Annotated in this window: 51 protein-coding genes, 1 tRNA gene and 3 pseudogenes (1 of these 55 running past the window's edge); 24 read left to right on the top strand and 31 right to left on the bottom strand. The window is 52.5% G+C overall.

Annotated features, from left to right (window positions below):
• Nucleotides 1-325: 325 nt before the first annotated feature.
• From ACP59X_RS18265 to ACP59X_RS18250, 4 genes are all read right to left on the bottom strand, one after another.
• Nucleotides 326-715: a DUF6573 family protein gene (locus ACP59X_RS18265; protein WP_428561147.1), complete on the bottom strand. Its 390-nt coding sequence runs from the start codon at nt 713-715 to the stop codon at nt 326-328.
• Nucleotides 705-932 (bottom strand): hypothetical protein, encoded by a 228-nt coding sequence (locus tag ACP59X_RS18260; protein ID WP_428561145.1) that lies wholly within the window; start codon nt 930-932, stop codon nt 705-707. Before ACP59X_RS18260 ends, ACP59X_RS18265 begins: the two co-directional genes overlap by 11 nt.
• 106 nt (nt 933-1,038) lie before the next feature.
• On the bottom strand, nt 1,039-1,194 hold the full coding sequence (locus tag ACP59X_RS18255; RefSeq protein WP_428561143.1) for a hypothetical protein: 156 nt from the start codon (nt 1,192-1,194) through the stop codon (nt 1,039-1,041).
• A 475-nt stretch (nt 1,195-1,669) separates the two neighbouring features.
• Entirely contained in the window at nt 1,670-2,860 is a 1,191-nt protein-coding gene (locus ACP59X_RS18250) for a hypothetical protein (RefSeq protein ID WP_428561141.1), read from the bottom strand.
• Nucleotides 2,861-3,238: 378 nt separating this feature from the next.
• Between ACP59X_RS18250 and ACP59X_RS18245 the strand changes: the two genes are divergently transcribed.
• Nucleotides 3,239-3,469: a YcgL domain-containing protein gene (locus ACP59X_RS18245; protein ID WP_428561138.1), complete on the top strand. Its 231-nt coding sequence runs from the start codon at nt 3,239-3,241 to the stop codon at nt 3,467-3,469.
• A gap of 37 nt (nt 3,470-3,506) precedes the next feature.
• Here the strand turns inward: ACP59X_RS18245 and ACP59X_RS18240 are convergent, their stop codons facing one another.
• Both ACP59X_RS18240 and ACP59X_RS18235 read right to left on the bottom strand, forming a co-directional pair.
• On the bottom strand, nt 3,507-4,382 hold the full coding sequence (locus tag ACP59X_RS18240) for a LamG domain-containing protein (protein ID WP_428569960.1): 876 nt from the start codon (nt 4,380-4,382) through the stop codon (nt 3,507-3,509).
• 182 nt (nt 4,383-4,564) lie between these two features.
• Nucleotides 4,565-4,979 (bottom strand): annotated as a pseudogene (locus tag ACP59X_RS18235) (flagellin N-terminal helical domain-containing protein); the annotation flags it as partial.
• 214 nt (nt 4,980-5,193) lie between these two features.
• Between ACP59X_RS18235 and ACP59X_RS18230 the strand changes: the two are divergent.
• Complete coding sequence (locus ACP59X_RS18230) at nt 5,194-5,520, top strand: helix-turn-helix domain-containing protein (protein WP_428561135.1); 327 nt, start codon at nt 5,194-5,196, stop codon at nt 5,518-5,520.
• A 712-nt stretch (nt 5,521-6,232) separates the two neighbouring features.
• Nucleotides 6,233-6,550: an ArsR family transcriptional regulator gene (locus tag ACP59X_RS18225; protein WP_428561133.1), complete on the top strand. Its 318-nt coding sequence runs from the start codon at nt 6,233-6,235 to the stop codon at nt 6,548-6,550.
• 90 nt (nt 6,551-6,640) lie between these two features.
• Here the strand turns inward: ACP59X_RS18225 and ACP59X_RS18220 are convergent, their stop codons facing one another.
• The 7 genes from ACP59X_RS18220 to ACP59X_RS18190 form a co-directional block, all read right to left on the bottom strand.
• Nucleotides 6,641-7,330: a hypothetical protein gene (locus tag ACP59X_RS18220; protein ID WP_428561130.1), complete on the bottom strand. Its 690-nt coding sequence runs from the start codon at nt 7,328-7,330 to the stop codon at nt 6,641-6,643.
• A 36-nt stretch (nt 7,331-7,366) separates the two neighbouring features.
• Complete coding sequence (locus ACP59X_RS18215) at nt 7,367-7,723, bottom strand: hypothetical protein (RefSeq protein ID WP_428561128.1); 357 nt, start codon at nt 7,721-7,723, stop codon at nt 7,367-7,369.
• An 81-nt stretch (nt 7,724-7,804) separates the two neighbouring features.
• Nucleotides 7,805-8,278 carry a chemotaxis protein CheW gene (locus ACP59X_RS18210; RefSeq protein ID WP_428561126.1) on the bottom strand — a complete coding sequence of 158 codons (474 nt, stop codon included), beginning with the start codon at nt 8,276-8,278 and terminating at the stop codon, nt 7,805-7,807.
• Nucleotides 8,278-10,383, bottom strand: a complete 2,106-nt coding sequence (locus ACP59X_RS18205) for a methyl-accepting chemotaxis protein (protein ID WP_428561124.1) — start codon at nt 10,381-10,383, stop codon at nt 8,278-8,280. The genes ACP59X_RS18210 and ACP59X_RS18205 overlap by 1 nt, the downstream gene beginning before the upstream one ends.
• Nucleotides 10,384-10,612: 229 nt before the next feature.
• Entirely contained in the window at nt 10,613-11,593 is a 981-nt protein-coding gene (locus tag ACP59X_RS18200; protein ID WP_428561122.1) for a helix-turn-helix domain-containing protein, read from the bottom strand.
• Nucleotides 11,594-11,672: 79 nt separating this feature from the next.
• The gene (locus tag ACP59X_RS18195; protein ID WP_428561120.1) at nt 11,673-13,088 is read right to left on the bottom strand and encodes a GGDEF domain-containing protein; all 1,416 of its coding nucleotides are present in this window, start codon (nt 13,086-13,088) and stop codon (nt 11,673-11,675) included.
• A gap of 60 nt (nt 13,089-13,148) precedes the next feature.
• On the bottom strand, nt 13,149-14,399 hold the full coding sequence (locus tag ACP59X_RS18190; protein ID WP_428561117.1) for an HD-GYP domain-containing protein: 1,251 nt from the start codon (nt 14,397-14,399) through the stop codon (nt 13,149-13,151).
• Nucleotides 14,400-15,146: 747 nt separating this feature from the next.
• Between ACP59X_RS18190 and ACP59X_RS18185 the strand changes: the two genes are divergently transcribed.
• From ACP59X_RS18185 to ACP59X_RS18170, 4 genes are all read left to right on the top strand, one after another.
• Entirely contained in the window at nt 15,147-15,368 is a 222-nt protein-coding gene (locus ACP59X_RS18185; RefSeq protein WP_428561114.1) for an AbrB/MazE/SpoVT family DNA-binding domain-containing protein, read from the top strand.
• Nucleotides 15,368-15,772, top strand: coding sequence for a type II toxin-antitoxin system death-on-curing family toxin (locus tag ACP59X_RS18180; RefSeq protein WP_428561112.1), 405 nt, complete (start codon nt 15,368-15,370; stop codon nt 15,770-15,772). The genes ACP59X_RS18185 and ACP59X_RS18180 overlap by 1 nt, the downstream gene beginning before the upstream one ends.
• A gap of 208 nt (nt 15,773-15,980) precedes the next feature.
• On the top strand, nt 15,981-16,187 hold the full coding sequence (locus ACP59X_RS18175) for a hypothetical protein (protein ID WP_428561109.1): 207 nt from the start codon (nt 15,981-15,983) through the stop codon (nt 16,185-16,187).
• 6 nt (nt 16,188-16,193) lie between these two features.
• On the top strand, nt 16,194-16,370 hold the full coding sequence (locus ACP59X_RS18170; RefSeq protein ID WP_428561107.1) for a hypothetical protein: 177 nt from the start codon (nt 16,194-16,196) through the stop codon (nt 16,368-16,370).
• A 77-nt stretch (nt 16,371-16,447) separates the two neighbouring features.
• Here ACP59X_RS18170 and ACP59X_RS18165 read toward each other — a convergent pair whose 3' ends face one another.
• From ACP59X_RS18165 to ACP59X_RS18140, 6 genes are all read right to left on the bottom strand, one after another.
• Complete coding sequence (locus ACP59X_RS18165; RefSeq protein WP_428561104.1) at nt 16,448-16,792, bottom strand: type II toxin-antitoxin system HicB family antitoxin; 345 nt, start codon at nt 16,790-16,792, stop codon at nt 16,448-16,450.
• The gene (locus ACP59X_RS18160) at nt 16,789-17,046 is read right to left on the bottom strand and encodes a type II toxin-antitoxin system HicA family toxin (RefSeq protein ID WP_428561101.1); all 258 of its coding nucleotides are present in this window, start codon (nt 17,044-17,046) and stop codon (nt 16,789-16,791) included. The genes ACP59X_RS18165 and ACP59X_RS18160 overlap by 4 nt, the downstream gene beginning before the upstream one ends.
• Before the next feature lie 878 nt (nt 17,047-17,924).
• Nucleotides 17,925-18,395, bottom strand: coding sequence for a hypothetical protein (locus ACP59X_RS18155; RefSeq protein WP_428561099.1), 471 nt, complete (start codon nt 18,393-18,395; stop codon nt 17,925-17,927).
• A 78-nt stretch (nt 18,396-18,473) separates the two neighbouring features.
• On the bottom strand, nt 18,474-19,598 hold the full coding sequence (locus tag ACP59X_RS18150; protein WP_428561097.1) for a tyrosine-type recombinase/integrase: 1,125 nt from the start codon (nt 19,596-19,598) through the stop codon (nt 18,474-18,476).
• A gap of 106 nt (nt 19,599-19,704) precedes the next feature.
• The gene (locus ACP59X_RS18145; protein WP_428561095.1) at nt 19,705-20,262 is read right to left on the bottom strand and encodes a tyrosine-type recombinase/integrase; all 558 of its coding nucleotides are present in this window, start codon (nt 20,260-20,262) and stop codon (nt 19,705-19,707) included.
• Between the two features lie 390 nt (nt 20,263-20,652).
• Nucleotides 20,653-21,033 (bottom strand): hypothetical protein, encoded by a 381-nt coding sequence (locus ACP59X_RS18140; RefSeq protein ID WP_428561093.1) that lies wholly within the window; start codon nt 21,031-21,033, stop codon nt 20,653-20,655.
• A 1,285-nt stretch (nt 21,034-22,318) separates the two neighbouring features.
• On the opposite strand from ACP59X_RS18140, the gene ACP59X_RS18135 reads away from it, so the two are divergent.
• Together ACP59X_RS18135 and ACP59X_RS18130 are read left to right on the top strand one after the other, a co-directional pair.
• Nucleotides 22,319-24,319, top strand: coding sequence for an AAA family ATPase (locus ACP59X_RS18135; RefSeq protein WP_428561090.1), 2,001 nt, complete (start codon nt 22,319-22,321; stop codon nt 24,317-24,319).
• Nucleotides 24,320-25,531: 1,212 nt separating this feature from the next.
• On the top strand, nt 25,532-26,227 hold the full coding sequence (locus ACP59X_RS18130; RefSeq protein WP_428561088.1) for an NYN domain-containing protein: 696 nt from the start codon (nt 25,532-25,534) through the stop codon (nt 26,225-26,227).
• An 81-nt stretch (nt 26,228-26,308) separates the two neighbouring features.
• Here ACP59X_RS18130 and ACP59X_RS18125 read toward each other — a convergent pair whose 3' ends face one another.
• Together ACP59X_RS18125 and ACP59X_RS18120 are read right to left on the bottom strand one after the other, a co-directional pair.
• Complete coding sequence (locus ACP59X_RS18125; protein ID WP_428561086.1) at nt 26,309-27,199, bottom strand: hypothetical protein; 891 nt, start codon at nt 27,197-27,199, stop codon at nt 26,309-26,311.
• Nucleotides 27,200-27,257: 58 nt separating this feature from the next.
• Nucleotides 27,258-28,799 (bottom strand): hypothetical protein, encoded by a 1,542-nt coding sequence (locus ACP59X_RS18120; protein ID WP_428561084.1) that lies wholly within the window; start codon nt 28,797-28,799, stop codon nt 27,258-27,260.
• Between the two features lie 241 nt (nt 28,800-29,040).
• Here ACP59X_RS18120 and ACP59X_RS18115 point away from each other — a divergent pair, with 241 nt between their 5' ends.
• Nucleotides 29,041-30,057 (top strand): hypothetical protein, encoded by a 1,017-nt coding sequence (locus tag ACP59X_RS18115; RefSeq protein ID WP_428561082.1) that lies wholly within the window; start codon nt 29,041-29,043, stop codon nt 30,055-30,057.
• Nucleotides 30,058-30,310: 253 nt separating this feature from the next.
• Here ACP59X_RS18115 and ACP59X_RS18110 read toward each other — a convergent pair whose 3' ends face one another.
• Nucleotides 30,311-30,652 (bottom strand): helix-turn-helix domain-containing protein, encoded by a 342-nt coding sequence (locus ACP59X_RS18110; protein WP_428561079.1) that lies wholly within the window; start codon nt 30,650-30,652, stop codon nt 30,311-30,313.
• A 174-nt stretch (nt 30,653-30,826) separates the two neighbouring features.
• On the opposite strand from ACP59X_RS18110, the pseudogene ACP59X_RS18105 reads away from it, so the two are divergent.
• Nucleotides 30,827-31,420 (top strand): annotated as a pseudogene (locus ACP59X_RS18105) (flagellin N-terminal helical domain-containing protein); the annotation flags it as partial.
• A 1,158-nt stretch (nt 31,421-32,578) separates the two neighbouring features.
• Nucleotides 32,579-32,878: pseudogene (locus ACP59X_RS18100) on the top strand (flagellin); the annotation flags it as partial.
• Nucleotides 32,879-33,040: 162 nt separating this feature from the next.
• Here the strand turns inward: ACP59X_RS18100 and ACP59X_RS18095 are convergent.
• Both ACP59X_RS18095 and ACP59X_RS18090 read right to left on the bottom strand, forming a co-directional pair.
• A complete protein-coding gene (locus ACP59X_RS18095) occupies nt 33,041-33,550 on the bottom strand; it encodes a hypothetical protein (protein ID WP_428561077.1) in 510 nt (169 codons plus the stop codon).
• A gap of 1 nt (nt 33,551) precedes the next feature.
• Nucleotides 33,552-33,854, bottom strand: coding sequence for a hypothetical protein (locus ACP59X_RS18090; protein WP_428561075.1), 303 nt, complete (start codon nt 33,852-33,854; stop codon nt 33,552-33,554).
• Between the two features lie 147 nt (nt 33,855-34,001).
• Between ACP59X_RS18090 and ACP59X_RS18085 the strand changes: the two genes are divergently transcribed.
• Entirely contained in the window at nt 34,002-34,325 is a 324-nt protein-coding gene (locus tag ACP59X_RS18085) for a helix-turn-helix domain-containing protein (RefSeq protein WP_428561073.1), read from the top strand.
• Nucleotides 34,326-34,330: 5 nt separating this feature from the next.
• Here ACP59X_RS18085 and ACP59X_RS18080 read toward each other — a convergent pair whose 3' ends face one another.
• The 3 genes from ACP59X_RS18080 to ACP59X_RS18070 form a co-directional block, all read right to left on the bottom strand.
• Nucleotides 34,331-34,723 carry a DUF6573 family protein gene (locus ACP59X_RS18080; RefSeq protein ID WP_428561071.1) on the bottom strand — a complete coding sequence of 131 codons (393 nt, stop codon included), beginning with the start codon at nt 34,721-34,723 and terminating at the stop codon, nt 34,331-34,333.
• Entirely contained in the window at nt 34,716-34,937 is a 222-nt protein-coding gene (locus tag ACP59X_RS18075) for a hypothetical protein (RefSeq protein ID WP_428561068.1), read from the bottom strand. The genes ACP59X_RS18080 and ACP59X_RS18075 overlap by 8 nt, the downstream gene beginning before the upstream one ends.
• A 1,052-nt stretch (nt 34,938-35,989) precedes the next feature.
• The gene (locus ACP59X_RS18070) at nt 35,990-38,125 is read right to left on the bottom strand and encodes a methyl-accepting chemotaxis protein (RefSeq protein WP_428561066.1); all 2,136 of its coding nucleotides are present in this window, start codon (nt 38,123-38,125) and stop codon (nt 35,990-35,992) included.
• 348 nt (nt 38,126-38,473) lie between these two features.
• On the opposite strand from ACP59X_RS18070, the gene ACP59X_RS18065 reads away from it, so the two are divergent.
• The 7 genes from ACP59X_RS18065 to pheT all read left to right on the top strand — a co-directional run bounded on the left by ACP59X_RS18065 (nt 38,474) and on the right by pheT (nt 45,307).
• Nucleotides 38,474-38,548, top strand: a tRNA-Val gene (locus ACP59X_RS18065).
• Nucleotides 38,549-38,617: 69 nt separating this feature from the next.
• Entirely contained in the window at nt 38,618-40,561 is a 1,944-nt protein-coding gene (gene thrS / locus ACP59X_RS18060) for a threonine--tRNA ligase (protein WP_428561063.1), read from the top strand.
• Nucleotides 40,542-41,084: a translation initiation factor IF-3 gene (gene infC / locus ACP59X_RS18055; RefSeq protein ID WP_428569957.1), complete on the top strand. Its 543-nt coding sequence runs from the start codon at nt 40,542-40,544 to the stop codon at nt 41,082-41,084. Before thrS ends, infC begins: the two co-directional genes overlap by 20 nt.
• 25 nt (nt 41,085-41,109) lie before the next feature.
• Nucleotides 41,110-41,307: a 50S ribosomal protein L35 gene (gene rpmI, locus ACP59X_RS18050; RefSeq protein WP_428561060.1), complete on the top strand. Its 198-nt coding sequence runs from the start codon at nt 41,110-41,112 to the stop codon at nt 41,305-41,307.
• A gap of 41 nt (nt 41,308-41,348) precedes the next feature.
• A complete protein-coding gene (gene rplT / locus ACP59X_RS18045) occupies nt 41,349-41,702 on the top strand; it encodes a 50S ribosomal protein L20 (RefSeq protein WP_428561058.1) in 354 nt (117 codons plus the stop codon).
• Nucleotides 41,703-42,749, top strand: a complete 1,047-nt coding sequence (gene pheS, locus ACP59X_RS18040; protein ID WP_428561055.1) for a phenylalanine--tRNA ligase subunit alpha — start codon at nt 41,703-41,705, stop codon at nt 42,747-42,749.
• Between the two features lie 152 nt (nt 42,750-42,901).
• Nucleotides 42,902-45,307 (top strand): phenylalanine--tRNA ligase subunit beta, encoded by a 2,406-nt coding sequence (gene pheT / locus ACP59X_RS18035; protein WP_428561053.1) that lies wholly within the window; start codon nt 42,902-42,904, stop codon nt 45,305-45,307.
• A gap of 123 nt (nt 45,308-45,430) precedes the next feature.
• On the opposite strand, the gene ACP59X_RS18030 is transcribed toward pheT, so the two are convergent.
• The 4 genes from ACP59X_RS18030 to ACP59X_RS18015 form a co-directional block, all read right to left on the bottom strand.
• Complete coding sequence (locus ACP59X_RS18030) at nt 45,431-47,209, bottom strand: methyl-accepting chemotaxis protein (protein ID WP_428561050.1); 1,779 nt, start codon at nt 47,207-47,209, stop codon at nt 45,431-45,433.
• 66 nt (nt 47,210-47,275) lie between these two features.
• Nucleotides 47,276-47,734 carry a cache domain-containing protein gene (locus ACP59X_RS18025; RefSeq protein WP_428561048.1) on the bottom strand — a complete coding sequence of 153 codons (459 nt, stop codon included), beginning with the start codon at nt 47,732-47,734 and terminating at the stop codon, nt 47,276-47,278.
• A gap of 124 nt (nt 47,735-47,858) precedes the next feature.
• A complete protein-coding gene (locus tag ACP59X_RS18020; protein ID WP_428561046.1) occupies nt 47,859-49,937 on the bottom strand; it encodes a tetratricopeptide repeat protein in 2,079 nt (692 codons plus the stop codon).
• Between the two features lie 29 nt (nt 49,938-49,966).
• Nucleotides 49,967-50,467, bottom strand: coding sequence for an A24 family peptidase (locus ACP59X_RS18015; protein ID WP_428561043.1), 501 nt, complete (start codon nt 50,465-50,467; stop codon nt 49,967-49,969).
• A 153-nt stretch (nt 50,468-50,620) separates the two neighbouring features.
• Between ACP59X_RS18015 and ACP59X_RS18010 the strand changes: the two genes are divergently transcribed.
• From ACP59X_RS18010 to garR, 4 genes are all read left to right on the top strand, one after another.
• Nucleotides 50,621-53,041 (top strand): response regulator, encoded by a 2,421-nt coding sequence (locus ACP59X_RS18010; protein WP_428561041.1) that lies wholly within the window; start codon nt 50,621-50,623, stop codon nt 53,039-53,041.
• Between the two features lie 297 nt (nt 53,042-53,338).
• Nucleotides 53,339-55,936 carry a PEP/pyruvate-binding domain-containing protein gene (locus ACP59X_RS18005; RefSeq protein WP_428561038.1) on the top strand — a complete coding sequence of 866 codons (2,598 nt, stop codon included), beginning with the start codon at nt 53,339-53,341 and terminating at the stop codon, nt 55,934-55,936.
• 32 nt (nt 55,937-55,968) lie between these two features.
• Nucleotides 55,969-56,754 carry a hydroxypyruvate isomerase gene (hyi, locus tag ACP59X_RS18000; protein WP_428561036.1) on the top strand — a complete coding sequence of 262 codons (786 nt, stop codon included), beginning with the start codon at nt 55,969-55,971 and terminating at the stop codon, nt 56,752-56,754.
• 18 nt (nt 56,755-56,772) lie between these two features.
• Nucleotides 56,773-56,824: the 5' portion of a 2-hydroxy-3-oxopropionate reductase gene (gene garR / locus ACP59X_RS17995; RefSeq protein ID WP_428561034.1), read on the top strand. Its footprint extends 923 nt past the window's final position; the window shows 52 of its 975 coding nt (coding positions 1-52); the start codon lies at nt 56,773-56,775; the stop codon falls past the right edge of the window.

Raw genomic sequence — 56,824 nt, 5'->3', positions numbered from 1 at the left:
AGCGAAACGCACTTATTTCATCGTATTTTCGTATAGAATTGCTGCGTGTAGCTCCGAAACATGTGTTCGATAATTCATTGATATTACGTCATGTTTGGAAAATATTACGATAAAAATTTCAGAGAGGTAGTTATGGAATTAAGGGCGATTGCTATTGGCCTTTGTGTGGGCCTCGTATTTTATCTTAGCCTGACTCTGTATAGAGAGGCGGCGTATATGATTCCAACCATTGCAAAGAAATATAACTCAAGGAAACATTAGAATGGAAAGTTTTTCCAAAAATGGTCCAGTGATAAAGTGAAATGAGGAAGAAGTTTGCAAATCTTTAATCGTCTTCCGGCAGCATCAGCGTCAAAACTGGCTCCCCCTGATCACCAGGACCGATGTGGGCGATGACATCCACCGTCTCCGTCCGCCCTGGTTCCATGAGGAATGCGATCCTAACGGTGGCTCGATCCGCGCCGGCATGACTCTTCCTGGCGGAGCAGAGCACCAGGAACAGCAGATCGTGGAGGCGGCCAGTAGTACTTTGCCCTTCACCGGTAAGTCCATCCGGCGGTTCGACGTATCCGTGGTAGAGGTGCTCGGAGACGGCGGTATGGACCTTGAACCCGACAGTCCTGGCGGCGTCGGTGACGTCGATGAGCACGCCGTCAGCGATGGCCTGTGCTCGAGTGTAGCTGTAGATCAGATTCCAATCGTTATCAGCGGGCATCGTCAGACTCCTTTCCTTGCGTGGGTAAAATATGGTCCAGTTTCCTTCGGAAATTCTGACACAATTCGAGACCGACTTCAGCGTACGAACGTGCAATGTCCCCAGGCAACTCTGGCGAAGACGATTTATCCATGATCTTGAAAAGCTGTTCTATTGGTCGGAATGTATTGATAATCTCTGACTTCAACTCAAGCATATCAGGTTGATCGTGTTCCATGTGGACTCCAATCCTTAAGAACGTTGCATATTTATGGGATAAACACGCGACGTTGAAAAAAATCGCAGGACGCCACTGCTGACGCCCTGCGATCACGTTGAAGATATTAACCGTCGGCGTCGTCGTTCATCTCCTTCACGAAGTCCTCCTGCTCTGCGGGGGGCATCCGTTCGAAGGAATCGTACATCTCTTGCCGCTCAGGATCGGGGCCCAAGTCGGGAGCGCCAGGAATAACAACCGGACCAAAAGGATTCTCAACCATAATGCCGACCTCCGTAACTTTGTTCAGAATTACAATTGATTGTCGTGATATGCTGCCAAGGCAGCTACAGGGGAAAGGATACCCTCGGCGCTGGGGCCAGGTCACGGGGGAGGCGGAGAAATTGGACACGCCGGCACCGGAAACGGACGTTGGCCCGGAGCGGGGATTCCCTGAGTCTTGGGATCAAGGGGGAGCAATGGGGGAGGCCCAGGGGAAAGGTCCAGGAGAGGGCAGGAGGGAGCGAAATACAGGGGTGTCCAGGGCGGGAGCACAACCCTCAAATTCCCCCAAGGGGGGCTGGGACTACTTTCTCAGTGAAAGTAGCGTTATTTTAGCTGGTTCTAGTGTGTAAGTGCAGATCTTTCAAAATTGATTTTTTGGAAAAGTACATAGATGCTGTGGGATTTGTCAGTATAGTGTAAGTTTAAATTGATCTATAAAATGGCTCTAAATGTTGTAAAATTTTTAATAAAAATTATGGGATAGGCGTTTTATTTTCGTCAAAAAGTGAAATGTGGAGGTTGCTGTCAATCACGCTTGCAAATATTAGTTTAAACAATCTGTATATAACGAGTGGTGCTGCTATACTGAGTATAATTATTGAAACTAAAACAAACATTATGCCGTTCAATATGGTCATGAAGAACGACTTCAATTCTTTAACGTTTTCGTTTGCTTTTGTGTCAGAATTGCCTGAAATAAAATCTTGAATTTTATTGTATAAATAGCTGCTTATCCCTACTACGGCTTTTTTGGAGAGGCCTATAGCACCTCCCTGTTTGGTGTATTCGGCGTTTATGTTTTGTATTTGTTGCGTTGTGACTTGGTTGAAAATAAATGTTTCTGCGGCAACAAAGAATGGAAGACTAATATAGATAAAAATTGTGAAAAATACCAATTTTTCACCAAATTTTCTTGAAGTTTCGAATATTCCAAATCCGAACCCTAAAGTAAGTCCAGATTTTAGTAGAAAACCTTGCTGCATAATTTTAAGTAAAACAGTTTGGGCGGTAAGGGCGATTAAGCTATTTTCAAGAAATCCAGATATTCTGCTAATAAATTCACTTATGCCTGTTAGTGAGGCTACGCTGATGGATGTTATATTTTTTGCTATAGAGGAAATAATAAAAATAGTTTCAATAGAAATGAAGGAATCCATGCAGTAACTATAAGATAAATCGTAGAAAGGGTTCATTAACACATCGAGAATCGAATTATAAAGCCCAAGAACGGCAACTATCGTAAGCATTGTAAAAGCGGTCTTTGTTGAAACTTTTCTTTTACTAAGTTTATTAAATAGAGAGACTGGGAATATTAACGCAAGTCTGGTGTAGTAAAAAATTGCTTTTGCTACAGAATCTACTGTAAAATTAAATTTGATGGCAGGCTTTGAGATGGTGAGAGTGCCTGCTTCTCGACTTGTTGGTAATGATGGTGTTTCCTCTACAAAGACATCGATTCCAACGTTCGTAAGTAATGATTTTATTTTAGTAGCTCTGGATGCGTCCGCTCCTTTAAAAAGTACGCTGGTTTCTTTGTTTAAGACTTTTGTGTAAATGTTTTTGTCAAATTTCGATATTTTACTAATTAAGTTGTCGGCACCATCTTTGTTGTAGTTTCTCAGTCGCTTCCATTTCGTTGTCACAGTATACGTTATCTCGGGCATGGGACATCACCTTTGATAGAATATGAGAACTGTGGAATTATGTTGTGTAGGCCTGTTTTGTGGGCCAACACCTTCATGGCAGACTTTCCCATAGTTTCTTTTGAGTTTCAATAAAATTGTTACGGTTATTCGTAGTGTTGGGAAAAAGCTGGTGTCGGATGGCAGGATGCTGCCATATCGAGGTGCCTTTTTCTGCTGGAGTGACGGAATGAAGTAGAATAAGCCCTGAACCCGCTCCAGTGGTGGCGGAGGACAAAGGAATAACGTCTATCTGTATAATATGATTTAATTTTTTAAATACGTGGGAACCGCGTTTCGTGATTCGGAGAAATGACGAGCGCCCAGGAACGTAACTTTCGACAGGAAGGAAAAGAAATCATGCCGTTTGCAATCCATCAAAGCAAAACCAATCATAAAATGTATCTTTTTACGCGAAGGAAGAACGATCTATCGTGTGTCCCAGAAGGTGTGTTGGAAGAATTAGGGAAAATCAAGTTTTTAAGAAACTCTTTCCCTCAAGAGAAAGAAACGGAAAAAATTTCTCCCTACTATAAAGAGATTGAAAATTTTGTATCTGCAAAGGGCTATTTTGTCTTGAAACTTGAATGATAAAATGTAGCACCTCTAGGGTGCTGGCGATTCGTTATTATTTTCCTTCAATCAACTGTAGCGCCATCTTCGGGAGCGAATTTGCTTGAGAAAGCATTGCAACGGCAGATTGTGATAGTATTTGCTCTTTAACCAACGATGTCATCTCCTGAGCAACGTCGGTGTCAGAAATTTGCGATTCAGCTGCTTGAAGATTCTCGGCTTGTATTTGTAAATTCGAGACCGTATTCTCAAGACGGTTCTGAGTTGCTCCCAGGTTTGCCCTGATTTTATCTTTCTTAATGATCGCAGTGTCAAGTCCAGACAAAGCTGATTGAGCGTCAGACTGTGTTTTTACGTCGTAGTCACGAAGACCAAGTGTTGTTGGCAAGTTATATTGAGAGATGTAGTAATAATCTTCTGCTGAGCTATTCCCCGTTCCAAAGTGGATTTTTGTGTCTCCATTTGTAAAAGTATACCCATTGACCACACCGTTGTAATAAGATTTGACATCGTCTGACGAAAGGGCTCGGTTGTATATACGAAAATCTTGGGTTTGGCCTATGAATTTCTCGTAATCTGCAACACCCATCCAAGGATCGTGTGCGATATAAATTGGCGACGAAAAATCAACAGCTCCCGTTCCAGAGTTGTCTGAAAGAATGAGGTCTCCGTTAAGGTAAACCTTGTATTCTCCATTGTCGTAGGTGTTCGTCAATAGATACCATTGGTCTTCTTTGACAACGCCAGGGTCTGAATCCAGTTCAGTACGTACGGAATTTGTGTGATAAGTTTGCAATGTGCCATCGTCAAGGACTTGGATTTCGTATCTGTGATCGAGTGGGGATGCTGTTGATGTAAAGATTTGGGAAGCTCCAGCGTGAAGATCGCTCACTTTAAACCAAAGAGAATAGGTGAAGCTCGATGTATTCATGCTGAAGTTTGCACTTAGATCATTGTTTGTTCCGTCAAAAACGATTGACTGGCTTCCTCCTATCCCGTCTGTAAACTTTGCATTTGACGTTATTGCTGCTGATATGTTCCCAGATGAATCTTTCAGTGTGCCATTGAATGAGTAGTTGAGCAAAAGACCGCTATTTAGACCAGAGCTATCAGAAAGCAATTTGATACCATTGAAATCCGTAGCCTCAGCTATTCTATTAATCTCGCTGGCCATGGCTTGAAATTCAGAATCAATGATCATTCTTTGATCAGAAGTATATGTCCCTGTCGCAGCTTGTTCTGCCAGTTCCTTCATCCGAATCAATTTTTCATCGATGACCTGCAAGGCTCCGTCAGCAGTTTGAATCATCGAGATGGCATCGTTCGCGTTTCTGATCCCTTGGTTCATGGTGGCGATGTCGGAGCGCATCAACTCCCGGACAGCGAGGCCGGCAGCATCGTCGGCAGAGGAATTGATCCGCAGGCCCGACGATAACCGCTGGGTCGAAGTGCTCATCGCACCATAGTGGTTCGACAAGTTTCTGGCGGTGTTCAGCGCCATCAGGTTATGGTTGATGACCAATGCCATGGGCGGCATCTCCTTCCTTGTCTCGTGTCCGGTTTCCCGTGATTTCCCGGAATTCTTTGCCGGCAATCCGGCTCCTGATCCGCCAGAAACCCTGTCCTCATGGAACAATTTAGCAAAACATAAAGTTTACTTGTTAATATCTAGCAAATTGCATACCTAGTTTGCTTATAGAGGAAGTCCGCTTGCCCTAGACTGGCCGAAAAGGACGGTCATCATGGGCGAGATTCTTAAGATTTTTGGAAAACGTCTCCGGTCGCTACGCCGGGCTAAGGACATGACCCAGGAGCAGGTTGCTGAACGCGCAGGGCTGTCCCTCCAAAGCGTCGGCGAGATCGAGCGGGGCAGGGGGAATCCGACCTTGGTGAACGTCGAACGGTTATCCGAAGCACTCAGCGTCGAATTGACGGAGCTTTTCGACCTCGGTGACGTCAAAATGACGAGGGAACAGGCGGTACAAGAGATATTGGCCCGGCTGGAAGGCGCAACCGAAGAACAGGTCCGAGCACTTCTGACGATGGTCAGGGTTTTGATCCAGAAATGACGGAAACATGTCGCGACCAGTTTAAGCATGGGCAATTTACTCCTAACCCTCAGGGAACACAGAGTTAGAAGAAGGATACCCTCGGAGCTGGGGCCAGGTCACGGGGGAGGTGGAGAAATTGGACGCGCCGGCACCGGAAACGGACGTTGGCCCGGAGCGGGGATTCCCTGAGTCTTGGGATCAAGGGGGAGCCAATGGGGGAGGCCCAGGAGAAAGGTCCAGGAGAGGGCAGGAGGGCGCGAATCCAGGGGCTGACCGGGTGGGAGCACAACCCCCAATTTCCCCCAAGGGGGGCTGGGACTACTTTCTCAGTGAAAGTATCGATATTTTAGCTAGTTCTGGGATGCATGGCGCTGCTTATTTTGATTTTTAGCAAATTCGCACAAAAAGGTAGTGTCGGATGGCAGACTCCTGCCATTTCCCGGGTTGTGTTTGTGCTAAAACGACAGATTTTGCGTGATGAAGCCTTGAACCTGCTCCAGTGGTGGCGAACAGGGATATACGCTCTATTCGCCTAATATTACGAATCTTTTCAAATGTGCGGTTTCCCGCGTTTTTGACTAACCTATATTTACCTACTCGACGAAACTGCATCTTTTGCCGTTAAAAATGATTAATCAGCTTTCAAGCAACTTCTGTTGACATCCTTTGTTTTTGAGATAGGGTTTGTCTTGAACAAATCGATACCGAAAATGAAAGGAGATTTTTACCCATGCCTGTTGCATCGAAATTTGACGCGATGAAACTTCGCACCATGATCACCGAAGGAAAGACCGCTCAGCAAATTATGGATGCCTTCGATATTCCCAAAACCACCCTGAAAAACCATCTCACGAAGCTGATATCGCTGGATGAGAAGTTTTACAAGATCGAAGGGATGGATGCTCGCGTGGCATCTGGAAGCGTGAAGTTTTCGAAGAATGGTCTCCGCCTGTCCCCGACGCTCCTGGCCAACTACGGCTTCAGCCAGGGCGACGAGTTCAAGGTCTCCTGCTTGGAAGAGGGGAAAATCGTTCTGGAAAAAATCTAGCCAGCTGGATTGGTTGGGAATAGTTGCGCATTATGGCCCACGTCGTCCTGTAAAAAGGGGTGACGTGGGCAAATCAAGCCAATACTAATTTTAACTACTGAATATTTCGTCACAAAATGGTGTATCGCTAATATCATGAATCAACTCTTGATAAAACTCTTGCAAACTGTCCGATGACAGTGTGCATGCTGCAAATATAATATTTAAAGAATTTACTGCTGCATCTTTCTTAAAAAGAATCTTTGCATCGTTAAAAATAAAAAGCAATCTTTCCTTAACTTCTTTAGCAAAGTCTTTAACTTCTGTAAACAAATCGATCTGCTCGTGATTCTCTTTAAAATCAATTTGTCTCTTTATTAAAGCTGTTGACAAAATTAAATGCAAAAAAATTTTATGTGTGATATTTACTCGATACAATCTTAGGAATGGCTCAAATCGTGAGAAAAACTGACAATGCGAGTGAAACATAAGATAGAGAGAGAGGACAAAACCTGCTCTTTGGGCTGTCTCCGTAAATTTTACATAATAGTTATTTTCTTCATAGATTATAGTCACCTGTTCGTGTGAAACTAAGTTGGAAAAATATACGATAAATGGCAACAGGGCATTAAGTAGGTTGCAATTGTTCAAAAATTTTCCATCATAGCATCGACGACAAAGAGGCGGAGAGCTGGAAAGAATATTTTCTAATTTTACATTTGTTTTGATTTCACTGGAATGTAAATTTATAGCGCAATGAAATTCATCGCCACGCAATGGTATGATAGTTATTTTGAGCATATTGAAACCGGTGTTTTGTCTGTTTTGGCGATATTGTCAGTTTGGCAAGCCTTTGTTGTTGTGTGGCCACATTTTTTCAGATATGTGGAAAGTTTTTTGATGGCATTCTCTTTTGTAGATGTGAAAAAGATGAGTATAAATTTCTGGCATCAATTTTTCAATTTTTGAGCTGAGGAACAAACTGTAAATATAGTCAATGAATTCTGGATCAAAATAAAATATCCTTAAGATAGAGTCGCGCCCGACAGTGGTTATCAATGTATTTATTTCTTCAAGACAGAGCGCTTGTACTTCGGTTAGGTACATGACAAAAATAACTTTTCTAGAAAATTCAGGAGGTGTGGAATCTCCAAGAATGCTTCTAGAAATCCTGTGTACGTCTTCAAATGGCATATCGTAGGACCTCGCGAGGGTGGGCCATGAAACTTCGGCGTGAAGTTTTAACTACACGGACTCACCCTCTTTAGCTTTTAACTATTGATTCCTGGTCAATTCTTCGACAGGAATAAGCTTATCCAGGTCAAGTAGTATTAGCAATCTGTCGTCAAGTTTGCCTACACCTTTGATATATTCCGATTCAATCCCAGCAACAACAGGTGGTGGCGGTTCAACAGTATTGGATTGAATTCTAAGAACTTCCGATACACCATCGACGACAAAACCAATAATCATTCGATGAAGGTCGACAACGATGATGCGTGTTTGGTTGTCGTGTTGCTTGGATTCCAGTAAAAAACGACTTCGCAAATCGATGACCGGGATAACCTTGCCCCGAAGATTGATAACTCCTTCGACGTGTTGTGGTGAGTTCGGTACTTTCGTGATCGCCATGGTGCGGATGATCTCTTGCACTTTCAGGATGTCAATGCCGAACTCTTCCTCGCCGATGGCGAAGGTCACTAGCTGGAGAAGTTCATTCTCCTGCTTTGAGGTGGTGGGCTCGTCCATTACCCTCTCCCTAAAGCAAGCGCCTTTTTGCCCGTGGGGAGGGCATTTGAACTCGATCCACCTTCGGATTTCATTTCATCAATAAGTCTTTTTAGCACCTGAGCTTGATCCGCTAACTCGCTTACAGCCTGAGAGGATTGTCGCATAGAGTCAGCAGTTTCTGAAGAAATACGATTAACATCTTCGATGCTTCGGTTGATTTCCTCGCTGGCGGAGGATTGTTGTTCTGATGCCGTTGCGATGGAACGAACTTGGTCGGTCGTGACTTCGGCAAGTGAGACAATTTCTCGTAAGGATTCGCCAGAGTGATTCGCTAATCTAGTGACTTCCTCGATATTTTTTCCCGAGCGCTCGACGTTGTCGATATTTTTCTTGGTTCCGTCCTGGATGCCCCGGATCGCTGCGCCCACTTCTTTGGTGGCGGTCATGGTCTTCTCGGCCAGCTTGCGGACTTCGTCAGCGACGACAGCAAATCCGCGTCCAGCTTCACCGGCACGTGCCGCTTCAATGGCAGCATTCAGGGCCAAGAGGTTGGTCTGGTCCGCAATGTCGGAGATGACATTTAGAATTTGACCGATTCCTTCAGCTTGTTTACCCAAGTTACCCATGTCATTTTTCATCTCAAGAGATTGAGATTGAACGTGTTCAATTCCTTTAACAACTTGACTGACAACTTTTGAACCTTCTTCCGCCTTCACCTTTGCTTGGTCAGCAGTCGATGCCGCATTTGAAGCATTTTTTGCAACTTCCATTACGGTGGCATTCATCTCTTCCATCGATGTTGCTGTTTCCCCAATGCGATGCGCTTGTTCTTCTGATCCTCGTGTGGATTGCTCAATTTGGGCAGAAAGTTGTTCAGATGCTGAGGTGACAATTTCGATAACACCTTCGAGTTGTTGAGCAGCGTGGAGTATGCCCTGAGCGGTAGCTTCTTTTGCCAGGCGTTGCTGTTCAACTATTTCAGTCAGATCCGTTGCAATGGTCAGTGTAGCAATGAGTTTGCTATCAAAATCAAAGATTGGTGCGCAATCTATATTACATACTTTTGCTTCGCCAGATATGGATTTGTATTCGACGTTTTCTTTGCGAATGGGTCGCTTTTCTGCAAAAACTTGGCGTGTTATTGTTTGTCTCGATTCGTCATTGTAGAAAAACTTAGCGATGGAAGTACCGATGTAATCTTCTGGTTTTCCATCTCTCCCTGTAAATTCAATCAATTGACTGTTTACAAATAGCATCTTTTCATTTGGATCAGAAACCAAGAGAGGTGTGGTCATCCCTCTCATTAAACCTTCAGCGAACCCTAGCTTGTTTTTGAGAGTTTCCGTCATGTGTTTAATAGCGCCGAACACACCAATCTCTGGTCTTGTCGCATCGAATTTTGCGGATAAATCACCATCAGCAATGCGTTTAGCTATTGCAGCCAAAGCAGCTGGTTCATCGCCAAGTTGTTTCATCGTTGTCTTTGCGAGAAACAAACCTAATATGATGCCAACAACAACTCCAATAGATGTTAGTAAAATAGCAATAAAATTAAAATTTGAAGATGTTTTTTCAATTTGTTTTCTGGTTTGTTGTGCATGTTCAATTTTAAATAGACTATATTCTGTTATACATTTACTCACGCTTATGGTTTTAACCATGCCTTCGTGGATAGCAATATCAACTGCTTCGGCATTTGATTCAACAGTATTTGTCCAGGACAACTTGCTGATTTTCTCTTGCAGCGGCTTCCATTCGGCCAACTTTTGTTCAAGCTGAGTCATTAGCTGGCGGCCGTGCTCCGTAATGGCTGTTGCTTTGAGCTTGGTAAGTTCAGTATCTAGCTCATTATATAATACGTTTATTTTGTTTTGGTTAGAGACAAGATCATCGTGGTTAGATGATGCTGCAATAGCTAGGCCTAGAAAGGCGACTTTAAGAAAACTTGCCTCAACGTTACTGACGGTACTTACTCCTTTAAAATCCTTATCAAAAGCTTCAACAATTCCATTATTTATCTGGTCAAAACCGTGAACTCCATAAAAACCCACTATAGCTGTAAAGCACGAGAGAATTAGTGTGAAAATAATCAGCTTAACTTGCGTGGATATTCTTTCAAGCATGACATGGGCCTCCCTGTAAATAGTGAGAGCAGCCATAGCACCATCGATGAACGGTGCAGAGCCACGAACGTCTATACTAAAAATTGTTGTGAGAATTTTGAGCGAAAGCTCACGCCGAAAAGATGGAAGGGACTAAATTTCTAACTACAACGCAGAATAAATCCCGTCTTCCGGAAAAAAGAAAATTTTTCCGAAAAGACGCAAAAAAAAGGAAAGAGAAGATTTTTACTTAAGTTCTGACTTTTTTCAACGATTCAAGTGGGGTAATCCCAAAACGTTTCTTATAGCATTCACTGAAGTGGGCATGGGTAGTGAATCCACAGGACAATGCGATGGATAAAATCGATACATCAGGTGGACTTTGCTGAAGAATCTGATGCGCCGTGAGCAGGCGACGCTCTCTTAGGAAATGAGAGGGTGAATACCCACGGTATTTTTTGAATGCTTCCTGAATTGTACGTATACTTAGTCCGGTGAGAGAGACCAAATCCTCTAGACGTAGAGGGCGTTCAGCATTCGCTTCGATATATTCTTCTACAAGTTTTATAATTTTTTTTGAGCTATTTGACTTTTTAGTGAAAAAATATCTTAAAATATCAGGTTGTGAATAGAGGAATGACAAATAAAGTAACTGCTCATATTGTGTTGCAATTATTGGAATGCTTGCTAGATGGGGGAATAAATCTAGCGAATTTGCAATGTGTTGTATTGTATACCCGATGTATGTACAATTGTAATTAGCTTTATGTTCAATTAATGTTTTAGTTTTACTGTTTTCGTTCGCTGAATAAATGAGATTGTACAGAATTGAAACTGGGAATATTGCTTGTAAAGAAATGGGGCTGTCTAAATAAAGATCTTGGACATCGCCCTGTTTATAGGATACGGCCAAGTCGTTACGTTTGTAGCGTTCCTCGTTATTTTTATTTTTTGTCGTAAAATTGCCATGAATTAAAAGATTGCAAAAAATATCATCGCTTTCATGTATAAGGCGGTGCGTGTAAATAGAGTTGTTTCCTATATTGTTTATTCTAGCTTTTCCTAGTTTCGTCGTATTGAAAAATGCTGAAAATTTATTTAATGTTGCAAAAGAATAGTTTGTAAAAGAAGTTTTATTTAATATAAAAGCCTGCCATTCTTCTGGATTGTCTGTTTCAAAGCAGGTAAAAGCTGACAATTGTTTTTGAATATTGAGGAAGTCAGTATTCATAAATATCCCATGATCACCCGAGTAATTTTGATGATTGCAAATGAGTCGGCATAATTAATAAAAATTGTTAATAGTAGTTTTAGCTGGCTTCAAGATTATGATGCCAAGTAACGACTTTGTTCCTTCCAGAATTTTTTGCTATATATAAAGCTTTGTCAGCATAATACAATATATCGGAAAGATTTTGGCCCTCTTTTCGCTCAAATACTCCGATAGATACAGTGAATGAAATGCTGTCATGCAGCCCGTCAACTTTAATTTGAGCCAATGATTGTCTGAGCCTTTCAGCAATTTGTTCTGCTTCTTCTAAAGTGGTCTCCGGTAAAATCGCCGAGAATTCTTCTCCTCCAATCCTGCCAAATATATCTGTTTGGCGAAATAATTTTCGACACTCCGCGGACAGAGCCCTGAGAACATCATCGCCAATGGCGTGTCCAAAAGAATCATTAATTTTTTTAAAGTGATCGATGTCAAGCATAAAAAGAGATAAATGTCTGTTGTAGCGTTCTGAACGATAAACTTCGTCTTCTGCTCTTTCCAAGAAACGATGCCTGTTGTGTACGCCAGTCAGGGCATCAGTTGTAGCAAGATGGTTCAATTGTAATTCTAATTTTTTTCGTTCTGTAATCTCATCAAGAAGTATTAAAATTCCAGAAAATTTGTCTGAAACATCCAGCATGCGGGAAAAAAACACATCGAAATATTTATTTTCGCCAAAAAAGTTTGTTTTGATTTCTACTCTGTCGGAGAGAATGTCTCCTGTAAAAAATGCGTTCATTTCTTCGGTTAGCCAGGGCAAATAAGCGTCAAGGGGCTTGCGGTGTCCTTCAGTTTTTCTGCCTACCGTACTATGTCCACCGGAATAATAAATTTCCACAGTGTCACAAGTGAGACCTAGTAAATTAGCAGCTGAAATATTGATGCTGTCTATCAACATATCCTTGTCTAGAAGAAACGCAGGGCGAGGGATGCTTTCAAATATAGTAAGGTACTTGTTTTTTTCGTTGGCTAAATTTCTATTCGTCTTTTTAAGACTTGAAATTCGTTGGGAGTTATTTGTCGTAACCCATTCAGTACACAAAGCAATTTCAAAACGGTCGAAACTCCGCGATACAAAACGAGCCCAAATCTGTTTGAAATCTTCTGGGCCTTTTTCTTTGACTAACTCAACATAAGCATCGCGATAGTACTTAAGAAGTCCAAGGAACATACTCAAGGTGATGCCGCGCTCACGATGCCGCTGGGCTTCGAGCCTTCCAAATCTCGAAATGGGATCGGCAGCATAATCTTCATCGGGAGTAAACTGAGGTTCTTTCCCTGCATGGCTTTGAAAAGCCATGCACAGAGAATTTGTTAGGCCAGATATGGACATACGCCAAGCTACTAGTAATGTAGAAGTATATTTACTAAAATTATATAGTTTAGAATAAAAAAGAATGCGCTCCATGAGCCATGCTTCATTTTCTTGTAATAATTGTGATAGTTGCTGAGTCACATTTTCTCCAATCGAGTGAAGTGCCAAAACTATACAAAAGATGGCTGGTGTTTGCCTGTATCAATAAGTTGTGGATATTTTATATTGTTCGAGTGTATGGGCTTGGCATTTTATTATAAGTTCATTAATCTGGTCTCCGTGCCGTTCAATTGTTTGAAACATACCTGGAGAAATAAAAGATGCCATATTGTTTCTTATTATTTCGAATGCAGTATGGATAGATAATTTTTTGCGGTATGGACGGTCTTCCATCAGGGCAGAGATTATATCTGCAAAAGCTAATATTTTCGTGCCTACATCAAGTTTCGAATCGTCTAGCCCATATGGATAGCCAGACCCATCGCTCTTCTCGTGATGCCTTTCCGCCCAAGTTATTATTTCTAGAAACCATTCAGACGAATTTAGTTCATTAAGAATCTGGCCTGTATAATAAGCATGTTGCTTGACAATATTGAATTCTTGGTCAGAAAGAGGGCCAGGTTTGTCAAGCAAGCTTGGGTCAATGCCTATTTTCCCAAGGTCATGTAAATATCCAGCGATCAACAGTTTTGTGCATTTTTCACTTGAAAATCCAAAATATTCACCAAGTAAACCTGATAAGTGCGCAACAGTGTAAGAATGTGCGGCTGTAAAGTGGCATCTATAATCTATTATTCGTGACAAAATTAAGGAGAAATCCACGATATTGTCTAACGATAATTCAAAATTAATATCCGAGTCAATCCTAAGAAAAATTTGGCTAATGTCTAATGAGTTAATTTCTGTCCAAAATTGATCTGTGCCCGAGAGATCTTCAAATGCGTTAAAAACTTTTGGGTGATAAATAGTACCAACATTCGCTTTAATTTTATTCATCGTCTTTAGCTTCAAATTGGGATTATGACTGTCGTGACTTAAAAAGATATCAACTCTGTCGGCTAGATTAATTATATGGCTTTGGAAGGGAGCTTTCTTATTGGATATTTGCAAAGATTCATAGTATTTTATGTGGTGATTTCTAATGATTTGAGCTATGTTCTGAAATGCTGCAAAGGGTGCCAGCATGCAGCTTCCCATGATACAATGGGGCAATGGCGTTATCACATCCTCTTGTGTGAGCTGATCCCGATCGTGAATAGACAGTGCTCCTATATCGTGCAAACTAGCGGCAACAACAAGCTCAAACAACTCGTCATTATTCAGGCGGATTTGCTTGCCAAGTTGGTATGCAATTGCGGTTGTTCGTCTATGGTGGGATTTTAGCAAAAAATTAAAGCTGTCGATTGACTTAATAATCGGTCCGGCCAGATCTCTCAGGGTCAGTTTTTCCATAGGATGTATCCAATCTTTTGCAGACACATTCAGTTTCTGAAAAAGTATCAATGATAGTGGTCGTTATGCTGATGGTTATTATTGCAAAATCATTTTATACACCATACTGTGCTTAAGCGCTTTATCTTAGACTAATAAGACCTTTTTTATCTTATTACATAAAATTCGATTTTTGTCAAGTTTTATTTCAACAAGTCGTGAATAATTCCCATCCCCGTCAATCCCCGTTTCTCCTCCCTCCGTGAAAAAATCCCAACAAACCCCTTGACCTCCCCGTACCAAATCCGTACTTACCCCGAGCCAACGACGCGCCAACGAAGCCAACGGTTTTGGCCCCCAACTTTTTCTTGGGAACGAAAGATTTGGGGTTGACTTCGGGACGAGTTTGGGGCATTTAGCCTGTTCCCTGATTCTGTTTATAGGACCGTAGCTCAGGGGGAGAGCGCTTGCTTGACACGCGAGTTTCCCGCTTTAACCCCTTAAAATAATTCCAAAAGCCCCTGTGAAAAAGTGATCTCGTTGGCGAGTAGCCAACGGGATCTTCTTCTTTTTTTCGGCCAGAATATCGGACTTTGGTCAGTCGTTGGCGCGACTGTGGCGGGTGCTGCCAACTGAGAGAGCTATTTTCGGTTTCTCTGTTGATTCCATTGAAGTTTTTTAGATGCACTCTCATCTTTTCCCGGTGTTCACCCCTTGACCGATGGCAGATACTGTTATAATTTTTGTTCGTACATCAAAGGAGGAGATATGCGAGCAACCGTCACCCAAATTGGAAATTCCACGGGATTGATCCTTCCGAAAGAAGTTGCAGCGCGTCTCAAAGTTAAAAAAGGGGATAGCGTCTACCTCACCGAGACGCCGGAGGGATATTCCGTCACTCCCTATGATCCTGGATTTGAAGAGCAAATGGAATCTGCTCGCAAGGGGATGGCCCGGTATCGCAATGCATTGAAGGAACTGGCTAAGTGATGGACTGGCGGTGGCTGACCGAGAAGGTGATTGTTGCCATCCATGACGAACAAATCGCTGAACATGGTGGAGGAAGAGGCGTCAGGGATCATGGTCTTTTGTTGTCGGCACTTGCGCGACCTCAACACCTTTTGCAATATGCTGCTCCCGATGTCTTTGATTTGGCCGCAGCTTACGCCTTTGGTATCGTAAACAATCATCCCTTCATAGATGGGAATAAACGGACGGGTTTTCTCGCTGCTTATGTCTTCCTGGACATCAATGGTTGGGAGTTGACCGCGCCGGAGCCCGAAGTAGTTGCCGCAGTTCTTGCCCTAGCCAGTGGTGAAATTAACGAAAAAGGATTTTCGACTTGGCTTAAGGATCGATCATACAATAGGCAGAGCACGGACGATGAGGGGTAATCTTGTTTCGAATACGCGTTTCTCCGCGTATTTGGGTAACCTGCCGGTATTGTTCAAACCAGTAAAGATTTTTTGTCGAGACCTCTAAACCATCCGTCGTCGCTTCATCAAAGGATTGCGGAATTATAAGGAAACTTACTCCTCACTTGTGGACAGTTGGGCGATAATTCTGTGAATCCTCCGATAGTGATCACCACGGGAGGTCTCCATGTCTGATAAAGTCGCAACAATTGGCCTTGATACAAAAGGTATCGAAGCGGCTCTTGCTCGTGCTGTTCGACGAGCTGAAAAGATCGCTAGAGAGACAGGAACTCCTCTTATATTTTGGAAGGATGGGCATATTGTCGAGATATGTCCCGACCAGCTGTCGCATCAAGATTCGCAAACTGATGTTTTGCCTGGGATAGGTTCTTGAAACGATATGCTGCATCATGACGAACTCACTGAAAAAATGCTTGCGAATCCTGATGTCAAGGAAGCTTATGATGGCATGACTCCAGAGTTTGCTCTCTTGGATGAACTGTTACGTGCAAGAGATGCTGCTGTGAGTCAACCCGATCGTAGTCTTGATGGGAGCGAATGTCCCTTTCGTCGCTAAGCTTGAGCCAGCGTTATCCAGTGGTAATCGCTCTCCGTCTGTAATGACTTTGCTGTTAAGTCATAATTACTTTCTATTTAAGAATGAATAGTCTCTTTTGCTGCACGTTCTAGCGCTTCAGCTGCAAAGGTATTTAAGCTCTTTCCTGTTGCTTTGGCAGCTGCTTCGGACAACCGATGAATTTCTGGCGATACTCGGACCATAAAACGACCCGAGTAGGGTTTCTCAGGACTTTTACCAATCTCCGCGCAAGTGGACAAATAGTCCTCAACAGCTTCTTGGAATTCCTGACGCAACTCATCGACGGATCGACCTGTAAAGTGAATCACGTCGCGGATGCCAGCAATCTCCCCATGAAATGCATCATCGTCAGGCTCAAATTCGAACGTACCAACGTAGCCTTTGTATTGAAGAGCGTTCATTCTTCGATCTCCATTTGGTCGAGGAACCGGCGCACAGACTTGACAGCACCTTTGTCGAGAACTGGTCGTGGATGTGGCCGGTGAATTCGAAGGATTGCCCCATCTGCTGAGACAAATCGCACTCGTGATCCTTCACCTTCGAGTTTTCGACACCCGTTTGCCTGTAGCAATGCCTCGACAGCAGCCCAAGTGAGTTCTCCCCGTTCCGGCTTGGATCGGATCGCTTCCAGCGTCCTTCTGTGCTTGCTGTTCATTGAAGAAATGATACTACTTTTTGGTGCAAGGTCAAGGTCGTTGGATTTTAACAGAATGTCTCCTCGACCTGGGTCAAAAACGTGGGAAACCGCGTTTTGGTCCTTCCCTATGGTCAAAATCGCAGGACTCTGCCATCGGGACTGGTCAAATTGACTGGAAATCCGCTTTTCCCATGAAATCCTGGTGATTTTGCTCCTATATAGCTAGCATGGACGTGAAAAGTACAGGGTCCTGTGAGTTTTGACCTCCGAAAAACCATGTAAAAGGTACTTTTTCGGTTTTCGCAGCTTCCTGCATTTTTTTATCATACTGAATTTATGGGTATTCATCGATAACAGCAGTGCCACCGTTCTTCCAAATGTGCCCCCAAAGGGATAGCTTACGCCTCAACGGGCCAGCTGCGTCACTGGCTTCGGTCCCGGGCGCTGAGTCGAACACGTACACCTCTGTTAAAAAATGGTGGACCTCCGTGCCAGAGAAGTCCACCGTTGAATCAACATGTTAGCCCAAGATTTTACACGAGATTGTTATCAAATAAAGCAATCTTTACAAGCATATCCAACCCGAAGATATTGACAATCCTTGTTTCACCTACAGTCCAATCTCGTTCCATGGCGAGCTTTCTTTGCTTCTTGATCATGTCAATGTTTTCTTTGAACTGTTCGGGGCTGTATAAGACACGATAATGTTCATAGATTTTTTTGTTGCATTTTTCACATAAGAAGTTGCAATGGCATCTATAATTCGGATAAAACAAATGGGTTTCATCCCATAAGCATTTCTTCTGCATGGTACTATCCTTATTTTGTCTTTGGAAAATGAAAGACGAGGAATCTGTGCTAGAGCTCCCTCGTCTTTCCTTGTTACTTGTTTTTGCTTAGTTCTTTTCTTTTGCTTTTTGTATTGCTTTTTCTAAATCAGCGACCATGTCGCCTCCTTCTTTCTTTATATTGGTAAGGATTGATTCAATCTCTTTTACGCTATAATATTCTTTCAACGGCAAATAGAATTTCTTGTAGCAATCGCTGCAAAGATATCTAAAGTCTTCATCTTTCCCCGTGTGGAAAGTATCTTCGCACATGAGGCACATTTTCTCCACACCCTGAATCTGTTTGGATATTAAATCGTACTGGATTTTGAACTCAGAATTGTCGTCAATCATACCGTTCAGCTGGTGCAGTATTTTAAACAGCTTAATGTTCTTCACAAAGTCGTACCAGGAGTAGGTTTTGCTGTATGTCTTTGTAAAAATGTCGTGGTAGCATTTTGGACAAAGAACTTTATACTCTTCGTTTTCCTTCACTTCGTATGAGTGGGATTCATCCCACAAACATTTCTTAGTAAGCATTGAATACCTCTTTTTTTGTTTGGGTTAGACAAATAAGAAAGACGAGGAATCTCTGGTAAGGTTCCTCGTCCTTCACGCTCAAGCCACTTCCAATGCTGGTAACAGTTTGACTGCTCGTTCCTTTTCTCCCTCCATGTAGTGGTAATACGTGTCTGCCGTCATTTTGACTGTGGCGTGCCCCATCATTTTGGACACCGCAGCCAGGTCAGCACCTTTGCTGAGCAGGGTGGTCGCAAACAGGTGCCGAAGATCGTACATACGAGTAGGGTAGGTGATTCCGGCACGCTGACAGGCATGCTTGAACGCCTTTCGGATCGTCGTCAGCTTCCGTCCCATATACTCGATGACATACTCGGACTGGCTCGATGCCTTCTCCTCCTCCAGACGTTTCAGGAAGGAGGGATTGATCGGGACCGTCCGATAGGTCTTGGTTTTGGTAGCGTAGATACGCACGGTACCGGCGGTGAAATCGATGTTCTCCCATCGTAGCGACAGGAGCTCCGATTCCCCCGGTCGAGTGCCCAGGTTGAAGCACACCTCCATAGCCCATCTCAGGTGCGGTTCGGCACAGGCCATGATCTTCTTCGCGTCGTCCAGGGTCAGCTTCAAGTCCCAGGGCTGAACCTTGGGCTTTTTCCAGTTTTTCAGCGGGTTGACTTTGGTTAAGCCATTGTCGATGCCGAAGTTGAAGATGAAACTCAAATAATCACAGTATTTATTGACCGTGTACTGCGATCTGGTCTTCTTGGTGGTGCCGCTGACGCCTTTGAAGTGCAGGATGAACGGAACCATGTCGCCCTGGTAGGTCAGGGAGTCGACTGGCTTGTCACCAATGACGGGAACGAACTGGTTCTCCAGCAATCGTTCGATGTTGCGGATGTGCTTATCCGTCCGTCCCGACGCACGCATGTGATCCAGGTAACGGTGGCCAAGCTCGAGCAGGGTGATCCCGACAGGTTTCTGTCCGAGGACTTCTCCCGTGGGCGCATCCATCGTGCTGACGGTCTTGACCACCTGGACGGATGCCGTAGCTGTCGCAGGATCTGGAATCGGTAAACCATGTTCGATGGCATTCTGGACAGCTTTGTCGAAGACCTGTGCTTTGGCTTGAGCAAGATCACCACGACCAAAGGATTTGTCGTGTCTTTTGCCGTTGACATGCCAATAGACCATCCAACGGCTATCGCGTTGATAGACACTCATAAAAAACCTCTTCTGTTTCAGGTTGATGTTCGAATTAAATGCCTAAGAGGAATGCAGGAGAGAAAGGGATTCAAATAAAGGGGAGGTAAATCCCCTTGTTAAAAGTTTAGATCGATTTCATCAAAACTTCTTCGACTTCTTCCTCCTTCACGCCGATGTAACGACGTGTGACACTCGGGCTGCTATGGTTCAACCGTTTTGCAATGATCTCCCACGATGTCCCATAAGTTTTTCTTTGGTGGTAACACCAGGTCTTTCGAAGCGAATGCGCTCCATAATTCCCTGAAAGGTTGATCTCGTCGCACCATTGCTGCACATACATAGTCACCGCATATGTGGTCAAAGGACTGTTCTTGCCCTTTCGGCTCTTGAACAGAAAGTGCTCGTCCTTAGCCTCGATGGTCTTCAAATACTCGTCAAGCGCCTCCTTGATCTCCTTGTTGATCATGAAAACGTTTTCCTTGCCCGTCTTCTTCTCACGGATGACAATGCGATCACCAATATTGGCGTGTTTTACATCGCCAATTTTCAAAGCCAGAATATCTTGTACACGCAATCCTGAGTTGCACCCACAGATAAAGAGTAATCGGTCACGAGGACGATTACTCAAGAGCCTTTTGATGCTCTTGATATCTTTGGCGCTGACGATCGGTTCGACCTTCATAAAATCCTCCAATTGGGGTTTTCAATTTTAGGAGGCTGGAAAGAAACATTGAAAATTGCCTCCTTCACACTGGGCCTTGAAAAGTGCTCTGTAACCGCTTGTAGTCCTTGCAGTTCTTGATTTTACTTGGGCCAATGTACGTTATTTGGTAAAACCGTTCGTTCCTCTATTTCATTAAAACGTATTTCTGAATTATTATATCTGTAGTTTTGTGGCTAAAATCGCAAATAACATGCGAAGAATCATGCGTTGGCTATCTGACAGATTTTGTCTAAGATCACGTCAGCACAGGCGAAGTCTTTTCATTCCAAAATAAGTACAGTGCATATTTCACGCGTTAAAAAAAGAAATGCCACGCAGACGAATCCGCATGACATTTCGGTTGGAGTGTTATGGGAGAATCTTGGTCAAGATGATTTTCCCGTCGCTGACCTCGACCGAAAACTCGTCGTTTTCGTTGACTTCGAGATCACCGAGATCGTGGGCCTTGAGGTTGATCTTCAGGATGCCCTGTTGATTCACCTTCGGCCGCTTCGAGTCCTTCAGGTACAATCCCTTCACGTCGTAGAGCACGCGATCCGTGCTGATGAGTTTCAGAAGATATTGCTTGAGCGTCTGCTTATGCCTGATGTTCATGCGCTCCATTATCGCAGGAGCATCCAGACCTTCTTTGACAAGGCTACGAAGAGTTTTCGGATCGTACTTCGATTCGATCTTCTTCTTCGCCTTCCCGTCCGAAACGTCAGTTGAATTACCATTCTTGGCTCCCATAACGGCTCCTTTTGCATGGAAATGTTATTTTACAGTATATATCTCTACGAATTGCTGAAAAACGCGGGAAAACGCGCATTTTAGGGGTTAAAATGCATCAAATATCTCGTGTTTCTGGGATGGAATTCGTAAATTGGCAGGAGGGGGCTGTTCCTGGGGTTTTTGCCCTCAGGGGATACCAAACCATGGGTCGAGCCCCGAACGCGCAGGAGAAGGGATTTTACGGGGGGTGTCCCAGAACCGCTTCCGTGGCTGGAGCAGGGGACGATCAGATTGACGCTGGATTTTGCCGTTCGAACAAGAAAAAGGCCCTCACTGAGTGAAGGCCTGTATAAAGAACCTACTTTGCATTTTACAGAGTCACGATCCATCCGAATTGCTCCAGATGGACACATGGCTCTAAGAGTCGAAAGGAACCGTCACCGGCCCTAGCACTCTGTTGCAACCGTACGAGCGGTTTTTCCGCATACGGCTACGTCAATCGGTATTCGATGTATCGAGGTTGTCTAGAAAGTTTAAGCAGCTTTGAATAATGCTGTGCTGCTCTTAAACAGCGGGGTTGAGTTTTTATAGGTGGCAATATTTCTATAGATCATTTCAAATTTCAATTTACCTGATACATCGAATACCAATCGATAGTTTCTCACAAACTTCAGTCGCCCTTATGGAAATCAAGCTCTCCGTCTCCATAAGAATTTTTCCATAAGGGTTTCCTTTGGTCAATTCCAATCCGTTGAAGCCATCCCATGTCTAATCGCATCCATATTCCAAAGCATGATTTCACTTGATCTATCATGCTGTGCGAAGATCAATATCTTGATCAACGAACTTCGGTTTGCCATGAACCTCGTCCGGTAATATGGGCCACCACGACTTCTGCATCTTCGATACATACGGGCTAGCTTCCGTCGCAACCTCTCCCTTGTCTGGATTGCTCCATAACAAGTTGGTCGTTCTTGGGGAGATGTGATTCGAGGAGCATCGCTGCGATCAATCCCATGGTATCCCAAGAAACGTTTATTTTTTGACTTGATATCTCTTCAAGATAAGACATCTCCCAGCGAATTTGCTAGGACTGGATTTAAAATCTACAAAGCGCCCATGGCGTTGAGTAAATTGCAAAGTTACTTTTCTATAGTTAATTTGCCGGGTATTAATATCTCTACGAGTTGCAGCAATAGTGACTGAGTCGAAGAAGCGGATCGTTCTGCCTCCATGCCGGCAATCGAACCGGGGAGTGGTTGAGGGCGGAAATTCGCTGTGCTAAAAACCTGCTGGAATCACTATGGACTCCACCTGGAACGAAATTTACCGACTGGTCCAGCAGGCCGATCAGCTTGACGCTGGTGGGCGGCTCACGATTTTTGAATTTCTGGCACAGACGTTTTCCCTCATCCCCCTCCGTGACGGATTTCCGACCCCAGCAGAGATCGAGGAGCACGGTTCGCTGGCCAAAGCTGCTAAGAAGTACAAAGCTCCGACCGAAAAAGGTTGGAATCGGTGGTGTCGCGAGAAGCGCCCCTTTGACCGAACGAATTTCAGCACCGACCGCGCTGGTGTCGCCTGTGGCCCAGCCAGTGGTGTCCTGGTTCTCGATGTCGATAATCCGCGTCTCTTTGACGCATGGATGCAAGAGAATCATCCAGATGAGCCGCTGTCCGTGACCTTGAAAGTGAAAACTGGCGGCCACGGGGAACGATTCCATTACTATTTCCAGTATCCATCAGGGGATGAAGACTATTTTTGCCGTTCGGTAAAGGGCATATTCGACATACGCGGCATCGGTGGCCAAGTCCTCTGTCCCGGTTCGTTGCATCCAGAGACACGAAAGCCCTATGTCTTTGCTGAAATAGTACCGATTGCCCCTGCGCCGGTATGGCTCTTGGAAATGAGTAAAAAGTCCGATGGTGGCAAGAAAGATGACGACGAACAAAGTCCTCCCGACAGGATAAGCGAGAAACAGGTTCTGGAGATTGCTCCTCTAGACCATTTTTTGTCGAATTTGAATTTGTCAGATGATACGAAACAGAAAATCCTTACCACATTTCCTCAAGGGCAAAGGTCTGAACCATCCTGGTCCGTTCTTTTGGGATTGCTCAATGCCAATGTTGATGAATCGACAATAAGAGCTATTTATCAAAGCTATCCCATTGGAGAAAAGGCAAGAGAAAATCCTAAGTGGTTTGAGCGTGAAATTCAACGAGCGAAGCAAACTATTGCCCAAAATCCTATAGGGGTTGATATGCAACTCGGTTTTTCTTCTGGAGCGAATCCTTCTTCTTCTGATTCAGAGTATGGGATTGTCAATGCGTATGATGTGCTAACGGCGCAAACAAGCTTTGAGTTTCTTGTAGACAATTTTTGGCCAAAAGATGAACCATTACTGATCACTGGGTATGGTGGGGCTGGCAAGTCAGTCCTGACCTTACAAATAGCAATGGATCTGGTTTTCCCTCCAGCCAATGGGTTCTTGGACAAATTTAAAGTGCTTCATGGTGGACATCGTGTTCTTTTTGTTCAATCCGAAAATTCTTTGGTTGGGATAAGACGAAGGCTCGAACTTATACGCAGCGCTTACGCTATCCCAGATGATGTTATTAAACAGAAGCTTTTCTTTCTCGGTAGAAGAAATGACATTAGGGCTTCTGGTGATATCGATAGTAAACAATTTCAAGATGTAATCAAAAAACAGCATGGCGTGATAGGATTCGACATCCTCATCGTAGACCCGCTTATAAGTTTTCACAATAAGGATGAAAATTCAAATGACGAGATGCGTAGGCTTTTAGACAATTTTTCAGAATTCTGTGAAAGCATCAAGGTTTCGCCGTTAATTATACACCACCATGGGAAATTTAAGCAAGAACGAGGCGTTGGTGGTGGGCGAGGTGCAAGTGCAATCGGTGATTGGTCTCCTAACACCTGGGAACTCGAGTATAAAGAAAAAGACAAGAAATTCAAATTCATCCATAAAAAAGCTAGAAACTTTATGTTGAACGACGATCTTGTGCTGGAATTAAAAAGTTTGAGGTTTACGGCTAATCTCCAGCAATCTAGTGTAAAAAATGATACCACTTACTATGTCATAAAAGCTTTGCAAAATTTGAATGGAGTTGCTCAGACTCAAACGGTGCTGAAGAATGAAGTTGTTAATGTTTACAAGGCAGAAAATCCTGCTGGAAGTATTACTGCTGTGACGGCTGTAAAGTACATCGATAATGCCGTTAATAAAAACGCTATTAAGGCCATTCCTGGGGCAAGAGGATCGATATCCTATCAGTTTTGACCGATTATACTGACAATCCACCTGCAAGATTTGTTGGGTTGCAACGGTTGCAACTTTCGACAAAATTTCAACTTGCAGCAAAAAATCTAAAGATTTTAATTTGTTACTGCTGTTTCCCAGCTGCAACTGCAAGTTTGCGATTTGCAACTGTAACCCGTTAAAATCTTTCAGGTTCAACTGCAAAAATTTGGTTATATATTAGAGGGGGGTTGCTTACGCACCCCCTCCTGTCTCACAATAGTTTAGCAATGTTGAAGAAGCAGAAGCTTTCCCTGTTAAAGGAACGAAAGAAACTTTCAGCAACTTTTGAAACAAACTTTGCTAATCTTTCTCCAATTTGAAAAGAATATTCTTGAAGATCTTAAATTTGATTAGTCTATTGGGCTTGCAAAAAATCTGTGTAAAAATGCTTTCGTTTGCGAATGAGACAGAGCAGGCAATAGCCGTCAATCTCTGTGTAACTACTGAATCTATATCGGAACCATATAGCGTGCAGGAACTTGTTTTTAAAAACTTTTCAAGCTATGGAAATCACTTTTTAATTATACAATCTGTAACCGATCTATTTACTGTAGTTGGCGACGTCTCTTTATAGAGTTTTTTCTGTCGATGGAGATGTTATAGATATTATTTGCACACTCTTTTTTATATCAAATGCGAGGGAAGAGGGGTAGCCGAGCCTTTTCTGTTTATTCTCTTTTTCTCTGTCTCAGGTCATGACGTATGCTGACCGTGGAGGACCATGCCTGTCTCGTGGACAATCCAGAGGAAGCGCAGGAGTGGTCGCAGCTGGCCACGCGGGCAAGCGAGGATGACCAGGGCAGAGCAGAGGGAGCCCATGGTGATGACTGATGGTGACAAAGCCGCCGGGTAGAAAGTGAGGCGCTCCTGCCAATCTGCTTAAATCGCTCCGTTATCCTGAGTCAATTTCTCGATCTGGGTGTCAGTTGGCAAACCCCTATTGATGTGGATTTTCAGTCGATGGGCGCTCTTTGACATGCAGTGAGGTCGCATACGATTCCTTTGAAAAGGTCCTTGTAGACAACTATAGCACTTATTTAAAATTTTTATTTTTCCCAAAGCCTGTTTTTGTCATGGCATGATTTGTGCTTAACTATTTCTCGTTGTTTACCTGTCATCAGTCTGACGCTGATGTATTGCAAACTCATTTTTCCTTGTGGATTCCTAACCTAAATGTTGTTGGAGAGGTGTATGAAGATTGATTCAGGGAATCAGATTTTAAGGGTTGCGGTCTTTTATGATGGAACTTTTTTCTTGAAAGTTTCTGATTATTACCGATTTAAGCATGGTATCGCACGGTTTATTGATTTTCCTGGTCTTGAAAATTTTATTATTAATACTGTCGCGCGGCATGAGTCTATTCGGGACATCGGTTCATGCAAAATAATCGAATCTCATTTTTTTAGGGGTAGGATGACTGAGTTTCAACTGCGAGAAGTCAAAAAAGATCAAAATGACGCTTTTATGTTCATGAGAAAAGAGAGGCTTATTGATGAACTTTTGATGAGGAATAATACTGTTATCCACTCGTATGAACTTAGAAAAGATTTTTATACTGAAAAGTTCAAGGAAAAGGGGATTGATGTCTGGCTTGCTTTGGAGGCGTATGACTTGGCTGTTCATAAAAAATTTGATATCCTGGTTTTGTTTGCTGGGGATGAAGATTATGTTCCTCTTGTGCGAAAGGTTAATAGCTTGGCGACAAAAGTCGCAGTTATGGCCTTTGATATTGAATTTGAAGATGATTTAGGTAAGACAAGGAAAATTAAATCAAGCATGCGCTTGATCGATGAAGCTTCGTTTACAATCGACCTTGATGCAACCGTTGCCGCAGCAAAGACAACGGAAGAAAAGGCTGCACGTGATAAGATTTTTGCAATTGAGTAATTTTCTTTATAGTTTCATTGATTATTAAATGCAAAAGGGGTGGCCATTTCTGACCACCCCTTTGCGTACGGAGACTACCGTCTAGAGGAAGATCAGGTTCTTTCGACGGATTTCCGTTACCACGTCTTCCAAGGTGCGGTAGTAGATGATGCCCAGGAACTGGCGATAAATACCAGCGCGCAACCCAAGCATATCGTGCAGTGTCAAACCATAGTTGCCGAGGAAGCGCTTAAACTCGTCAATGTACTCGTACTGGGTGTAGACGTGCGTCCCCTGCTTCGTCTTTCCCTGTTTGTCCGGGAAGTAGAGAATATCGGTTTTGTTCTCTCCCGGTTTGGCCGGATTCCAGAACCGAACGACGCCGGTATTGGCATCGTCCAGCCAGGATTTTGAATCACACGATGCAGCCGGGCAGCTGACGATCAAATTGAAGTCCGTAATGCCGAAAAGGTGCGACAGCACCCCGTGGCTAAGCAGCTCGACCACGGCGGGAATAAGGACGTTAGGGTTAGTCTTGTTCTGCTGTCTACCGATGGCGACGTACTTGTAACCGGCCTGAATGAGCGTATCCACTTCATGGTTCTGCATGTTGTGGATGACCGGCACGACGGGCAAGCCCTCCTTCTCAAGTTCCAGCAGGTAGGCTTGGTTTTCTTCGAAGCTGTCTGGATCATGGTTCGGATCGTAGCTGAACAGCAGATCGAAGCGCTCCTTATTCGCCTTGGCAAATGCAATCAGGCGCATGAAGAGCTGCAAGGTTGTGATTCCAAGATTGGAGTTGTTGAGACTAAATGCGCCGCAATCGAGAGCCAGTTTACAGATGATCCCTTGGTAGCGGATCATAAGCGTCTCGAAGTTGGGCGGAATCTTGGCCATTGTCAGCAGGATGTTAAGTTTCATACCAGGACAGCGCTGGATAACTTCATCCAGGGCTGGGCCAAACGGTGAGGAAAGGTACAGATCGAAATCCATTTGTCCTCCGTGGTGGCCCCCCGGGTTGGTCCCCGGGGAGCCGCCGCTGATACAGGGTTCAGGACTGGTTGGTCGCGGCGTCGATCCGCTTCAGGACTTCCATCAAGTTGCGAACCGCAGTACGGTCCACATCCTTCTGCGGGAATTCCGGCAGACGAAGCGCCTGGGTGAGTGTTTCGGTCGTTTTGACCAGGGTGCTGTTGATTTCCGGGATGGCTCGCGGTACGTCCGGCGACGCGTCCATTTCTTCTTCCGTAGTGGGGGTACCGGTCAGAGCAAAAACGCGGGTTCCCGCACTTTCGATGACGGCCATAAGGAAGTCAGAAGGATCAGGGGCGTCTTCTCCACGCGCCAAGGCCTCTTCCTTCATCTGCTGCATCGCGAGCATTTCCTTGATGTCTTTGCTCCCGAGCGTGTATCCAGCCGCGATGAACTTCCGCAGCGTAGCCAGGTCGATCACCAACTGCGCCTTTTTCAACTTGAAGTCGGCGATGGCGATATCGGCCAGGGTTTCGTAGCTCTGATCCAGGAGCCCCGTGTCATTTTGGACCTTGTCCAAAATGGTCTGAATGGGGTCAGACAGCTTGCTGAGCTCGTTACTTTTGTTGATGATAGCAGCGAGCTTGAGGAGAAGCGTCGGTCCAAAGGCGCAATGTCGTTCAACGCCTTTGATCTTCGAAATGCTCATGTCCTCTTGGATTTTACGAACACGCTGCTGGGTGAATGTTTTTTTGAGGAAGGGAATGAACTCGCCGTGCGGGATACCCTTCTTCATCGCTTGACCCGCGTCACCGCGCATGATGCTAATGACGCTATTCAACGCTTTCGCCTTTTTCTCGATGGGCAACGTCATAGTGAGCATCTCATCGAGGTAGCATCTCTTCTCCGTGAGGGATTTTTTCCCCTCCACGGTGATTCTGATCGCCTGGCGAAAGACGTTGAAATTGGCCAGAGCTTTGTTTCTGCTTTCTTCAGAAGCATTTTCTTCAGTCATGCCGTCCAAGAAGGACGACACGACCTGAGAGACCATCTTGGCATTAGCCGGAGGTGACTTTTCCCAAGCGGGCTTGTGCTGACCAGCGCCAACCTCCTTCTCCTCCAACGAGGCCGGGGTGGTGTCGGTGGTGTTCTGAGTCGGTTTGTCTGCATCCAGCGCGGCAGCTGGCACAACCTCGCTCTCGGAGGTGGACTCCCCCGCCTCGCCGGCACCCGCATCATCAGTATTGGACGACGCGGTGGCGGGGGCTTCCTGGTCAGCATTCTGGGCTGCCGCCGCACCCGCTTGGGGTCCTTCTGGTTGGTCCTTCGGTTCGTGCTCGGTCAACGAAGCCGTATCCGTGGACACGGTGGCGTCATCCGCCGGCGCGGTGTTCAGGGTAGCCACCGGGGCCACAACCACTTCTTCAGCGATGCCGTTGGCGGGTTTGTTGGGGGCATTGTCCTTCTCCGACATTTCGACCCAATGGGGCGCATTGGGGTCGAAATGCGGACCGGGTTCCTCAACCGGCCAAACGGGAGTCATCTGGACCGCGCTGGGGCGGTGGATGATTCTCGCCTGGTTCTTTTGTCGGGGCTTATCCGACGCCGGGATGTCACTCATTTGGTGACCCTCCTTTTTCAATTTGAAAGTGGGCCTAGCACGGCCCGCGAAGCATGGGATTTGATGTGACCCTCGTCGGAAATGGGTCCGATGTGAGTCAGGAGAGGGGGGATACCGATGTGGGTAACAAAGGAGTCCCGAAAAAGTCGGGCGGGGTAGGTTGCGAAGTACGGTGGAGTTTAGTACGAAAAATCAGCCCATTGAGAGAGCGTCTGTTCCGGCTTGGCTGTGGGAGGATGTTATGGGAAAGAAAAAAGGTCTCAATGAAGAAATCTATAACTATTACAAAGATAGCTCGTTTTTTCTGCGGTCTTTGACAAGAAATGTTAACAAAGATAGCTTTTTCAAAAGGGAATGTTCTGAAATTGAAATGCTATGGAAGCTTATTGAATCTTATGAAACAGAATTGAAAAAACTACTTCGCTCTTCGCCGTTAAAAAATGTTGAATCAGTTTTGAAGAAGGCAAAGAAAAAGAGTGAGGGACGTAAAGCGCCGCGTTTGATCAAATCTGATCTTGTTTTTTGTTACCATGTCCCCGATGATCTTGGTGAGAGTAAATTAAATTGTTTTTCTGACGTTGGAGCTATAATTCAACAAATAAATTCGGATATGCACGCTTGTTGGGAGTTTGTTCGAGAAAATGAAGACGATGCAAAGATGGTTAAAGATAACTTCAATGATTTTGTTGTGGTTAAAGCAAGAGTTGGAATTATCGAAAGAGTAAAGACGTCTGAACATTGGGGAAACATCCAAGCTCTCCTTATGGCAATTTCGTCTTTGCTTCGGTTGGATTTTGTGAATATATACGCGTTTTGTGATTCGGATAAATATAAAGAATACATTGTAAAGCAATCTGGCAAAAGAAATGCTTCAAAATATCACGCCATAAGAAAGAGCGTATTGTATCTTGTCGGCCCAAAGGCTGATAAAGAATGGGAAGATGGCTCAACTCTTATGCACTACAAGATGATAGAAAAATTGATGCCAGAAATTAATGAAGAGCTCAGAAGGCGGTTGCTCAAAAGTCTTGAGGAAAGCTATTTGAATAAGAAAGGCGTGTATAAGAACAAGGAAGTTTACGAAAGAAGGAAATTGGCTATCAAGCGTGGGGACAGCGATTTTGAATATGATGAAATTTTGCCTGCGATTAAACGAGTAGCTAGGCAACGTGGTAGATACTTTGACCCCGCAGAAGATTCTCGAAAAAAGAGAAAGGAAAAAAAATTAGCGGCCAAGCATGATCTCAAGGACGATTAAGGTCAAAAACGCGGGAAACCGCGTAATTGGGGGAGGCGCTGATTGGCTAGGTTGAAGTGGTTTGGAAGCGATTTCCCACTTCAGCCCAGATTTTCGACAGCGGGTGCTCAAAAATCCGGGGTATGACTTTTCAATCTCCCACAATCTAGCGAGAAATAGCGATTCTCTGACAATTTTTCACCACTTGTCTCAAAGCGCATCGCAGCTAATTCATCTGAAAATCGTATAGAATTACCGCGTGCCGTTCACAACCTTATTTCATCCTTAATGACAAGCTTTTCGCAAGGTTGATCACACCCTGCAAGAGTTTGAGTTCCGCCGCCGGCATCTCCTTTACCGTTTCGCATATCTGGTCCCGGAGCAGCTCGGTTTCCTGGTCAGGGTCCTCCACGGCCAGCAACTGCGAAACCGTGATGCCAAATCCCTTGGAAAGTCTTTCCAGACTTTGAAGCGTCGGATTCCCGTCACCGCGTTCGATCTCGCCCACATGCTGGACGGAAACTTTGGCCTGCTCGGCCAAATTTTCCTGGGTCCAACCACGCAGCTTTCTTAAGGTCTTTATCCGATTCCCTAGCTGTTTTTCCAAACTTTCCATGGAGTTACCCCACCGTAGTTTCTTTACGGGGAGGCAGTCACCAGGAAAAGCAGTCAGGGTATAGTTTTTGAATATAAACTTTTACGATGGTAAAGATTTCCGTTTTGGCGCTTGGGCCAGTCGGGACCAGCTTCAGAAGAATCTCATTATGTTAGTCTGTTACGAGAATTTTCTATGAGCCTGGCTATCAATCACAACCTGATGGCGCTTAACGTCGCAAGGAACCTCGGGAATCACTACCAGGAACTCAGTGTTTCGACGCGGCGGTTGTCGTCTGGCCTGAGGATCGGTACCGCCGCCGATGACGCAGCAGGGCTTGCCGTTCGAGAACTTATGCGGTCGGATGTTGCCACCCTGAATCAGGGAATCAGGAATGCCAACGATGCGATTTCGATGATACAAACAGCAGATGGTGCTTTAGAAGTTGTTGATGAAAAACTGATTCGTATGAAGGAATTAGCAGAACAAGCAGCTACAGGAACATATACATCCGACCAAAGGATAATAATATCTTCAGAGTTTCAAGCGATGGCCAGTGAAATTCAAAGGATAGCCGTAGCTACAGATTTCAATGGCATAAAATTGCTTGATAATTCTTTGGCAAATGCTACCGGAGCATGGGGATGGTCAAATCCTTCCGTCTCAGCTGCTCATGATGGAACAAGTTTGGATTCTGCTGGACCTGCGAAGATTCACTTTGGAACAGGAAATTCATCGGCTGAAGATTATTACTATGTAAATATAAGCAATTGTCAGGTGGGCGCTATTCTTGAGCCGAATGGAGTTGATGAAAATGGGTCTGAATTTCAGGTGAATTCATATACAGCAAGTGTTCAGGCGAACCCATCTGTAACAGGGCTTGCAAATGGTGGTTACGTTGCAACTTGGCAATCAGTTGGTCAAGACGGAGACGATTTTGGTATATATGCTAAAATTTATGATAAAGATGGAAAGGTGTTAACTGGTGATATTCAAGTTAATAGCTACACTACTTGGATACAATCCTTACCCACGGCGACAAGTCTTGCGGATGGCGGCTTCTTAGTTTCTTGGAATTCAGACTCACAACCTCCTGATGCTAGTAGTTGGGGGGTGTTCGCTAGACGATATAACGCCGCAGGGCAACCGGAAGGGGATGAGTTTTTAGTTAATACTTCGACTTCGAATGCTCAGAATAATCCAAGTATAACAGGGCTACCCGATGGTGGTTATGTTGCCACTTGGATGTCTAACCATACTGGCGATGCGAATATATATAAGCAACAATATGACAAAACTGGCGCAGCTGTCGGTTCTGAAATGTTAGTGAGTTCAGTTCCTGGAACACAACATACCCCAAGTATCTCAGGTCTACAGAATGGAGGATATGCGATAACATGGCGGTCAGATCAGAATGGCACAAATGACGTTTACTTGCGAATATATGGTGCAGATGGAAATCCAGTAACGGCGGAAGCAATTGTGAATGATGTCCAGACAGGAAATCAGATTGATCCAAAGATTACAACGCTGGAAAATGGTAATTTTGTTGTAGCCTATTCTTCTGATCAATCAGGAACAAACGATATTTTCTACCAAATGTTTGATTCAACTGGGAATAGATTGGGTTCGAATAGGATGGCTAATTCTTATACAACTCTGAATCAACAAGAACCATCGGCCACTAGCCTAGCTGGTGGGGGATTTATGTTGTCCTGGGCGTCGCAGAACCAAGATGGTAGTGGTTATGGAATTTATGGACAACAGTTTGACAGTAACGGAAATGCGCTAGGAAAAGAAGTAAAAATTAGTACAGAATCGAATAATGACCAGGATCGACCCTCTATTGCTGGATTAACTGATGGAGGAGTCGTGGCAGTTTGGCACTCCATGGACCAAGATGGGAGTTCTTGGGGAGTTTTCGGGCAAAGATTTGCTCCTGTTTTCAGCATTGACTCTCAAGAAAAGGCGCAAGATTATCTGGATAAATTAACAAATGCCGGTACAAAAGTAAGTTTAACCAGGGCTAACCTTGGGGCTACGCAAAACAGGCTCGAAAATACTATCACAAATCTTCAGATTCAGGCGGAAAATCTTCAGCAATCAGAATCACAGATATCAGATGTCGATGTCGCTGAAGAAATGACAAGCTTCGTTCGAGAACAAATATTGACGCAAGCAGCGACAGCTATGTTGACACAGGCTAATTCTATTCCGAAGATGGCCATTCAAATCATAACTGGGTAGCGATTACTTAATTTATAGTTTTTTTGACTCGTTTCCCCAAAATGCAGGTTCCTTCATTTTTTTGAGAGGTCACTTCGTTTCAAGTCGCGTCGCAGCTATTTCATCTGAAAATAGTATAGAATTGCCGCGTGGCATGTCGAACCCAACTGACGCAACTTGCCGTTAAAACTGGTCCTTCTTCGCTCCAGCTTTCTCTTTCAAATACGTCACGTACTCTCTCTCCGTTATCTTATACGTATACGTAATCTCAGAAGCAGAAGACTCCACGTCAATAAAGAAAACCAATTTTACGCGTTTCCAATTCCAAGTCCCTATATATTGTTCCAAAGAATCTTCTACAGAACTACATTCTCCATACTTCTGCTTGAACATATCAAAAACTTGTCCAGGATTGCAGGAAGAAAAAGTCATGTTTACTTTATAAATCCTTCCGTTGAAGCCTTCGTAAGTCAAAGTGTCGAGTTTGCAGTCACCGATAGCCATCTCGTCACCGGATTTCTTAAAAACGTCGATTTTTTCATCCCTTGAATATTGCTTAGTCATTCCTGGGATCGCGGAGTAGTAGGTGTCCCATTCGATGCCACGAAAGTTCAGCGGTTCCGTACTTCTTTGAGCAAAGCAAGGTAACGGCACCACTAGTAGGATAAGCACGCAAACAACAACTCTGTTCATTTCAGTTCATCCTCCGAACAAGAATCTTCTTTCCGACACCGCTGACGAGTAAGTAGTAGTGGCGTCTGTCCTTGATGATCGTACACAGCGGGCTATTTAAATCCCTGTCGTAGCTGAAAGCGCTTCCTAAAGTTTCAAAGACTTCGCCAGTCGCCATTTTGACAATCGTTCCTGTCTGTATCCCATCCTTCTCCTTGAACGTATTCAGGCACTGGCTGTACTTGATGTTGTCGTCAGTCAGTCCCGGGGCAGGGGAGAGGAGGGCAAGCGCGACAACGACGGCACCGATCAACCTGGTTTTCATGGCAAACCTCGTGCTTTTCCTGGTTAAGGTTGTTTTCGGTTGGAGCAATTAATAACTTTAGTTGCTATAATTTGCAATTAAACCAGCCGATCATTTGTTATGTAGCCAGAATCATTGCCATATCCTCTACACTAGCGGAGGAATGGCATGGACAGCGTACAAGACCTTTTCGGGAAGAAAATCAAATCGATACGTCGCGCCAGAGACATCACCCAGGAAAAACTGGCGGACCTGTCCGGTCTATCCCTCCAGTACATTGGGGAGATCGAACGCGGACGGCGCAATCCATCCCTGACCAGCATCGAGCAGCTGTCCAAGGCGTTGGACATCCCCATGGCGGAACTGTTCAGTCTGGAGGAGTTTCGGTTGCCACCGGAGGAGCTCAAAGCGATCCTGATCCGGCAGATTGAGACAGCGGATGAAGATCGGTTGCGTACCTTTTTCAGCATGGCCCAGACTCTGTTCCGGTAGCGCGATCAGTCATCCTCGGGCAGCATGATCGTCAGGACTGGCTCAGCGGTGTCGCCGGGACCGATGTGGGCAATGACTTGGACGGTTTCTGTCCTGCCTGGTGCCATCAGAAACGCGACTTTGAAGTACGCTCGGTCGCTCCCCTTACTGGTCCGGGCAGCGATCATCGCCAGTGTCAGCAGATCATGGAGTCGGCCAGTCGCGCTTTGACCTTGAGATTTTAATTCTTCTGGAAAAAAAGCGACATAGCCGTGGAAGAGATGATCGGTAATGGCGACAGGGATTTTGAAACCGTGGGCTTTGGCCTCGTCAGTGACGTCGATGAGGACACCGTCAGCGATGGCCTGTGCCCTGGTGTAGCTGTAGATGAGGTTTCCAAAAGCTTTGCCGTTACTCATCTGAGCTACCTCCGTTTTGCATGTCAAAAATAGCATCGAGACGTTGACGGAAGTTTTTACACAGTGTTATGCCAACTTCCGAGTATGAGCGCGTTAGCTCCCCATAAAGCTCAATGGAAGTGGAATCCATAATCTGGAAGAGCTGCTCAATAGGACGGAAAGCGATAATTATCTTGTCCTTCAGCGTGAGTTTATCGGGCTGTTTCTGGTCCATGAGGTATCCTTTTGCTGTTTAGGACCAAGGGTACCCTGGAGCAGACGAGACGGTCACGGGGACTTGTGGGGTTTTGGAAACAGCCCTATGGAAAAAGGACGTTGGGCGGAGGCTGCGATTTCCTGGGGTTTTGGCCCAGGGGTATTACCAACTAAATGCCCAGCTGGAAAAGCTCCAGGAATGGGCCGGTAGAGAGCGGGGGAGGGGTGTCCGGGAAAAGACCAAGTCCAGATTCCCCCAAGAGAAGGGCTTCAGCTTATTGCTGAGAGAAAAACTGCGATATTGCTGGTAGTTGAAAAGTCCAGTTTACTGGAACTTTTGATTTTCAGCAGATGGGTAGAAAGTTCGGCTATTTGGGGCTGTATGACATTTTCGACCAGAAACGATGGTGTCGGATCGCAGGATCCTGTGAATTTTAAGACCCGTGATGGTGACAATGGCACGGGAACTGGCCTGTTTCCTGGTCCTTGAGCATTGGGTACGCTGAATCGTGGCGTTAACACCTAGTAATAGCTCAATTTCTTCAAATACGAAATTTCCTTCGTTTTTGACTGGACTGAAAAGCAATTATTGGAAGAGTCCAGAAGTTTTGCAAGATTTAAGCAGTTTTCTCTGGTGGAGTAGTTCTTGGATTCTTATGAGCCTATCAAAAATTTCAGGCATGATAGTGTCTATCCCTGAGTTTAGAAAAAGAGCGTAGATATGTTCGACAAAATTTGCATCTAAGTAGAATATGTTGAACAGGCGTTCCCTGCTATGTGTTTGGAATAAAGCATCTATCTCTTTGAAGTTGAGAGCTAATAGCTCGGAATAATACATGACGAGTAGAACTTTCTTTTCGAAAGTTGTTGAAGTCGATTCGCCAAGGATGCCGTTGGATATAATTCGAATATCTTTGTAGGGCATATTTTTTGTGATGGTTGTGGGGTGAGCTCAAATGTCTTCCAGATAATATGAACTCACCCCAGTTGATCTTGGCCAAAGCTTCTACTGACGATATGCACTAACGGATCAGACAGTAGGTTGATATGCTTAAATATTATTTTCCATCATTATTTCCCTAGTGCAAGTGACTTCTTGCCGGCAGGAAGAGCAGACGCACTAGAACCACCGTCCGACTTCATCTCATCAATGAGTCGCTTTAGGACCTGTGCCTGAGTGGCCAACTCACCGACTGCCTGTGCCGATTGTCTCATTCCATCGGAGGTTTCCATGGAAACCCTGTTGACGTCTTCAATGCTTCGGTTGATCTCTTCGCTAGTTGCGGATTGTTGTTCGGAAGCTGTTGCGATAGCCCGCACTTGATCCGTAGTTAAATCAACAAGCGTGACAATTTCATTGAGAGAATCACCTGCTTTTGTCGCTAGAATCGTAACCGAACTGATCCTTTTTACTGCTAAATCAACGTTTCCAATGTTTTTATTGGCTTCGTTCTGGATGCCCCTGATCGCATCGCCTACTTCCTTCGTCGCGGTCATGGTCTTCTCTGCCAATTTCCGGACTTCATCAGCTACTACGGCAAATCCTCGTCCTGCATCACCTGCCCGAGCAGCTTCAATCGCTGCATTGAGGGCAAGAAGGTTTGTCTGGTCAGCAATATCTGAAATAACATTGAGAACTTGCCCAATTTCTAGAGCTCGTTTTCCAAGTAAAGTCATATCGTTTTTCAATTCAAGAGCTGTAGATTCTACTTCAGCAATACCTGTGACAACTTCAGTCACCACAGTAGATCCATCTTGTGCTTGATGTTTAGCTTGGTCTGCGGTTTCTGCCGCCTGAGAAGCATTCTTCGCTACTTCCATAACCGTAGCGTTCATTTGTTCCATGGCAGTCGCAGTTTCTGCTACTCGTTGTGACTGAATTTCAGCCCCTTGAGTCGATTGTTCTATCTGTGCCGATAACTCTTCTGATGCAGAGCTAACAATTTCTACGACACTTTCTATAGAGTTAGCAGCTGCAGTCATGCCTTCAGCTTTTGCATGTTCAGCAAGTGCTTTTGCTTCTTCAGCTTCTTTCATAGCAACATTGGCGTGCTTGGACTCTTCTTCAGCTTTTTGGCTATTTGCTTCTGCTTCCGCAATTTTAGATTTTAAGTTTGAAATCATCACGTTTAAAGATGATTTTAAGCTCCCGAGTTCGTGTGAAAACTTTTCGTTAAGATTGGCGTCAAGGTTGCCGTCAGAGACTTCTTTTGCGTAAAAAATTAGATGGTTAATTGGGCGTGTTATCGAGCGTGCAAGTAAGTATGCGACTGATAATGACAAAATTAATGTAAAACCAACGCCACAGAAAACTCGTATTAAGGCAGAAGATATTTCATCCTGAATCTTTAGAAGATTTGCAGCAATGGAAGCCATTTCTTTCGTTCTTACAGCGTTTAACGAGTCGATAACTTGCGTTATTGTAGAAAAGAATTCTTTACCATTAATTCCAAAGTTCCCGTCGTTAGCTTTGGTTAAGACTGTGTTGAATGTTTTGTTTGTGTCAGTCCAGGCTTGTGACTTTTTGCTTTCGTCAAGCAGAGTGTTGGCCTGTGAACTCAAAACCATAGCCTTTGAATCAAGATTTGCATCAATGTTGGATTTAAACGTTATGAGGCGAGTAAACATTTCTTCGTTTATTGGTTTGTCTAAAGTGAGTATCCCAGAGAGAGTGGCTCTGAGTTTCCCAGCGTTTTCCTTGGCAGTTTCTAGTATAATAATTGTCGTTAATGCTTTTCCGAATCCTCGTGTAGTCTTTGAGTTTGCAATAGCAGTTTCTGTTCCCATTAGAGTTGCAATTATTTGTCCGTAAGCATCAACGATTTCTTTTGTCGGACCTTTTGAGTCAGCTCGGTTTCGAATTTTATCAATTTCTGATATTGCTTGAGATGTTAAGTTTTTTGTGCTTTCGCTGACCTTCGCGGTTTTTAATTCATTAATCACAGGTGAAACTTGGTTGGTTGAAGTTTTTCTCTGGGTGTTCATATCATCTAGAGAACCACCTGAGAGATATATCGACGTACGTCCTCGTTCTTTTTGTAATTCGTGCACTAAATCTGACACTGCAACAAATAACTTTGTATTTTTAGTCATTCCATCTACGATACGTGATTCGTCGATGCTTATTTTTATATAGACAATACTGATAGTTAGGAATGCAATTAACGGTATCGTTACAAGAACAATCAGCTTATTAGATATTTTCATAATACTAAATCTCCTTTAGAGGTCTATTGTGTTGACAGGGCCTTGGTGCCGCAGTTTGTAAAGACGTTACCACTTTTTCTAAACCAATGGCAAGTAATTTCACCAATTGAACCATTTGGGATTGTTAGTTAATTTTGACTTGTGTCAAATTTAACATATTCACTACCTGCACATTTCCCAAACTTTCCCCTTGACCTCCCAGCCCGTGGGAGTGTAGTCCCCTCCGACCAACGACGAGCCAACAAGCGCCAACGTCTTTGGTACCCGAAAATTTCTGGGGAACGAAAGATTTGGGGTTGACTTCGGGACGAGTTTGGGGCATTTAGCCTGTTCCCTGATTCTGTTTATAGGACCGTAGCTCAGGGGGAGAGCGCTTGCTTGACACGCAAGGGGTCGGGAGTTCAAATCTCCCCGGTCCTACCATGAAATGACAGGGAGGCTCCGGCCTCCCTTTCTTTATAGAATGGGGGCATCCCGTTCGGAGAAGGCGACGTGCATATCTCTGTCGATGATAAAATCCTTGAAGCGCAGGCCGGCGAACCGTGCGGGCAGGCGCTTTCGCGCGTTGTTTCCGGGAAGCGTCTCAAAAACGCCGTGGCCTGCCTTGTCGACGGGCAACCCCGTGACCTGGCTACGCCCCTGCAGGAAGGCACTCGCGAACTCGGACTCATCGCCGCCGACTCGCCCATGGGCCTTTCCGTCATCCGCCACTCCGCCGCCCATATCATGGCCGAAGCCGTCAAAAAGCTCTTTCCCGCCGTCCAGGTCACGATCGGGCCGGCTATCGAAAACGGCTTCTACTACGATTTCGCCTTCGAGCGCCCCTTCACTCCCGAAGACCTCGAAGCCATCGAGGCGGAGATGCACAAGAGCATCGCCGCTAATCAGCCGTTTTCCTGCACCTTCGTGCCCAAGGCCGACGCCAAGGCCTTGTTCGCCTCCCAGGGGGAGACGTACAAGCTCGAGATCATGGACGAAAATATCGAGGGCGACACCGTTTCCCTCTATCGCCACGGCACGTTCACCGATCTGTGCCGCGGCCCCCATGTGCCGGCTACGGGCATGGTCAAGGCGGTCAAGCTCCTCTCCGTGGCCGGCGCCTACTGGCGCGGCGACGAGAAGCGCCCCATGCTCCAGCGGATCTATGGCGCCGCCTTCGCTTCGGAGGCCGACCTCAAATCCTATTTGCATCATCTTGAAGAAGCCAAGAAGCGCGACCACCGCAAGCTCGGTACCCAGCTCGACCTGTTCAGCTTCTCCGAGGAAGTGGGCGCGGGCATGCCCATCTGGCACCCCAAGGGCGAGCTGGTGCGGACCATCCTGGAAGATTTCGAGCGGCGCGAGCACCTCAAGCGCGGCTACCAGCTGGTACGCGGCCCGCTGATCCTGCGCCGCGAACTCTGGGAGCGCTCGGGGCACTACGACAATTACCGCGAGAACATGTATTTCACCGAGATCGACGAGCAGGCCTACGGCATCAAGCCCATGAACTGCCTGTCGCACATGCTCATCTATAAATCGCGCATCCGCAGCTATCGCGACCTGCCCCAGCGCTACTTCGAGCTGGGCGTGGTGCACCGCCACGAGAAGTCCGGCGTGCTCCACGGCCTCATGCGCGTGCGCCAGTTCACCCAGGACGATGCCCATATCCTGTGCCGGCCCGACCAGCTCCTGGAGGAGATCGCCGGCGTGATCAAGTTCGTCCAGGACGTGGTGGGGCTTTTCGGCTTCGACTACGAGGTGGAACTGTCCACCCGGCCGGAAAAGTCCATCGGTTCGGACGAGGACTGGGAACGCGCCACCAAGGCCCTGGTCGATGCCATGGAGTCCCTGGGCCTGCCCTACGAAGTCAACGAGGGCGACGGCGCCTTTTACGGCCCCAAGATCGACATCAAGCTCACGGATGCCTTGGACCGCCGCTGGCAGTGCGCCACGGTGCAGTGCGACTTTACCTTGCCGGACCGCTTCGATCTCGTCTATACCGACACGGATGGGGAGCGGAAACGGCCCGTGATGCTGCACCGGGTGATTCTCGGCGCGGTGGAACGGTTTTTGGGCGTGCTCATCGAGCATACCGCCGGCGCGCTGCCCACGTGGCTTGCCCCGGTGCAGGCCCGTATCCTCAACGTTACCGACGCCCAGAAGGAGTTCGCCGAACAGGCTCGCGACCACTTGGCCGCTGCCGGCATTCGGGTCGAACTCGACGACCGCAACGAGAAACTGGGTTTCAAGGTGCGTGAGGCACAGATGGAAAAGATCCCCTACATGCTCGTGGTGGGGGATAAGGAAAAGGAACTCGGCGGCCTGAACGTCCGGCTACGCTCCGGGGAGAACCTTGGTGTCAAGTCCCTGGACGAGGTGGCTCTCATGATCACGGCCGATTGCCAGGAACCGTTCAAGCGTGGAGGGATGCGCTATAACTTCCGCTCCCAGTAGTGACCCCCGGTGCAACCACCGGATTCGGGCCCGCGAAGTGCGGGTGATCGCCGACGACGGCGCCCAGGTGGGCATCATCCCCACCAGCGAGGCGTTGCGCATGGCGCAGGAGAAGGGGCTCGACCTCGTCGAGGTGGCCCCCAACGCCGAGCCGCCCGTGTGCAGGATCATGGACTTCGGCCGCTTCAAGTATCAGCAGCAAAAAAAGCTGCAGGAAGCGCGTAAGAAGGCGACCACGGTCCAGCTCAAGGAGATCAAGGTTCGCCCGAAGACCGACGAGCACGATTACCAGACCAAGCTCAAGCACATTCGCCGCTTCCTGGAAGAGGGCGATCGCTGCAAGGTCACGGTGTTTTTCCGCGGCCGCGAAATCGTGCACAAGGACCGGGGCCAGGTCATTTTGGCTCGGGTGGTGACCGATCTGGGGGAACTGGCCAAGGTGGAGCAGGAGCCGCGCACCGAAGGCCGCATGATGACCATGCTGCTCGCCCCGCAAGTCAAGAAAACCCCGGCGCCCGCCTGATCGCGCGCGCTTTAAGGAGTCCGACATGCCCAAGATGAAGACCAACCGCAGCGCCGCCAAGCGCTTCGGCAAGACCGGTTCCGGCAAGTTCACCCGGCGTCGCCAGAACCTGCGTCATATCCTGACCAAGAAAAGCGCCAAGCGCACCCGCCGACTGGGCCAGGGCGCCCTGGTCGATTCGGCCAACGAAAAGGCCGTGCGCCGCCTGCTGCCCTACGCCTAGGCGTTGGGCCTCGTCCAAAAAACGCCAAAGGAGCCGAAAGCATGCGCGTCAAACGCGGACAAGCCGCCCATAAACGGCACAAGAAATATTTGGCCATGGCCAAGGGCTATGTCGGAGCCCGCAGCAAGCTGTACGAAACCGCCCGCGAGGTCGCCGAACGCTCCCTGGTCTACGCGTATCGCGACCGCAAGCAGCGCAAGCGCCAGATGCGCAAGCTCTGGATTCTGCGCATCAACGCCGCCGCCCGCGAGAACGGCCTGTCCTACAGCGTGTTCATGCGCGGACTGACGCTCGCCGGCGTGGAACTCGACCGCAAGGTCCTGGCCGATATGGCCGTCAAGGAAAAGGACAGCTTCCAGAAGCTGGCGGAGCTGGCCAAAGCCAAGGTGATGTAAGTGGGAAACGAACCCACGCTCGTAACCGAGCTTGAGGGCCTGGTCGGGGAGTGCGCCGCGCGCCTCGACCAGGCCTCGACGCTTGAGGACCTCGAGGCCATCCGGGTCGCCTACCTCGGCCGCAAGGGGCGCCTGGCCGGGCTTATGGCCCAACTGCCGCACCTCGACGCCGACGGCCGTCGCGACGCCGGCCGGGCCGCCAACACGGTCAAGCAGTCCCTGACCGGGCTGTACGACGCCCGCCTGGCCAGCTTGGCCAGTGCCGCCCAGGCCGCCGCCCTGGCCGATTTCGACCCCACCACCCCGGGCCTGGCCCCCTTTGGCGGCAGCCTGCACCCCGTGACCCTGGTCACGGCCGAGATCTGCAAGGCCCTGGGCGAACTGGGTTTCTCCATCGTCACCGGCCCCGAGATCGAGACCGACTACTACAATTTCGAGGCGCTCAACATGCCGCCCGAGCACCCCGCCCGCGACATGCAGGATACCCTGTACATCACGGACAGCGTGGTGCTGCGCACCCATACCTCGCCCCTGCAGATCCGCACCATGCTGGCGCAACAGCCCCCTGTTGCGGTCATCGCTCCGGGCAAGGTCTACCGCCGCGACTCGGACCTCACCCACACGCCCATGTTCCACCAGATCGAGGGGCTCCTCGTCGACGAGGGCGTGTCCATGGCCGACCTGCGCGGCACGCTGACGGCCTTTGTCCGGCGCATCTTCGGGCCGGCCACCAACGTGCGCTTTCGGCCGAGCTTTTTCCCCTTCACCGAACCCAGCGCCGAGGTGGACATCTCCTGCGTGCTGTGCGGCGGCAAGGGCGCGACCGCAGCCGGCACCTGCCGGGTGTGCAAGGGCACGGGCTTCGTCGAGATCCTCGGCTGCGGCATGGTCGACCCCAACGTCTTCGACGCCGTGGGTTACGACACCGAGCGCTACACCGGCTTTGCCTTCGGCATGGGCGTCGAGCGCGTGACCATGCTCAAGTACGGCATCGGCGACCTGCGCATGTTTTTCGAAAACGACGTTCGGTTCTTAAGCCAGTTTTAATCCAGGGGGTTCTTTCCCCGGATCAGCCCCGACGTGGTCGGGCATTCCTTCCGTGAGCGTTCCTTTGGAGTGCTCCGGGAGGGTGGGGTCCGGGGAGGGAACCCCTTTTTGCAAAAAGGGGTTCCCTCCCCGGCCGCCGGAGGCACACGAACATGCTGCTCAGCTTAGCCTGGCTTCGCGAATTCACCCCCTATGACGGCACGCCCCAGGAACTGGCCGCGCGCCTGACCATGCTCGGCCTCGAAATCGAGGAAATCAAAAACCCCTTCGAGGCCATCATGGCCGTGGTGGTCGGCCGGGTGCTCACCCGGCAGGCCCATCCGGATTCGGACCATCTGTCCTGCTGCACCGTCGATGTCGGCGGCCCGGCGCCGCTGCCTATCGTGTGCGGCGCGCCCAACGTCGCCGCCGGCCAGCTCGTGCCTGTGGCTACGGTTGGCGTGACGCTCCCCGGGGGGCTGACCATCAAGAAAAGCAAGATCCGCGGCCAGGCCTCCGAGGGCATGATCTGCTCGGAGTCCGAGCTGGGGCTGGCCGAGGGCAAAAGCGCCGGCATCATGGTCCTGCCCGAGACCTGCGCCGTGGGCCAGGCCCTGCCCGAAGCGCTTGGCCTGGACACCTGCGTCCTGGACGTGTCGATTACGCCCAACCGGGCCGACTGCCTGAGCGTGCTCGGCATTGCCCGGGAAACGGCCATGGCCTTCGACCTGCCCCTGTCGCTGCCCGACGTCGCCTACGCCGAGTCCGGCCCCTACGCCGCCTCCCAGGTGGCCATCGCCATCGAGGACCCGGACCAGTGCCCGGTCTACCGGGCCAAGCTCATAAGCGGCGTCACGGTCGGCCCCTCGCCGGACCGCATCCGCTGGCGCCTGTTGGCCATCGGCCAGCGGCCCATTTCCAACATCGTCGACGCCACCAACTACGTGCTCTTCGAGCTCGGCCAGCCCCTGCACGCCTTCGACCGGGCCAAGCTGGCCGGCAACCTGATCCAGGTGCGAAACGCCAGCGAGGGCGAGAAGATCACCACCCTCGACGGCCAGGAGCGCTCCCTCACCGCCCGCGACCTGCTCATCTGCGACGCCGCAAAGCCCGTGGCCCTGGCCGGCGTCATGGGCGGGGCCAACAGCGAGATGGAGGCCGGCAGCACCGACGTGCTCCTCGAATGCGCCATCTTCCGCCCCGGGGCCATCCGCAAGACCGCCCGCCGCCTGTCGCTGCCCAGCGAAGCCTCCTACCGCTTCGAGCGCGGCGTGGACCAGGTCGGTTCGGTCTACGCCATGCACCGGGCCGTCTCGATCATGCTCGAAACGGCCGGCGGCACGGCGGCGCCCGGCGAAGCCAGCGCCGAGCCCAAGCCCTTCGTCGCCCGGGCCATCGCCTTCCGCCCGGCCCGGGCCAGCCTGCTGCTGGGTGTCGCGATGCCCGAGGCCTTTTGCCGCAAGACGCTTGCGGCCCTGGGCTGCGCCGTCACCGACACCGACCCCTCGGGAGTGGCGGCCGTGACCCCGCCGCCGTACCGGCTGGACCTCGAGCGCGAGGCCGACCTCATCGAGGAAGTGGGGCGGGTGTACGGCCTGGACCGCATCGCCCCGAAACTGCCGCGCGTGGCCAAGTCCCTGGACGATGCCGCGCCCGAGACGGAATTCGCCTTCTGGGCCCGACTCCGGGCCTACTGCGTGGGGGTTGGGCTGCGCGAGGCCGTCAACTACAGCTTCGTCGGCCACGGCGACCTCGACCTGCTGTGCCTGGATGCGGCCTGCCGCGTGCCCGTGGCCAATCCGCTCTCCGAAGACCAGAATGTCATGCGGCCCATGCTGGCCCCGGGGCTTTTGGGCGCCGTGCGCCACAACATCGCCCAGGGCAACGCCAACCTGCGCCTGTTCGAGGTGGCCCGCATCTTCACCGCCGACCCCGAAGCTCCGTCCACGGCCCGGGAGGCCGGCCGCCTGGGCATCGCCCTGCACGGCGCCCGCCATCCCGAAGGCTGGCCCTGGCCCAAGGACGAGACGGCCGGGTACGCCGACATCAAGGGCCTGGTCGAAGGGCTCGCGCGCCATTTTCACCTGCCCGAGGCGGCCTATGGCCAGGGCGCCGGCCTGCCGTGGCTGGCCCCCCATGTCACGGTGACCCTGGGCGACACCTTCCTCGGCTGCATCGGCCAGGTGGCGCCCGAAACCGCCGACGCTTTTCACGCCAGAAGCCCGCTGTGGATCGCCGAACTCGACATCGACGCCCTGCGCCGGCTGGTGGACGCCCGCAAGCCCGGTTTCACGCCGCTGCCGGGCTTTCCGCCGGTGCGCCGCGACATCACCCTGGCCGTGCCGGCCGGCGTGACCGTGGGCGCCATCCTCGGGGCCGTCCGCGAGGCCCGCTCGCCGATCCTCGAGGATGTGCTGCTCATCGACGCCTACACCCCCGAGGAGGGCGGCGATCGCCGGCTGACCTTCCGCCTCACCTATCGCCATCCCGAAAAGACCCTCAAGGACAAGGACGTGGACAAGGCCCACGAGGCCCTGGCCCAGGCCGTGCTGGCCAAGCTGCCGGTGACGCGGCCCTAGGGGGGAGTCGTTTCGCGACCGCGAGCAAGGCCGTTCCGTTCGGGGCGGCCTTTTTTCATGGCTGTGGGCGGGACTGGCCGGGAAAGGGCCGCCGGGCAAGGGATATGCCCGATTCTTGCGGGCCTAGGCCTGGCGCTGCATGTCCAGGATGAGCTGTTGCAGGACATGGGCCTGGCGGGCCAGGTCGGTCACGGCCTGGGTGGCCTGGCCCATGGCCTGGGCCGTGTCGGCGGCGATGGCGGTCACGTCCTGGATGGAGCGGTCGATTTCCCGGCCCTCGTCGGCTTCGCGCTTGGAGGCCGTGGCGATGGAGGCGACCTGGGCCGAAGTCCGCTCGATGAGGCCCACGATGGCGGTCAGGGCCGCGCGGGAGGAGTTGGCCAGGTCGGTGGAGGTGGCGATGGCGGCCACGGCCCCCTCCACGCCCTCGATGGCCACCCGCGCCCCGTGCTGGATGTCGCCGATGGCCACGTGGACCTCCCCGGTGGCGGCCATGGTTTTTTCGGCCAGCTTGCGGACCTCGTCGGCCACCACGGCGAAGCCCCGCCCGGACTCGCCGGCCCGGGCCGCCTCGATGGCGGCGTTGAGCGCCAGGAGGTTGGTCTGGTCGGCGATCTCGCTGATCACGCCGATGACCCGGCCGATGCCTTCGGCCTGCCCGCCGAGGGTGGCCATGTCCTTTTTGAGCCCGAGCGCCATCTCCTGGGCCTGGCCGATGCCGGTCACCACCGTGGCGACCACGGCCTGGCCCTCCTGGGCCTTGGCCCGGGCGTCCTCGGCCGTGCGGGCGGCCTCGTCGGCGCTTGCGGCCACGCCGGCGATGGTGCGTGTCATGTCGTCCATGGCCGTGGCCGTGCCGCCCAGTTGCCGGGACTGCTGGTCCATGCCGCGGCTGGTCAGCTCGATCTGGGTGGAGAGCTCCTCCGAGGCCGACGTCAGGATATGGGCCACCTGCTCGATTTCCGAGGCCGCCTGGGCGATGCCTTGGCGCGTGGCCTCGGCCGCGTCTTCCCGGGCTTTCTCGGCGGCGGTGGTGGCCTCCCGGGCTTTTTGGGCCTCGCGGGCGGCTTCCTCGCCCTTGTCCCGGGCCTCGGCCAAAAGGCGCTTGAGTTCCGCCACCATGCGCGTCAGAGCCCCGGACAGTTGGCACAGCTCGCCCACGCAGCGCACCTCGAGGGGCGCGTCGAGCCGCCCCCGGCTGACCGCGTCGGCATAGGCGACCACTGCGGCCAGGGGGCGGGTGATGATGCGCGTCAGCCCCAGGCCGAAGGCCAGGGAGAGCAGGGCGCCCAGGGCCATGCCCAGGACGATGTTGCGGGTATCGGCCCGGGCGGTTTCCTCGGCCGCCCGGGAGACCTCGGCCGAAGCCGTGACCGTGGCCTCGATGGCCGCGTCCAGGGCGGACAGGCTTTGCTTGTGCATGGCCCGCATGTCCGAGGTGGTGGCCAGCACGTCCATGGTGGCCAGGATGTCGGCCTTGTCTTTTTCCCATTCGTGGATCTTGGCGAACAGGGCGTCATTGGCCTGGCGGGCCTTGTGGAGGGTGGCCACCAGGGCGTCGACGCGGGCTTTCTCCTCGGGCGTCTTGGGCGAGGCCGCGACCTCCTCCATGGCCTGGCGGATGGTTTCCCGGGCGTTTTGGACGGTGGCCGTCTGCTCGGCGGCAAACGCGCCGTCGATGCCGGGGATGAGCAGCGTGCGCTGGGCCACGATGATCTCGCGCATGGCCGTGCCGATGCGCAGCAGCGCCGGAATGACCGGCAGGCGGTTTCGGACGATGTCCTCCATGGAGGAGGAGGTTTGGCGCAGTCCCATGTAGCCGACGGCGCCCACGGTCAGGGCAATGACCGAAACCACCAGGAACGCGCCGATGATGCGCGTTCCCATGCGCAGACCAGGCATGGCAGCCTCCCGGGCAGGTTGGTGTGACGGGTACGCGGCGGCTCCTTGTGGGCCCCGCGGCCGTTGCTACTTGTACGCCCCGCAGCCGACAAGCAGGCCGTCCACCTTTTCCATGTACATGGATTTGGGCTCGATGAGCTTGTTGGCGGGATTGAGGAACTTGTAGTCCTGCCAGAAGCTGTCCTTGGTCTTGGCCAGTTCCACGCGCTCCTTGACGAAGTACTTGCCGTCCGGGTCGCGCAGTTCGAGGAGGTCCTTGCCGATCTGCTTGGCGTTGGCCCCGTGGGCCAGGCATTTGCCGTTGACGTCGTACACGACGACGTAGAGGTCGCCCTTTCGGAAGGGGCCGTTGGGGTCGCTTATGGCGGCAAAGGTTTTTTCCGTTCCGTCGGCCTTGATGGCGGCCACGGCTTTTTGGACCATGGCCACGGCCTCTTCCTTGGTCCCGCGTTCCTGGGCCGGGGCGTTGGCGGCGAAACAGAGCAGGCCGAACAGACACAGCCAGACGACGGACAGGCGTTGCATGGGGACCTCCTTGCGGCGGGCGCGCGTGTTTCGGGAAAGGGAAAGCTTTTCCGATACTAGAAGGGGAGGGCCGGTTTTGCAAGGGGGGCGCCGCAAAAACAGGGCTCGTCCACTCTGCCCGCCGTCAGAACAGGGCCTTGGGGTCGGCCTCGGACGCCGGCGGCGGGGCCACGGCCTGGGCCTGGGGGCCGGCGGGCGAGGAAAAACCGGGGCCTCGCGCGCTTGGCGGCAGGAACTTGATGGCGGCCAGGATCGCATCCTCGGCCTCGGGGTCGAAGGGAGCGGGCTTGTAGGCGGCCAGGCGTTCGCGCACGCGGTCGATCTGTTCGGGCACGAGCTTTTTTTCCAGCACGGCCTTGGCCTTGGCCGCCCGTTGCAGCAGGGGGTCGCTGCCCGGGGCGGCACTGGCCAGGGTCAGCCAGAAAAGGGCCGATTCGAAATCGCGCGGCACCACCCGGCCTTCGTAGAAAAAACCCGCCAGCATGGCCTGGGCCTGGGGAAAGCCCTGGCCGGCGGCCAGGCAGTACCAGCGGAAGGCTTCCTTGGGGTCCACGGCCGTGCCCCGGCCGGTCAGGGTCATGGTGGCCACGTTGGTGCGGGCGTGGGCGTCGCCGCGCTTGGCCGCCTCGCGCATGAGGGTCAGGGCCTTGGCCTCGTCCACCGGGCCGCCCTTGCCGGTCAGGTACATGAGCCCCAGGTTGAACTGGGCCCTGGGGTCGCCGGCGGCGGCGGCCTTTTCGTACCAGATGCGGGCCTCGGTGAAATCCGGCGGCCCGGCCAGGCCCTTGGACAGCAGCGAGCCCAGGGCGAACCCGGCCTCCACGTCGCCGGCCTCGGCGGCCTCGCGGTAGAAATCCATGGCCTTGGCCAGGTTGGCGGCGCTGGGGAATTCCTCCTCGGACAGGGCGGCCAGCAGCCCCTTGGCCTCGGGCAGCCCGGCCTTGGCGGCCAGCCGGCACCAGCGGAAGGCCTCGGCCGGGTTGCCGGCCACGCCCATGCCGGCCAGGTGCAGCAGGGCCATGGCGTACATGGCCTGGGGATCGCCGGCCCAGGCCGCCCTGGACAGATAGCCCGTGCCCGTGGCCACGTCCCCCGGCAACCGGCCGCGCACCATGCCGAAGCCCAGCAGGGCGGCCGAGGCCGCGTCGCCGGCGTCGGCGGCCTTGGTGCAAAAACGCACGGCCCGGGCGGCGTCGCGGCGGTCCTCGGGACCGGCGGCGAACAGCCGGCACAGGTCGGCGGCGGCGGTGTCGCTGGCCGCGCCGGCGGCATCGTAGAGGGCCATGGCCCGGCCGGGGTCGCGGAATACGCCCAGTCCCGCGTAATACATATCCGCCAGTTTGAGCATGGCCGCCACATGGCCGGCCTCGGCGGCCCGCTCGAACAGGCGCGCCGCTTCCAGGGGATAGGCCGTCACGCCCTGGCCGGAGAGGTAGTCGAGGCCCAGGGCGTAGGCGGCCGGGGCGTAGCCGGCCTCGGCCGCCCGGCGGCGCAGGGCGGCGGCCTTGGCCGGGTCGGCGGCCACGCCCCGGCCCGTGGCGTAGAGGTCGGCCAGGCGGTTTTGGGCTTCGGGATCGCCGGCAGCGGCCGCTGCCGCCAAAAGGGTGGCCGCGTCGGCCGGGTCGCCGCCGCGCGGGTCGCCCGCGGCTCCCAGGGCCAGCAGGGCCTGGCCCAGGGCCGTGGCCGCCTGGGCGTCTCCGGCCGTGGCCGCGCGGCGCAGCAGCGACAAGGCGGCGTCGGGATCGGCCGCCACCCCCGCGCCGGTCAGCAGCATGAGGCCCAGCCGGCCCATGGCCACGGTATCGCCCCGGTCGGCGGCCTTGCGGTACAGGCGCGCGGCCGCGGCGTCGTCGCCGGCCACGCTGCGCGAGAGCTCCCCGGCCCGCAACAGGCTCGGGACATGGTTGTGGCGCGCCCCGGCCGTGAACAGCGCCAGCGCCCGGCGCAGGTCCGGCGGGCCGGCAAGCCCTTTTTCCATAAGCAGGCCCAGCCGGTAGGAAGACGGCACCGAGCCCCGGTCGGCCGCCGCCGCCAAAAGCGGCCCGGCTTCCTCAAAATGGCCGGCGTCGTAAAGCCGCGCCCCGCGTTGCGGTGTGGCGCAACAGGCGGCGATGACCCAGAAGGCGGCCAGCAGCAGCCCGCCGTAGCCCACGGCGGCCAGGATTTGGCGGCGCACGGCGGTATGAGCGACGGGGGAGGGCATGGTGCGGTGGTCCTTGGCCTTCCCGGGCCTCACAGCCAGGGCAGGCGCAGCGTGATGTAAGGTTGCCCGGCCAGGCGCAGGGCCATGGCGGCCAGCGCGCCGACGGCGATGGCCGGCCCGTAGCACGGCCGAAAGCCCGGCCGCCGGCCCGTCCGGCCGGCCAGGTGCAGCCAGGCCAGCCATGAAAGCAGCAGCAGGCCGCCGGCCACGCTCGTGAAAAGCACCGCCGTGACCACGGCCCCGGCCCCCAGCCCCGCCCCGACCACGGCCATGAGTTTGACGTCGCCGGCACCGAGCACCTTGAAGATGTGGGGAATGAGGAAAATGACGAAGCCCCCGGCCAGCCCCAGGGCGCTGTCGGCCAGGCCCGGCAGCCCCGAGAAGGCGCCGTGCACGGCCAAAAGCACGGCCATGGCCGGAAAGGTGATCCGGTTGGGAATGCGCTGGGTGCGCAAGTCGGCCACCGCCGCCGCCAGACAGGCCAGGGCGGTCAGGGCGAAGGACAGGATGGTTTCCGCATCCGCTGCCATGGCATCTCCCGCATCTGGCCGTGTTCTTATCGGCTCGCAGGCGCCTTGTCCAACGGCCGCCTTGACGGCCGCCCGGAAAATCGTCCATTTTCAATCAGAGCGGCTCAATGCGCGCGGGCCTTTCGGCCCAGGGCCGGACTCATCGGAGCCTTCATGGAAAAAGACCGCGCCGACGCCCTGGGCCAACCGGCCGCACCGGCCCGGGATGTCGGCCTGCGCCAGGCGCTTGCCGCCGCGCGGGAAACCATCGAGCGGCTGCGGGGCGAGGCGGACGCCGCCAAACAGGTCAAGGCCGACTTCATGGCCCGCATGACCCACGAGATGCGCACGCCGCTTTCCGCCATCATCGGCCTGGCCAACCTGGCCCTGCCCCTGGCCGGCGATCCCAAGCTCATCGATTACCTCGACAAGATATTGGCCAGCGCCCGGGGCCTGCTCGGCGTTGTGGACGACATCACGGATTTTTCGCGCCTGGAAAAGGGGCTGGTGGACCTGGCCCCGGCGCCCTTCGACCTGGAAGAGGCCGTGACCCGGGTGACGCAGCGGTTCGCCCAGGCCGCCCGGGCCAAGGGCCTGGTGCTCGCGTCGCGCCTGGCGCCGGGATTGGTTCTGCGCCTGGTGGGCGACCAGGCCCGGCTCGAAGGCGTGCTGTCCCATCTGGTCGGCAACGCGGTCAAATTCACGGAAAGCGGCCGGGTGGACCTGATCGTGACGCCCTGCTGGCGGCGCGGCGGCGCGGTGCGCCTGCGTTTTGCCGTGCGCGACACGGGCATCGGCATGGACCGGGCCACCATCCCCGACATGCTCGAATCCTTCACCCAGGCCGACGGCTCCCTGTCGCGGCCCTATGGCGGCACGGGGTTGGGCCTGGCCCTGGTCCGACGCGGCGCGGTACTGCTTGGCGGCGCGCTGGAAGTGCAAAGCGAACCCGGCCACGGCACCATCTTCTCCTTCGAAGCGACGTTCGACGAGGACGCCGACGGGGCGCAAGCCCCGCTTCCGGGACCAGCCGAGGAGACGCCGGCCGACGTCATGGCCGGGGCGATGCAACACCCGCCCCTGTCCGGGGTGTTGCTGCTGCTGGTCGAGGACAACGCCATCAACCAGCAGGTGGCCCGGGAGATGCTCGTGCGCCTGGGCGCGACCGTGGACGTGGCCGGGCATGGCCGCGAAGCCGTGGACATGGTGGGCCGGGCCTTTTACGACGCCGTGCTCATGGACGTGCAGATGCCGGTCATGGACGGCCTGGAGGCCACCAAGGCCATACGGGCCCTGCCCGGCGGGGCCGATGTGCCCGTCATCGCCCTGACCGCCCACGCCCTGGCCGAGGACCGGGACCGCTGCCTGGCCGCCGGCATGAACGACTATCTGACCAAACCCATCGACACCGGCCGGTTGCTGGCCACCCTGGGCCAGTGGATCGCCACGGCGGCCGGGGCGGCCCGGCCCGCGCCCGGCCCGCTGCCGCCCCTTTTGCCCGGGACCGCCCAGGGGGCGCCGGCGGGCATCGACGCGGCCAAGGCCCTGGCCCGCCTGGGCGGCAACGAACGGCTGTTGCACAGCGTGGCCGCGGAATTCGCCCGCGACTACGCCGGCAGCGCCACGGAGATCCTGGGGCTGGCCCGAAGCGGGGACATGGAAAGCGCCAGGCGCCTGGCCCATACCGTCAAGGGCGTGGCCGGCAACATCGCGGCCGACGTCTTGGCCGTGGCCGCCCGCGACCTCGAGGCGGCCCTGGGCGCGGGGAACCTGCCCGAGGGCGAGCGCCTCGAGGCCTACGACCGGGCCCTTCGGGCCACGGTGGCCGACGCCGACCGCCTGGCCCCGGCCGGCGAGGCGATCCCGGCCTGCCCACAGGGGAAATGCCTGCACGTGCTGCTCGTGGATGACGCCAAGCTCAATCGGGCCGTCTTCGGCCAGATCCTGCGCGGCGCCGGCCACAACGTGACCACGGCCGAAAACGGCAAGGAGGCCTGCCGGCTGCTGTTCGGGGAACGCCCGGCCGCCCGGCCCTTCGACTGCATCCTCATGGACATCGAAATGCCGGTGATGGACGGCCCCACGGCCAGCCGCGTCATCCGCGGGCTGCTTTCGGCCAGCGCCAACCCGCCCTGCGCCCGCGACATCCCCATCGTGGCCCTGACCTCCCACGACGTGGACGAGGAACGGGACCGCTGCCTGGCGGCCGGCATGGACGCCTGCCTGCCCAAGATTTTCGAGCGCGAGGTGTTGCTCGACGCCCTGGCCCAGGTCCTGCGCCTGCGCGGCGATACGCCGCGCCGCGGCGGGTCCCGCAGGATAGCCGGCCAGGCCGGTCAGGGCCTGGCGCCCATCCTGCGCGGGCTGTGCGAGCACCTGCGCGCCGGCAGCGTCCGGGCCGACGAGGACCTGCTCGCCCTGCGCCAGGCCCTGGCCGACAAGCCCGAACCGCCGGAATTGGAAGCGCTTGTCGCGGCCGTCGAGCGCTACGCCTTTGCCGAGGCCCTGGGCCTTGTGCCGGGCCTGGCCCGCCGCCTTGGCCTCGAGGCGGACGACTGGGGCCGGCCCCGGGAAGGCGAGGACCGGTGCGACTGACGGCGGCCCGGCCAAGGCGGGGCCACCGGCCGCGGCAGCCTTCCGGTCGCGGCGCGACGCACGGGCCGCCTTACTTGCGGCGCAATTTGCGGCCGATGTAGATGCCGATCACCAGGGAAAAGGCGACCACGAGCGTGACGATGGCGAGATTGGCCCCCATGCGCTCCTCCTGCCCGACGGCGGCACGCTGGCCGTTGCGTTCGGGCGAGGGCAGACTAACGGGGAAAACGGCCGGGCGCAAAGGATATGCGCCCGGGGCGGCGGGGCGGCTCCCCGGGCCGCCTGGGGAGGATGCCCATGGGCACCGTGCTTGAGGGGTTGCGCAGCCTGTTTTCGGGGTTCTCCCGCCGCGACCGTGGCGGCAAAGAGGAAACCGCCACGGTTTTTCGCAACAAGTACAACGAATTCCAGTCACTGCTCGAATCCAACACCGAGCTGCTCAAGATCTTTTCCGAAATGGAGGTCATGCTCGAAGGCCGCGAGGTCTTCGGCATGGCCTTTATCCGCTCGCGCACCAGCCGGGCCATTTTCCACGCCATCCGCATGATCAAAAGCTTCGAGCGCCTGTCCGGCCGGCCCCAGCCCGTGCTGCTGGCCCTGGTCGAGTCCCTTTCGGGTACGATCAAGACCGTCATCGAGGGCCGGGTCAATCCCCACCGGGGCAAGCCGGTGCTTGCGCTGGCCGACGTCACGGCCGACATGGTGGACCAGGTCGGCGGCAAATGCGCCAACCTGGGCGAGGTGGCCAATCGGGTGGGCCTGCCCGTGCCCGGGGGCTTTTGCGTGACCACGGCCGCCTTCCGCGACTTTTTCGCCGCCGCCGGCCTGACGGAAACCATCGCCAGCATCCGCCTGGGCATCGCCCCCGACGACCCGGCCTCCATGGCCGCCGCCGCCGAGGACATCCAGGCCGCCATCCTGCGCGCCCCCCTGCCGGGCGACCTGGCCGAGGCCATCGCCGCCGCCGCCACGGCCAGCTGCGGCCCCGACGGCCCGGCGGCCCGCTTCGCCGTGCGCTCCAGCGCCATCGGCGAGGACGGCGAGCTGTCCTTCGCCGGCCAGTACCTGACCATGCTCAACGTCGCCCCGGACCGCATCGCCAGCGCCTACAAGTTCGTCATCGCCAGCCTCTACACCCCCCGGGCCATGTCCTACCGGCTGCTCAAGGGCATCCCCGACGACGACGTGGCCATGGCCGCCGCCTGCCTGCGCCTGGTGCCGTCGGTCGCGGCCGGGGTGCTCTATACCAGGCTGCCCGAGGAGCCTTGCCGCGAGGAGCTGCTCATAAACGCCGTCTGGGGCCTGGGGCCCTACGCCGTGGACGGGGTCATCACCCCGGACGCCATGTGCCTCGACCGGGAGACCCTGGCCGTCACCCGGTGCACGGTCGCCGAGAAGCCCCGCATGCTCGTCCCCTCGCCGACCGGGGGCCTGACCGACGTGCCCGTGCCCGAGGGGAGGCGGGGCCAGCCTTGTCTGACCGACGACCAGGCCCGCAAGCTCGGCGCCTGGGGGCTGTTTCTGGAACGCCATTTCGGCCGTCCCCAGGACATGGAATGGGCGCTGGCCGGGGATGGGGAGCTTGTGGTGCTGCAATCGCGCCAGCTCACGGCCCTGGCCGAAGGGGGCTGCCTGGCCGGCGGGCCGCCCGTGCCCGGGGCCGAGGTCCTGCTCGAAGGCGGCCAGAGCGCCTGTTCCGGCGCCGGGGCCGGCCCCGTGCACCTTGTCCACGGCGACGAGGACCTGGACTCCTTTCCGCCCGGCGCCGTGCTGGTGGCCCCGCACAGCGCGCCCCAGTTCATGGTGGCCATGCAGCGGGCGGCGGCCATCGTCACCGACCAGGGCAGCGTCACCGGGCACATGGCCTCCTTGTCGCGCGAATTCGACGTGCCGACGCTGCTGGGCCTGGGCGAGGCCACCACCCGGCTGGCCAACGGCCAGGAGGTCACCGTGGACGCCACGTCCGGGCGCGTCTACCGGGGCCGGGTGGAAAGCCTGCTGACCCAGCCCGACGAAGCCCCGGCCTTCATGGCCGGCACGCAGGTCCACGCCATCCTGGCCGCGGCGGCCCGGTGCGTCACACCCCTGACCCTGCTCGACCCCAAGGCCCCGACCTTCCGGCCGGAAGGCTGCCAAAGCCTTCACGACGTGACGCGCCTTTTGCACGAATGGTCCTACGGCGAGATGTTCGCCGTCAGCGACCTGGCCGCCGGCCAGCGGGGCGTGACCACCGTGCTCGACGCAACCACGGGCCTGGACCTGCACATCATCGACCTCGGCGGCGGCATCCGCGACGAGGCGTCCGGCAAGCGCCGGGTCGCCCCGGCCGACATCGCCTCGCGGCCCTTTCTGGCCCTGCTGACGGGGCTCGTGCTCTCCGAGGAGGCCAAGGCCCTGCGGCCGGTCAACCTGGGCGGCTTCCTCTCGGTCATGTCCGAACAGCTCGTCAGCCAGCCCACGGCCGGCAGCGACCGCTTCGGCGAGAAATCCTACGCCATCATCTCGGACAAGTACCTCAACTTCAGCTCCCGCGTGGGCTACCACTACGGCGTGCTCGACTGCTACTGCGGGGCCACGGTCAACAAGAACTACATCACCTTTTCCTTCGCCGGCGGCGCGGCCGACGACGTCAAGCGCGCGCGCCGGGCGCGGGCCATCGGCCGCATCCTGGACGCCCTGGGCTTTACCGTGGAGGCCGCCGCCGACCGGGTGGCCGGGCGCTACCAGAAAGTCCCGGCCGCGCTTATAGAGGAAAAGCTCGCCCACATGGGGCGGCTTTTGCAGTTCACCCGCCAGACGGACATGCTCATGGTCAGCGAGGCCAGCATCGAGGCCATGGTGGCCTGTTTCCTGTCCGGCGCGCCCTGTTTCGACCCGGCCCGGGCCGCTTCCTGAGGCGCCGCCGCCGTTTCGCAAAGGAGTATGCCATGCCCCGATTCGCCGCCAACCTGACCATGCTTTTTACGGAGGCCCCCTTCCCCGACCGCTTCGCTGCGGCCAGGGAAGCCGGGTTCCGCTGCGTCGAGTACCTGTTCCCCTACGACCACCCGGCCGGCACCCTGCGCGGGTTGCTCGACGAAAACGGCCTGACGCAAGTGCTTTTCAACCTGCCCTGCGGTGACTGGGCGGCCGGGGAGCGGGGCATCGCCGGGCTGCCCGGCCGCGAGGCCGAGTTTCGCGACGGCGTCGGGCGGGCCCTGGACTATGCCGCCACCCTCGGCGTGACCCGGCTCAACTGCCTGGCCGGCAAACTGCCCCCGGGCGCCGACGTGGAGGAGGCCTGCGCCGTCATGGCCGGCAACGTGGCCTTCGCCGCCGACGCCCTGGCCGCACAGGGCCTCACCCTGGTCATCGAGGCCATCAACCACTACGACATCCCCGGCTTTCTGCTCTCGCGCACAAACCAGGTCATGGCCCTTCTGGAGGCCGTGGCCCGCCCCAACGTGGCCATGCAGTACGACGTCTACCACGCCCAGCGCGAGGAAGGGGAGCTTGCGGCCACCCTCACCGCCAACCTGCCCCGCATCGGCCACATCCAGGTGGCCGACAACCCCGGCCGCCACCAGCCCGGCACCGGCGAGATCAACTATCCTTTCCTTTTTGCCGCCCTGGACCGCCTGGGCTATGACGGCTTCGTGGGCCTGGAGTACATCCCCGCCCCCGACACCCTGGCTTCCCTTGGCTGGATAGGGGACATGGGCCTGACCTTGTAAATCCCCCCGTCAGGGGGATTGGGACGGAAGCTCCCCCCGGCGGAGAGGTCCAGGAGAGGCCGCGCCTCTC

The sequence above is a fragment of the Solidesulfovibrio sp. DCME genome (assembly GCF_049995385.1).
Classification (GTDB): domain Bacteria; phylum Desulfobacterota; class Desulfovibrionia; order Desulfovibrionales; family Desulfovibrionaceae; genus Solidesulfovibrio.
Note: the sequence above shows the minus strand (reverse complement) of the source record. Positions and strands in the feature narration are given on the sequence as shown.

What these genes read in the sequence shown, in the direction of transcription:
- ACP59X_RS18265 (WP_428561147.1), bottom strand. Translation starts at nt 715, where the DNA reads ATGCCCGCTGATAACGATTGGAATCTGATCTACAGCTACACTCGAGCA.
- ACP59X_RS18260 (WP_428561145.1), bottom strand. Translation starts at nt 932, where the DNA reads ATGGAACACGATCAACCTGATATGCTTGAGTTGAAGTCAGAGATTATC.
- ACP59X_RS18255 (WP_428561143.1), bottom strand. Translation starts at nt 1,194, where the DNA reads ATGGTTGAGAATCCTTTTGGTCCGGTTGTTATTCCTGGCGCTCCCGAC.
- ACP59X_RS18250 (WP_428561141.1), bottom strand. Translation starts at nt 2,860, where the DNA reads ATGCCCGAGATAACGTATACTGTGACAACGAAATGGAAGCGACTGAGA.
- ACP59X_RS18245 (WP_428561138.1), top strand. Translation starts at nt 3,239, where the DNA reads ATGCCGTTTGCAATCCATCAAAGCAAAACCAATCATAAAATGTATCTT.
- ACP59X_RS18240 (WP_428569960.1), bottom strand. Translation starts at nt 4,382, where the DNA reads ATGAATACATCGAGCTTCACCTATTCTCTTTGGTTTAAAGTGAGCGAT.
- ACP59X_RS18230 (WP_428561135.1), top strand. Translation starts at nt 5,194, where the DNA reads ATGGGCGAGATTCTTAAGATTTTTGGAAAACGTCTCCGGTCGCTACGC.
- ACP59X_RS18225 (WP_428561133.1), top strand. Translation starts at nt 6,233, where the DNA reads ATGCCTGTTGCATCGAAATTTGACGCGATGAAACTTCGCACCATGATC.
- ACP59X_RS18220 (WP_428561130.1), bottom strand. Translation starts at nt 7,330, where the DNA reads ATGCTCAAAATAACTATCATACCATTGCGTGGCGATGAATTTCATTGC.
- ACP59X_RS18215 (WP_428561128.1), bottom strand. Translation starts at nt 7,723, where the DNA reads ATGCCATTTGAAGACGTACACAGGATTTCTAGAAGCATTCTTGGAGAT.
- ACP59X_RS18210 (WP_428561126.1), bottom strand. Translation starts at nt 8,278, where the DNA reads ATGGACGAGCCCACCACCTCAAAGCAGGAGAATGAACTTCTCCAGCTA.
- ACP59X_RS18205 (WP_428561124.1), bottom strand. Translation starts at nt 10,383, where the DNA reads ATGCTTGAAAGAATATCCACGCAAGTTAAGCTGATTATTTTCACACTA.
- ACP59X_RS18200 (WP_428561122.1), bottom strand. Translation starts at nt 11,593, where the DNA reads ATGAATACTGACTTCCTCAATATTCAAAAACAATTGTCAGCTTTTACC.
- ACP59X_RS18190 (WP_428561117.1), bottom strand. Translation starts at nt 14,399, where the DNA reads ATGGAAAAACTGACCCTGAGAGATCTGGCCGGACCGATTATTAAGTCA.
- ACP59X_RS18185 (WP_428561114.1), top strand. Translation starts at nt 15,147, where the DNA reads ATGCGAGCAACCGTCACCCAAATTGGAAATTCCACGGGATTGATCCTT.
- ACP59X_RS18180 (WP_428561112.1), top strand. Translation starts at nt 15,368, where the DNA reads ATGGACTGGCGGTGGCTGACCGAGAAGGTGATTGTTGCCATCCATGAC.
- ACP59X_RS18175 (WP_428561109.1), top strand. Translation starts at nt 15,981, where the DNA reads ATGTCTGATAAAGTCGCAACAATTGGCCTTGATACAAAAGGTATCGAA.
- ACP59X_RS18170 (WP_428561107.1), top strand. Translation starts at nt 16,194, where the DNA reads ATGCTGCATCATGACGAACTCACTGAAAAAATGCTTGCGAATCCTGAT.
- ACP59X_RS18165 (WP_428561104.1), bottom strand. Translation starts at nt 16,792, where the DNA reads ATGAACGCTCTTCAATACAAAGGCTACGTTGGTACGTTCGAATTTGAG.
- ACP59X_RS18160 (WP_428561101.1), bottom strand. Translation starts at nt 17,046, where the DNA reads ATGAACAGCAAGCACAGAAGGACGCTGGAAGCGATCCGATCCAAGCCG.
- ACP59X_RS18155 (WP_428561099.1), bottom strand. Translation starts at nt 18,395, where the DNA reads ATGCTTACTAAGAAATGTTTGTGGGATGAATCCCACTCATACGAAGTG.
- ACP59X_RS18150 (WP_428561097.1), bottom strand. Translation starts at nt 19,598, where the DNA reads ATGAGTGTCTATCAACGCGATAGCCGTTGGATGGTCTATTGGCATGTC.
- ACP59X_RS18145 (WP_428561095.1), bottom strand. Translation starts at nt 20,262, where the DNA reads ATGAAGGTCGAACCGATCGTCAGCGCCAAAGATATCAAGAGCATCAAA.
- ACP59X_RS18140 (WP_428561093.1), bottom strand. Translation starts at nt 21,033, where the DNA reads ATGGGAGCCAAGAATGGTAATTCAACTGACGTTTCGGACGGGAAGGCG.
- ACP59X_RS18135 (WP_428561090.1), top strand. Translation starts at nt 22,319, where the DNA reads ATGGACTCCACCTGGAACGAAATTTACCGACTGGTCCAGCAGGCCGAT.
- ACP59X_RS18130 (WP_428561088.1), top strand. Translation starts at nt 25,532, where the DNA reads ATGAAGATTGATTCAGGGAATCAGATTTTAAGGGTTGCGGTCTTTTAT.
- ACP59X_RS18125 (WP_428561086.1), bottom strand. Translation starts at nt 27,199, where the DNA reads ATGGATTTCGATCTGTACCTTTCCTCACCGTTTGGCCCAGCCCTGGAT.
- ACP59X_RS18120 (WP_428561084.1), bottom strand. Translation starts at nt 28,799, where the DNA reads ATGAGTGACATCCCGGCGTCGGATAAGCCCCGACAAAAGAACCAGGCG.
- ACP59X_RS18115 (WP_428561082.1), top strand. Translation starts at nt 29,041, where the DNA reads ATGGGAAAGAAAAAAGGTCTCAATGAAGAAATCTATAACTATTACAAA.
- ACP59X_RS18110 (WP_428561079.1), bottom strand. Translation starts at nt 30,652, where the DNA reads ATGGAAAGTTTGGAAAAACAGCTAGGGAATCGGATAAAGACCTTAAGA.
- ACP59X_RS18095 (WP_428561077.1), bottom strand. Translation starts at nt 33,550, where the DNA reads ATGAACAGAGTTGTTGTTTGCGTGCTTATCCTACTAGTGGTGCCGTTA.
- ACP59X_RS18090 (WP_428561075.1), bottom strand. Translation starts at nt 33,854, where the DNA reads ATGAAAACCAGGTTGATCGGTGCCGTCGTTGTCGCGCTTGCCCTCCTC.
- ACP59X_RS18085 (WP_428561073.1), top strand. Translation starts at nt 34,002, where the DNA reads ATGGACAGCGTACAAGACCTTTTCGGGAAGAAAATCAAATCGATACGT.
- ACP59X_RS18080 (WP_428561071.1), bottom strand. Translation starts at nt 34,723, where the DNA reads ATGAGTAACGGCAAAGCTTTTGGAAACCTCATCTACAGCTACACCAGG.
- ACP59X_RS18075 (WP_428561068.1), bottom strand. Translation starts at nt 34,937, where the DNA reads ATGGACCAGAAACAGCCCGATAAACTCACGCTGAAGGACAAGATAATT.
- ACP59X_RS18070 (WP_428561066.1), bottom strand. Translation starts at nt 38,125, where the DNA reads ATGAAAATATCTAATAAGCTGATTGTTCTTGTAACGATACCGTTAATT.
- rpmI (WP_428561060.1), top strand. Translation starts at nt 41,110, where the DNA reads ATGCCCAAGATGAAGACCAACCGCAGCGCCGCCAAGCGCTTCGGCAAG.
- rplT (WP_428561058.1), top strand. Translation starts at nt 41,349, where the DNA reads ATGCGCGTCAAACGCGGACAAGCCGCCCATAAACGGCACAAGAAATAT.
- pheT (WP_428561053.1), top strand. Translation starts at nt 42,902, where the DNA reads ATGCTGCTCAGCTTAGCCTGGCTTCGCGAATTCACCCCCTATGACGGC.
- ACP59X_RS18030 (WP_428561050.1), bottom strand. Translation starts at nt 47,209, where the DNA reads ATGCCTGGTCTGCGCATGGGAACGCGCATCATCGGCGCGTTCCTGGTG.
- ACP59X_RS18025 (WP_428561048.1), bottom strand. Translation starts at nt 47,734, where the DNA reads ATGCAACGCCTGTCCGTCGTCTGGCTGTGTCTGTTCGGCCTGCTCTGT.
- ACP59X_RS18020 (WP_428561046.1), bottom strand. Translation starts at nt 49,937, where the DNA reads ATGCCCTCCCCCGTCGCTCATACCGCCGTGCGCCGCCAAATCCTGGCC.
- ACP59X_RS18015 (WP_428561043.1), bottom strand. Translation starts at nt 50,467, where the DNA reads ATGGCAGCGGATGCGGAAACCATCCTGTCCTTCGCCCTGACCGCCCTG.
- ACP59X_RS18010 (WP_428561041.1), top strand. Translation starts at nt 50,621, where the DNA reads ATGGAAAAAGACCGCGCCGACGCCCTGGGCCAACCGGCCGCACCGGCC.
- ACP59X_RS18005 (WP_428561038.1), top strand. Translation starts at nt 53,339, where the DNA reads ATGGGCACCGTGCTTGAGGGGTTGCGCAGCCTGTTTTCGGGGTTCTCC.
- hyi (WP_428561036.1), top strand. Translation starts at nt 55,969, where the DNA reads ATGCCCCGATTCGCCGCCAACCTGACCATGCTTTTTACGGAGGCCCCC.